General features: G+C 69.6%; 49 protein-coding genes and 3 tRNA genes (2 of these 52 only partly in view). 44 read left to right on the top strand and 8 right to left on the bottom strand.

Annotation, left to right across the window (positions count from 1 at the left end; genetic code table 11):
• Positions 1 to 283, top strand: partial view of an exodeoxyribonuclease I gene (gene sbcB / locus D9C15_RS26750; RefSeq protein ID WP_128001888.1) — the final stretch only. It extends 1,157 nt beyond the left edge of the window; 283 of the gene's 1,440 nt are visible here — the last part of the coding sequence; its start codon lies off the left edge, out of view; the stop codon is at positions 281 to 283.
• 16 nt (positions 284 to 299) lie between these two features.
• Here the strand turns inward: sbcB and D9C15_RS26755 are convergent, their stop codons facing one another.
• The 5 genes from D9C15_RS26755 to D9C15_RS26775 form a co-directional block, all read right to left on the bottom strand.
• Positions 300 to 1,385, bottom strand: a complete 1,086-nt coding sequence (locus D9C15_RS26755) for a right-handed parallel beta-helix repeat-containing protein (RefSeq protein WP_164886868.1) — start codon at positions 1,383 to 1,385, stop codon at positions 300 to 302.
• 89 nt (positions 1,386 to 1,474) lie between these two features.
• Positions 1,475 to 4,078: a bifunctional aconitate hydratase 2/2-methylisocitrate dehydratase gene (acnB, locus tag D9C15_RS26760; RefSeq protein WP_128001890.1), complete on the bottom strand. Its 2,604-nt coding sequence runs from the start codon at positions 4,076 to 4,078 to the stop codon at positions 1,475 to 1,477.
• Between the two features lie 222 nt (positions 4,079 to 4,300).
• Positions 4,301 to 4,789 (bottom strand): hypothetical protein, encoded by a 489-nt coding sequence (locus tag D9C15_RS26765; RefSeq protein WP_128001891.1) that lies wholly within the window; start codon positions 4,787 to 4,789, stop codon positions 4,301 to 4,303.
• A gap of 160 nt (positions 4,790 to 4,949) precedes the next feature.
• Positions 4,950 to 5,954: an HpcH/HpaI aldolase/citrate lyase family protein gene (locus tag D9C15_RS26770; RefSeq protein WP_128001892.1), complete on the bottom strand. Its 1,005-nt coding sequence runs from the start codon at positions 5,952 to 5,954 to the stop codon at positions 4,950 to 4,952.
• Positions 5,955 to 5,961: 7 nt separating this feature from the next.
• A complete protein-coding gene (locus D9C15_RS26775) occupies positions 5,962 to 6,948 on the bottom strand; it encodes a malate dehydrogenase (protein ID WP_128001894.1) in 987 nt (328 codons plus the stop codon).
• Positions 6,949 to 7,125: 177 nt separating this feature from the next.
• Here D9C15_RS26775 and D9C15_RS26780 point away from each other — a divergent pair, with 177 nt between their 5' ends.
• The 26 genes from D9C15_RS26780 to D9C15_RS26905 all read left to right on the top strand — a co-directional run bounded on the left by D9C15_RS26780 (position 7,126) and on the right by D9C15_RS26905 (position 32,042).
• Positions 7,126 to 7,866: a GntR family transcriptional regulator gene (locus D9C15_RS26780; protein WP_240668608.1), complete on the top strand. Its 741-nt coding sequence runs from the start codon at positions 7,126 to 7,128 to the stop codon at positions 7,864 to 7,866.
• 85 nt (positions 7,867 to 7,951) lie between these two features.
• Entirely contained in the window at positions 7,952 to 8,374 is a 423-nt protein-coding gene (sdhC, locus tag D9C15_RS26785) for a succinate dehydrogenase, cytochrome b556 subunit (protein WP_128001897.1), read from the top strand.
• A 14-nt stretch (positions 8,375 to 8,388) separates the two neighbouring features.
• Positions 8,389 to 8,751 carry a succinate dehydrogenase, hydrophobic membrane anchor protein gene (gene sdhD / locus D9C15_RS26790; protein ID WP_128001899.1) on the top strand — a complete coding sequence of 121 codons (363 nt, stop codon included), beginning with the start codon at positions 8,389 to 8,391 and terminating at the stop codon, positions 8,749 to 8,751.
• A gap of 5 nt (positions 8,752 to 8,756) precedes the next feature.
• The gene (sdhA, locus tag D9C15_RS26795) at positions 8,757 to 10,547 is read left to right on the top strand and encodes a succinate dehydrogenase flavoprotein subunit (RefSeq protein WP_128001901.1); all 1,791 of its coding nucleotides are present in this window, start codon (positions 8,757 to 8,759) and stop codon (positions 10,545 to 10,547) included.
• An 8-nt stretch (positions 10,548 to 10,555) separates the two neighbouring features.
• Positions 10,556 to 11,260 (top strand): succinate dehydrogenase iron-sulfur subunit, encoded by a 705-nt coding sequence (locus D9C15_RS26800; protein WP_128001903.1) that lies wholly within the window; start codon positions 10,556 to 10,558, stop codon positions 11,258 to 11,260.
• A 29-nt stretch (positions 11,261 to 11,289) separates the two neighbouring features.
• Positions 11,290 to 11,592 carry an FAD assembly factor SdhE gene (locus D9C15_RS26805; RefSeq protein ID WP_128001905.1) on the top strand — a complete coding sequence of 101 codons (303 nt, stop codon included), beginning with the start codon at positions 11,290 to 11,292 and terminating at the stop codon, positions 11,590 to 11,592.
• Positions 11,593 to 11,620: 28 nt separating this feature from the next.
• Positions 11,621 to 12,931: a citrate synthase gene (locus D9C15_RS26810; protein ID WP_128001907.1), complete on the top strand. Its 1,311-nt coding sequence runs from the start codon at positions 11,621 to 11,623 to the stop codon at positions 12,929 to 12,931.
• 97 nt (positions 12,932 to 13,028) lie between these two features.
• Positions 13,029 to 14,450 carry a 3-isopropylmalate dehydratase large subunit gene (leuC, locus tag D9C15_RS26815; RefSeq protein WP_128001909.1) on the top strand — a complete coding sequence of 474 codons (1,422 nt, stop codon included), beginning with the start codon at positions 13,029 to 13,031 and terminating at the stop codon, positions 14,448 to 14,450.
• A 23-nt stretch (positions 14,451 to 14,473) separates the two neighbouring features.
• Positions 14,474 to 15,118 carry a 3-isopropylmalate dehydratase small subunit gene (gene leuD / locus D9C15_RS26820; RefSeq protein WP_128001918.1) on the top strand — a complete coding sequence of 215 codons (645 nt, stop codon included), beginning with the start codon at positions 14,474 to 14,476 and terminating at the stop codon, positions 15,116 to 15,118.
• Positions 15,119 to 15,134: 16 nt separating this feature from the next.
• Positions 15,135 to 16,235 (top strand): 3-isopropylmalate dehydrogenase, encoded by a 1,101-nt coding sequence (gene leuB / locus D9C15_RS26825; RefSeq protein WP_128001920.1) that lies wholly within the window; start codon positions 15,135 to 15,137, stop codon positions 16,233 to 16,235.
• A gap of 91 nt (positions 16,236 to 16,326) precedes the next feature.
• Positions 16,327 to 17,454 carry an aspartate-semialdehyde dehydrogenase gene (gene asd, locus D9C15_RS26830; RefSeq protein ID WP_128001922.1) on the top strand — a complete coding sequence of 376 codons (1,128 nt, stop codon included), beginning with the start codon at positions 16,327 to 16,329 and terminating at the stop codon, positions 17,452 to 17,454.
• Positions 17,455 to 17,696: 242 nt separating this feature from the next.
• Positions 17,697 to 20,423 (top strand): motility hub landmark protein FimV, encoded by a 2,727-nt coding sequence (locus tag D9C15_RS26835; protein ID WP_240668609.1) that lies wholly within the window; start codon positions 17,697 to 17,699, stop codon positions 20,421 to 20,423.
• 40 nt (positions 20,424 to 20,463) lie between these two features.
• Positions 20,464 to 21,246, top strand: a complete 783-nt coding sequence (gene truA, locus D9C15_RS26840) for a tRNA pseudouridine(38-40) synthase TruA (protein ID WP_128001924.1) — start codon at positions 20,464 to 20,466, stop codon at positions 21,244 to 21,246.
• Positions 21,243 to 21,902 carry a phosphoribosylanthranilate isomerase gene (locus tag D9C15_RS26845; RefSeq protein WP_128001926.1) on the top strand — a complete coding sequence of 220 codons (660 nt, stop codon included), beginning with the start codon at positions 21,243 to 21,245 and terminating at the stop codon, positions 21,900 to 21,902. The genes truA and D9C15_RS26845 overlap by 4 nt, the downstream gene beginning before the upstream one ends.
• A gap of 7 nt (positions 21,903 to 21,909) precedes the next feature.
• Complete coding sequence (gene trpB, locus D9C15_RS26850) at positions 21,910 to 23,157, top strand: tryptophan synthase subunit beta (protein ID WP_128001928.1); 1,248 nt, start codon at positions 21,910 to 21,912, stop codon at positions 23,155 to 23,157.
• The gene (trpA, locus tag D9C15_RS26855; protein ID WP_128001930.1) at positions 23,154 to 23,951 is read left to right on the top strand and encodes a tryptophan synthase subunit alpha; all 798 of its coding nucleotides are present in this window, start codon (positions 23,154 to 23,156) and stop codon (positions 23,949 to 23,951) included. Before trpB ends, trpA begins: the two co-directional genes overlap by 4 nt.
• Positions 23,952 to 23,964: 13 nt before the next feature.
• Positions 23,965 to 24,837: an acetyl-CoA carboxylase, carboxyltransferase subunit beta gene (gene accD / locus D9C15_RS26860; RefSeq protein ID WP_128001932.1), complete on the top strand. Its 873-nt coding sequence runs from the start codon at positions 23,965 to 23,967 to the stop codon at positions 24,835 to 24,837.
• 11 nt (positions 24,838 to 24,848) lie between these two features.
• Entirely contained in the window at positions 24,849 to 26,150 is a 1,302-nt protein-coding gene (gene folC / locus D9C15_RS26865) for a bifunctional tetrahydrofolate synthase/dihydrofolate synthase (RefSeq protein ID WP_128001934.1), read from the top strand.
• A 25-nt stretch (positions 26,151 to 26,175) separates the two neighbouring features.
• On the top strand, positions 26,176 to 26,943 hold the full coding sequence (locus D9C15_RS26870; protein ID WP_128001936.1) for an SPOR domain-containing protein: 768 nt from the start codon (positions 26,176 to 26,178) through the stop codon (positions 26,941 to 26,943).
• Positions 26,944 to 26,955: 12 nt separating this feature from the next.
• Positions 26,956 to 27,462 (top strand): CvpA family protein, encoded by a 507-nt coding sequence (locus tag D9C15_RS26875; protein WP_310734506.1) that lies wholly within the window; start codon positions 26,956 to 26,958, stop codon positions 27,460 to 27,462.
• 32 nt (positions 27,463 to 27,494) lie between these two features.
• Positions 27,495 to 29,018, top strand: coding sequence for an amidophosphoribosyltransferase (gene purF, locus D9C15_RS26880; protein WP_128001938.1), 1,524 nt, complete (start codon positions 27,495 to 27,497; stop codon positions 29,016 to 29,018).
• Positions 29,018 to 30,259: an O-succinylhomoserine sulfhydrylase gene (locus tag D9C15_RS26885; protein ID WP_128001940.1), complete on the top strand. Its 1,242-nt coding sequence runs from the start codon at positions 29,018 to 29,020 to the stop codon at positions 30,257 to 30,259. The genes purF and D9C15_RS26885 overlap by 1 nt, the downstream gene beginning before the upstream one ends.
• Entirely contained in the window at positions 30,256 to 31,650 is a 1,395-nt protein-coding gene (gltX, locus tag D9C15_RS26890) for a glutamate--tRNA ligase (RefSeq protein WP_128001942.1), read from the top strand. Before D9C15_RS26885 ends, gltX begins: the two co-directional genes overlap by 4 nt.
• Positions 31,651 to 31,722: 72 nt before the next feature.
• Positions 31,723 to 31,798: transfer RNA gene (locus D9C15_RS26895), tRNA-Ala, on the top strand.
• A gap of 45 nt (positions 31,799 to 31,843) precedes the next feature.
• A tRNA-Glu gene (locus D9C15_RS26900) sits at positions 31,844 to 31,919 on the top strand.
• Between the two features lie 46 nt (positions 31,920 to 31,965).
• Positions 31,966 to 32,042: transfer RNA gene (locus tag D9C15_RS26905), tRNA-Asp, on the top strand.
• A gap of 44 nt (positions 32,043 to 32,086) precedes the next feature.
• Here D9C15_RS26905 and D9C15_RS26910 read toward each other — a convergent pair.
• Positions 32,087 to 32,272 (bottom strand): hypothetical protein, encoded by a 186-nt coding sequence (locus tag D9C15_RS26910; RefSeq protein WP_128001944.1) that lies wholly within the window; start codon positions 32,270 to 32,272, stop codon positions 32,087 to 32,089.
• Positions 32,273 to 32,500: 228 nt separating this feature from the next.
• Here D9C15_RS26910 and D9C15_RS26915 point away from each other — a divergent pair, with 228 nt between their 5' ends.
• The 17 genes from D9C15_RS26915 (at position 32,501) to D9C15_RS26995 (ending at position 55,352) form a co-directional block, all read left to right on the top strand.
• Entirely contained in the window at positions 32,501 to 33,865 is a 1,365-nt protein-coding gene (locus D9C15_RS26915) for a sugar transferase (RefSeq protein ID WP_240668610.1), read from the top strand.
• 157 nt (positions 33,866 to 34,022) lie between these two features.
• The gene (locus D9C15_RS26920) at positions 34,023 to 36,068 is read left to right on the top strand and encodes an XrtA/PEP-CTERM system-associated ATPase (protein WP_128001948.1); all 2,046 of its coding nucleotides are present in this window, start codon (positions 34,023 to 34,025) and stop codon (positions 36,066 to 36,068) included.
• A gap of 268 nt (positions 36,069 to 36,336) precedes the next feature.
• On the top strand, positions 36,337 to 36,972 hold the full coding sequence (locus tag D9C15_RS26925; RefSeq protein ID WP_128001950.1) for an XrtA/PEP-CTERM system exopolysaccharide export protein: 636 nt from the start codon (positions 36,337 to 36,339) through the stop codon (positions 36,970 to 36,972).
• Positions 36,973 to 37,003: 31 nt separating this feature from the next.
• On the top strand, positions 37,004 to 38,551 hold the full coding sequence (locus tag D9C15_RS26930) for an XrtA system polysaccharide chain length determinant (protein ID WP_128001952.1): 1,548 nt from the start codon (positions 37,004 to 37,006) through the stop codon (positions 38,549 to 38,551).
• A 9-nt stretch (positions 38,552 to 38,560) separates the two neighbouring features.
• Positions 38,561 to 39,487: an XrtA-associated tyrosine autokinase gene (locus tag D9C15_RS26935; RefSeq protein ID WP_128001954.1), complete on the top strand. Its 927-nt coding sequence runs from the start codon at positions 38,561 to 38,563 to the stop codon at positions 39,485 to 39,487.
• A gap of 37 nt (positions 39,488 to 39,524) precedes the next feature.
• Positions 39,525 to 41,006 (top strand): TIGR03016 family PEP-CTERM system-associated outer membrane protein, encoded by a 1,482-nt coding sequence (locus D9C15_RS26940; protein WP_164886869.1) that lies wholly within the window; start codon positions 39,525 to 39,527, stop codon positions 41,004 to 41,006.
• A 25-nt stretch (positions 41,007 to 41,031) separates the two neighbouring features.
• Complete coding sequence (locus D9C15_RS26945; RefSeq protein ID WP_128001958.1) at positions 41,032 to 41,877, top strand: XrtA system polysaccharide deacetylase; 846 nt, start codon at positions 41,032 to 41,034, stop codon at positions 41,875 to 41,877.
• A 5-nt stretch (positions 41,878 to 41,882) separates the two neighbouring features.
• Positions 41,883 to 42,944, top strand: coding sequence for a FemAB family XrtA/PEP-CTERM system-associated protein (locus D9C15_RS26950; RefSeq protein WP_128001960.1), 1,062 nt, complete (start codon positions 41,883 to 41,885; stop codon positions 42,942 to 42,944).
• A 4-nt stretch (positions 42,945 to 42,948) separates the two neighbouring features.
• Positions 42,949 to 44,127 carry a TIGR03088 family PEP-CTERM/XrtA system glycosyltransferase gene (locus D9C15_RS26955; RefSeq protein WP_205854912.1) on the top strand — a complete coding sequence of 393 codons (1,179 nt, stop codon included), beginning with the start codon at positions 42,949 to 42,951 and terminating at the stop codon, positions 44,125 to 44,127.
• 15 nt (positions 44,128 to 44,142) lie between these two features.
• Positions 44,143 to 46,086, top strand: coding sequence for an XrtA/PEP-CTERM system amidotransferase (locus D9C15_RS26960; protein ID WP_128001961.1), 1,944 nt, complete (start codon positions 44,143 to 44,145; stop codon positions 46,084 to 46,086).
• A gap of 18 nt (positions 46,087 to 46,104) precedes the next feature.
• On the top strand, positions 46,105 to 48,030 hold the full coding sequence (gene asnB, locus D9C15_RS26965) for an asparagine synthase (glutamine-hydrolyzing) (protein ID WP_128001963.1): 1,926 nt from the start codon (positions 46,105 to 46,107) through the stop codon (positions 48,028 to 48,030).
• Entirely contained in the window at positions 48,027 to 49,250 is a 1,224-nt protein-coding gene (locus tag D9C15_RS26970) for a TIGR03087 family PEP-CTERM/XrtA system glycosyltransferase (RefSeq protein WP_128001965.1), read from the top strand. Before asnB ends, D9C15_RS26970 begins: the two co-directional genes overlap by 4 nt.
• Positions 49,247 to 50,563, top strand: coding sequence for a nucleotide sugar dehydrogenase (locus D9C15_RS26975; protein WP_128001966.1), 1,317 nt, complete (start codon positions 49,247 to 49,249; stop codon positions 50,561 to 50,563). Before D9C15_RS26970 ends, D9C15_RS26975 begins: the two co-directional genes overlap by 4 nt.
• Positions 50,560 to 51,804, top strand: a complete 1,245-nt coding sequence (locus tag D9C15_RS26980; protein ID WP_164886870.1) for a glycosyltransferase — start codon at positions 50,560 to 50,562, stop codon at positions 51,802 to 51,804. The genes D9C15_RS26975 and D9C15_RS26980 overlap by 4 nt, the downstream gene beginning before the upstream one ends.
• A gap of 13 nt (positions 51,805 to 51,817) precedes the next feature.
• Positions 51,818 to 53,032 carry a glycosyltransferase gene (locus tag D9C15_RS26985; RefSeq protein ID WP_128001970.1) on the top strand — a complete coding sequence of 405 codons (1,215 nt, stop codon included), beginning with the start codon at positions 51,818 to 51,820 and terminating at the stop codon, positions 53,030 to 53,032.
• A 7-nt stretch (positions 53,033 to 53,039) separates the two neighbouring features.
• Entirely contained in the window at positions 53,040 to 54,368 is a 1,329-nt protein-coding gene (locus D9C15_RS26990) for an O-antigen ligase family protein (RefSeq protein ID WP_164886871.1), read from the top strand.
• A gap of 24 nt (positions 54,369 to 54,392) precedes the next feature.
• Positions 54,393 to 55,352 (top strand): polysaccharide deacetylase family protein, encoded by a 960-nt coding sequence (locus D9C15_RS26995; RefSeq protein WP_128001974.1) that lies wholly within the window; start codon positions 54,393 to 54,395, stop codon positions 55,350 to 55,352.
• Between the two features lie 13 nt (positions 55,353 to 55,365).
• Here D9C15_RS26995 and D9C15_RS27000 read toward each other — a convergent pair whose 3' ends face one another.
• Both D9C15_RS27000 and D9C15_RS27005 read right to left on the bottom strand, forming a co-directional pair.
• The gene (locus tag D9C15_RS27000) at positions 55,366 to 57,192 is read right to left on the bottom strand and encodes an asparagine synthetase B family protein (protein WP_128001976.1); all 1,827 of its coding nucleotides are present in this window, start codon (positions 57,190 to 57,192) and stop codon (positions 55,366 to 55,368) included.
• Between the two features lie 37 nt (positions 57,193 to 57,229).
• Positions 57,230 to 57,671: the 3' portion of a hydrolase 1, exosortase A system-associated gene (locus tag D9C15_RS27005; RefSeq protein ID WP_164886872.1), read on the bottom strand. Its footprint extends 413 nt past the window's final position; the window shows 442 of its 855 coding nt (coding positions 414-855); the start codon falls outside the window, past its right edge; it ends in the stop codon at positions 57,230 to 57,232.

Genomic DNA, 57,671 nt, shown 5'->3' on the forward strand with positions numbered 1-57,671 from the left:
GCAGCTGGCCGGCGCGCGCACCGGCTTCGACGACGCGCGCCTCGCGGAGCTGCTGTTCCGCTACCGGGCGCGCAACTTCCCCGACTCGCTGGACGAGGCCGACCGGGCGCGCTGGGAGGAACACCGCGCCGCGCGGCTGCACCAGGGCGCCGGCGGCGCGCTGACGCTGCAGGCCTTCTTCGACCGGCTCGACGCGCTGAACGAATCTGCCGACGAACGCGGCCAGGGGATCCTCGAAGCGCTGTACGACCACGCCGAGCAGATCGCGCCCGAGGCGCCGTGAGGCACGGGGCCGCGCGTCAGGGCGCGGACTGCAGCGCGCCGCTGAGGGCCGCCGGGCCGGCCAGGCGGCGCAGGGTCATCGGCCGGGGGGTGTCGGCGGTGTAGGCCGGGTCGACCGGCTCCTTCAGGGCCAGGCGTTCGGCCGGCAGCCCCTGCGGCCAGAAGTCCGGCGCGTCGAGGCGGCCGGCATTCGGCAGGGCCGTGTGCGGCAGCAGCACCTGCGCGCTGCGCTCGACGCGGTGGCTCGCAAAGCCGCCCGTGACGAGTTCCGTGTCGCTGCGGCCGGCAAACAGGTTGGCCGAGAGCGTCACGGCATGCGCGCCCGCGCGCACGGTCAGGAAGTGCGCGCCGGGATGGTCGACGACGAGGGTGTTGTGGACCATCGTCAGCAGGTGGTCGCCGTCGCCCTTCAGGCCTTCGGCACCGAAGGCGATCGCACGCGGGTTGTCGGCCTTCGGTCCCTTGTGCAGCAGGTTGCCGCGCAGCAGCACGCGCCCGCCGTCGGGAAAGTCGGCCAGGTAGCTGGACCGGCCGTCGGGGCCGTCCATCAGGTAGCTGTGCTCGACGATGCTCTCGCGCGCCCGGCTCTTCAGCTGGTGCCCGATGCGCGCCTCGCGGAACACGCTGGCGCGCACCACGAGGCGATCCACATCGTTGACGTACAGGTTGTGCGAGTAGCCGTCGCCGTGCCCGTTGCGCGCGAACTCGGAGTACTCGATGGTCAGCGTCGCACCCGGGCGGCCGCCCAGGATGCCGTTCTCGTTGTCGTAGAAGCCGCAGTGGCGGATCGTCAGCGCACCCGCCTGCTCGGTGCGGATGCCGGCGCCGTTGCGATCCGGCACCTTCGTGTCGTGGAAGTCGACACCGTCGACCACCACGTCGTTGCCGGCGATGACCCAGATCGCCTTGCCCTGCGCGCTGCGGCCGTCGGCGAACAGCCGGGCGCGGCCGCCGCGGCCGCAGATCGTCAGCCGGTTCGCGGCCCAGCGCGCGACGTCGCCGCGGTAGTCGCCGGCGGCGATGCGGACCACGTCGCCGTCGCGCGCCACGGCGGCCGCGGCGCTCGGAACCGCGTAGGCCTGGCCCGGGCCGACCTCGAGCACGCGGCCCGTGGCCGCGTCGCAGGAGGCGCCGGGCGCCGGCTGGGCCAGTGCGCCGCCGGCCGCCAGGGCCAGCAGCGCGAGCGCCCGCTTCAGACCGTCACCGCCTTGGCGGTCTCCGCGTATTCCTCGATCTGGTCGAAGTTCATGTAGCGGTAGACCTTGGCGGCATCCTTGTTGATGACGCCCATGTCGGCGTGGTACTCCTCGACCGTCGGGATGCGCCCGAGCTTGGAGGCGATCGCCGCCAGCTCCGCCGAGGCCAGGTACACGTTGGTGTTCTTGCCCAGGCGGTTGGGGAAGTTGCGCGTGCTGGTGGAGACGACCGTCGCGCCCTCGCGCACCTGGGCCTGGTTGCCCATGCACAGGCTGCAGCCGGGCATCTCGGTGCGCGCACCGGCGGTGCCGAACACGCCGTAGTGGCCTTCCTTGGTCAGCTCGCTGGCGTCCATCTTGGTCGGCGGGGCGACCCACAGCTTGACCGGGATGTCGCGCTTGCCCTCGAGCAGCTTCGACGCCGCACGGAAGTGGCCGATGTTGGTCATGCACGAGCCGATGAACACCTCGTCGATCTTGGCGCCGGCGACGTCGGACAGCAGCTTGGCGTCGTCCGGGTCGTTCGGGCAGCACAGCACCGGCTCCTTCAGCGCGTTCAGGTCGATCTCGATCACCGCGGCGTACTCGGCGTCGGCATCCGCGCGCAGCAGCTGCGGGTTGGCCAGCCAGGCCTCCATCGCCTTGATGCGGCGCTCGAGCGTGCGCTTGTCCTGGTAGCCGTCGGCGATCATGTTCTTCATGAGCACGATGTTCGAGGTCATGTACTCGATGATCGGCTCCTTGTTCAGGTGCACCGTGCAGCCCGAGGCGCTGCGCTCGGCCGACGCGTCGGAGAGCTCGAAGGCCTGCTCCACCTTCAGGTCCGGCAGGCCTTCGATCTCGAGGATGCGGCCGCTGAAGATGTTCTTCTTGCCCTGCTTGGCCACCGTCAGCAGGCCCTGCTGGATGGCGTAGTAAGGGATCGCGTGCACCAGGTCGCGCAGCGTGATGCCGGGCTGCATCTGGCCCTTGAAGCGCACCAGCACCGACTCGGGCATGTCCAGCGGCATCACGCCGGTGGCCGCGCCGAAGGCGACCAGGCCCGAGCCGGCCGGGAACGAGATGCCGATCGGGAAGCGGGTGTGCGAGTCGCCGCCGGTGCCCACGGTGTCGGGCAGCAGCAGGCGGTTCAGCCAGCTGTGGATCACGCCGTCGCCCGGGCGCAGCGCGACGCCGCCGCGGTTGCTGATGAAGGCGGGCAGCTCGCGGTGCGTCTTCACGTCCACCGGCTTCGGGTAGGCGGCGGTGTGGCAGAAGCTCTGCATCACGAGGTCGGCGCTGAAGCCCAGGCAGGCCAGGTCCTTCAGCTCGTCGCGCGTCATCGGGCCGGTGGTGTCCTGGCTGCCGACGGTGGTCATCTTCGGCTCGCAGTAGGTGCCCGGGCGGATGCCCTGCTGTTGCCCATTCACCTCGGGCAGGCCGCAGGCGCGGCCGACCATCTTCTGCGCCAGCGTGAAGCCCTTGCCGCTGTCCTTGGGGGCCTTGGGCAGGCGGAAGGTGGTGGAGGCGCCCAGGCCCAGGAACTCGCGCGCCTTGGCGGTGAGCGAGCGGCCGATGATCAGGTTGATGCGGCCGCCGGCGCGCACCTCGTCGAGGATCACGTCGCTCTTGAGCGCGAACTCGGCCACCGTGGCACCGTTCTTCACGAGCTTGCCGTCGTAGGGCAGCACGTCGATCACGTCGCCCATCTCGAGCTTCGAGACGTCGACCTCGATCGGCAACGCGCCGGAGTCTTCCTGCGTGTTGAAGAAGATCGGGGCGATCTTGCCGCCGAGCGTGACGCCGCCGAAGCGCTTGTTCGGCACGAAGGGGATGTCCTCGCCGGTGGCCCAGATCACGCTGTTGGTGGCGCTCTTGCGGCTCGAGCCGGTGCCGACCACGTCGCCGACGTAGGCCACGAGGTGGCCCTTGGCCTTCAGGTCGTCGATGAACTTCATCGGGCCGCGCTTGCCGTCCTCCTCGGGCACGAAGGCCGCGCCGGGGCGGGTGTTCTTCAGCATCGCGAGGTAGTGCAGCGGGATGTCCGGGCGGCTCCAGGCGTCCGGCGCGGGCGACAGGTCGTCGGTGTTGGTCTCGCCGGGCACCTTGAACACCGTGACGGTGATCTTCTTCGCCACTTCGGGGCGCGAGGTGAACCATTCCGCGTCGGCCCAGCTCTGGATCACGGCCTTGGCGTGCGCGTTGCCGGCCTTGGCCTTCTCCGCCACGTCGTGGAAGAAGTCGAACATCAGCAGCGTCTTCTTCAGCGCGGCGGCGGCCACCGGGGCGACCTCGGCGTCGTCGAGCAGGTCGATCAGCGGCTTGACGTTGTAGCCGCCGACCATGGTGCCGAGCAGTTCGGTCGCCTTGGCCTTGGAGATGAGCTTGACGGCGAGGTCGCCGTGCGCGACGGCGGCCAGGAACGAGGCCTTGACCTTGGCGGCGTCGTCCACGCCCGGCGGCACGCGGTGCGTCAGCAGGTCCAGCAGGAAGGCCTCCTCGCCGGCCGGCGGCGCCTTGATCAGCTCGATCAGCTCGCCCGTCTGCGCCGCAGAGAGCGGCAGCGGCGGGATGCCGAGCGCGGCACGTTCGGCGGCATGTTGGCGATAGGCTTGCAGCATGGAGGACTCCGGTGGCAGGACAGGACGGCTTCGGGGGTCGAAGGGGTCGGCCGGCAGTGTAGTGGCGGACCGGCGAAATCTACGGGAAACCCCCAGACTTATATCTTATATAAGACTTAGGCGCCAGCATCCCGCCCCCGCCTGACGCCAGCCTGTCGCGAGCACCGGGCACGCAAGAAAAAGGCCCGCACGCGGCGGGCCTTCGGTCGGGAGCGGGGCGCCTTACTTGGCCGCCGTCTCCTGCGCCTTCAGCGCGGCGGCCACTTCGCGCTGGTTGGCGTTGACGCAGCCGTCGAGCACGCGCTGGCCGGTCTTGCTGTCGAACAGCATGGACTTGTTGGCGATCTGGATCACCAGGAAGCGCTCCTTCAGGTCCTCGAGGCGGATCGCGCCGGTGCTCGAGGCCACGGGCTTCATCAGCCAGGTCTGCTTGCCGGACTTCACCTCGGCGTAACCGGGGTACTTGGGCATGGTCGCGACGGTGGCCGTCTGGCCCATCTCGCACTCGTAGGTGCCGTAGTAGACCCGTTCCGCAGCGGCCAGCTGCTCGGCCGAGGCGGCCGGCGGCTCGGCTTCCTTGGCGGGCGCGGCCTTGGCGGCCTTGGCCGGCGCCGGCTTGGCAGCCTTCTGCGGCACCGCGGTCTGGGCAACGGCCAGCGTGCCGACGAGGCTCAGCGCGGCAGCGATCACGAGGGTGGTCTTGTTCAGCATGTCGTGGCGGGCGCAGGCCCTGTGGTGGTCGACGGAAGCGCGAGCATGAGGCCGACCGGGACCCGACTGCAACCAATTGCTGCCGCCAACGCCGGCGCTTACAAGTACATACGTCGAGGGCGGCGCCGATGTGGCACCTGCCACACTCCGCGACGCCGGCTCAAGCGGCGGCGTGGAACCAGGCCTCGCGCACCTCGGCCGGCAGCGGCTGGCCGGTGCGCCAGGCGCGCTCGAGCAACTGCCAGTAGTAGCGGTAGCTGGCGCGGTCGTGCAGGGTGTCGCGGTGGCGGATCGGCGCCCAGTCGGCGGCCTGCGCCGCGCGCACGATCTCGATGGCCAGGTCCACCTCCGCGGCCGTCGGCGCGAAGGCCTCGACGATGGCGCGGATCTGGTCGGGGTGGATGCTCCACATGCGCGTGTAGCCGAACTCGCGCGCCGCGCGCCCCGCCGCGGCCGCCAGCGCGTGCAGGTCCTTGAACTCGGTGACCACGCAGTGCGAGGGTGTCTTGCCGTGGGCATGGCAGGCCGCGGCGATCTCCAGCTTGGCGCGCACCACCAGCGGGTGCGTGAACTGGCCGGCCGCGCCCATCGCACTGGCCGGTATCGCGCCGCGGTGCGCCGAGACGAAATCCATCAACCCGAAGGAGACCGACTCGATGCGCGGGTGCGCGGCGATCGCATCCACCTCGCGCAACGCGCCATGCGTCTCCACCAGGGTGTGCAGCGGCAGCGCGCGCTCGATGCCGTGCACGCGCCGCACGTGGTCGATCGCCTCGGCGGCCGCCTGCACGTCGGCCACGCCGCGCGGCTTGGGCAGCATCAGGTACGCGAGGCGTTCACCGGCGCGGCCGACCAGCGTCTCGACGTCGGCCAGGAAGCTCGGGTGACCGACCGGATGGACCCGCGCGCCGACCCGGCCGAAGCGGTTCTCGGCCGACATCACGAGCTCGGCGCACAGGCGCGCGTGGTCGGCCTCGCGGCCGACCGGGGCACCGTCCTCGCAGTCGAGCGTGACGTCGAACACCGGGCCCAGCTCGGCCTGCAGCGCGAGGCTCTTGCGCATGCGCGCCTCGACGCCGCAGTAGTGGTCGCAGACAGGCAGGGGGGGCGAGCGTTCGCCCTCGTCGAAGAGGGCGTCGCGCGGGTGGACCGTGCCTGTCGCCATGCCTCGGTCAGAGCAGGTGCTTGACGCCGTCCTGCTCGCCCTGCAGCTCGGCCAGGGTCTTGTTGATGCATTCCTGCGAGAACGCATCGATCGGAAGGCCCTCGACGATCTTGTACTCGCCGCCGGCGCAGGTGACCGGGAAGCCGAACATCACGTCCTTCGGGATGCCGTACTCGCCGTTGCTCGGCACGCCCATCGTGACCCAGCCGCCGTTGGTGCCCAGCGCCCAGTCGCGCATGTGGTCGATCGCCGCATTGGCGGCGGAGGCGGCAGACGACAGCCCGCGCGCCTCGATGATGGCGGCGCCGCGCTTGCCGACGGTGGGCAGGAAGACGTCCTTGTTCCAGACGTGATCGTTGATCATGTCCTTCACGCTCGCGCCGTCGATGGTGGCGAAGCGGTAGTCGGCGTACATCGTCGGGCTGTGGTTGCCCCACACGGCCAGCTGCTTGATCGAGGACACCGGCTTGCCGGTCTTGGCGGCGATCTGGCTCAGCGCGCGGTTGTGGTCCAGGCGCAGCATCGCGGTGAAGTTCTTGCGCGGCAGGTCGGGCGCGCTCTTCATCGCGATGTAGGCGTTGGTGTTGGCCGGGTTGCCGACCACCAGCACGCGCACGTCGCGGCTGGCGTGGTCGTTCAGCGCCTTGCCCTGCGCGGTGAAGATCTTGCCGTTGATCGACAGCAGCTCGGCGCGCTCCATGCCGGCCTTGCGCGGCATCGAGCCGACCAGCAGCGCGTAGTCGGTGCCCTTGAAGGCGGTGTTCGGGTCGCTGTGCGCCTCCATGCCGGCCAGCAGCGGGAAGGCGCAGTCCTCGAGTTCCATCATCACGCCCTTGAGCGCCTTCTGCGGGCCGTCGACCGGCACTTCGAGCAGCTGCAGGATGACCGGCTGGTCCTTGCCCAGCATCTCGCCGGAGGCGATGCGGAACAGCAGCGCGTAGCCGATCTGGCCGGCGGCGCCGGTGACGGCGACACGAACGGGTTTCTTGCTCATGGAGGTCTCCGGAAGGGCGGGAAGAGGAGGGGAAGAGGTGCTCTGGAATCGCGCCCGCCAGTGTAGGCGCAAGCCGGTCCCGGAGCGAGGGCTTTCCCCAGGTCTTATGTCTTCTATAAGATATGAGTCAGTTTCCCGTGGACGATGCCGGTTCCGGCACCGCGCCGCCCGCTCCGCATGGCCACCACCGCCGCACCGCCCACCCCCGCCTTCAGCCCGCTGTACCAGCAGATCAAGGCGCTGATGCTGCGCGAACTGCAGGCCGGCGTGTGGCGCCCGGGCGAGACCATCCCGAGCGAGACCGAGCTGGCCGGCCGCTTCAAGGTCAGCCAGGGCACGGTGCGCAAGGCGATCGACGAGCTGGCGGCCGAGAACCACCTGGTGCGCCGCCAGGGCAAGGGCACCTTCGTCGCGACGCACGGCGAGCAGCAGACCCAGTTCCGCTTCCTGCGCCTGCAGCCCGACGACGGCGTCAGCGAAGGCACGACGCGCCGCTTCATCGACTGCCGCCGCCTGCGTGCGCCGGCCGACGTCGCGCGCGCGCTCGGGCTGCGCTCGGGCGATGCGGCGATCCAGGTCAAGCGCGTGCTGTCGCTGCGCGATGCGCCGGTGGTGTTCGACGAGATCTGGCTGCCGGCCGTGCTGTTCAAGGGGCTCACCGCCGAGCGGCTGTCGGACTACCGCGGACCGATGTACCAGCTGTTCGAGTCGGAGTTCGGCGTGCGCATGGTGCGTGCCGAGGAGAAGATCCGCGCCGTCGCGGCGCAGGGCGAATCGGCCGAGCTGCTGGCGGTGCCCGAGGGCACGCCGCTGCTGTCGGTGGAGCGCCTGTCGCTGACCTACGGCGACAAGCCGGTCGAGCTGCGCCGCGGTCTCTACCACACGGCCACCCACCACTACCGCAACGAACTGAGCTGAACGCAAGCGCCATGCAAGCCTGCTGCACTGCAATAGAATCGTTCGGTTTCGCGCCGATTACATCCACCACACCACAAGGTTGGGCATGGCAGACACCCTGAAGCCGCGGCCGCAGTACCGCAACATCCACGTCTCCCAGATCGTCGCGTACCGCCTGCCGCCGGCGGGCATCGTGTCGATCCTGCACCGGGTCAGCGGCGTGCTGATGTTCCTGCTGCTGCCCTTCGTGGTCTGGCTGTTCGACGTCAGCGTCAGCTCGGAGGTCTCGTACGAGCGCTTCCGCGCAGCCTTCGTGGTGGGCGTCGGCTTCCTGCCGGGCTGGTTCCTCAAGCTCGTCGTGCTGGGCCTGATCTGGGCCTACCTGCACCACCTGATCGCCGGGCTGCGCCACCTGTGGATGGACGCGACCCACGCGGTCACCAAGGAGTTCGGGCAGCAGTCGGCGATCGGCACGCTCGTGCTGTCGGTGCTGATCACGCTGGTGCTGGCCTACAGGCTGTTCTTCTGAACGAGGCGGATTCGATGGCACAGACTTTCGGTTCCAAGCGCACCGTCGTCGGCGCGCACTACGGCCTGCGCGACTGGCTCGCGCAGCGAGTCACCGCGGCGCTGATGGCGCTGTTCACGCTCGCGCTGATCGTGCAGGTGCTGCTGCCCGGTGAACTGGGCTACGACAAGTGGGCCGGCATCTTCAGCCGGCAGTGGATGAAGGTGCTGACCTTCGTCGTGATCGTCTCGCTGGCCTACCACGCGTGGGTGGGCATGCGCGACGTGTGGATGGACTACGTCAAGCCGGTCGGCATCAAGCTGCTGCTGCAGGTGTTCACGATCGTCTGGCTGGTCGGTTGCCTGGGTTGGGCCGTCCAGGTCCTGTGGAGTCTCTGAATCCGATGGCTGCCAACGTGTTGAAGCGCAAGTTCGATGTGGTGATCGTCGGGGCCGGCGGCTCCGGCATGCGGGCCTCGCTGCAGCTGGCCCGCGCGGGGCTGAACGTGGCCGTGCTCTCGAAGGTGTTCCCGACCCGCTCGCACACCGTGGCGGCGCAGGGCGGCATCGGCGCCTCGCTCGGAAACATGAGCGAGGACAACTGGCACTACCACTTCTTCGACACCGTCAAGGGCTCCGACTGGCTCGGCGACCAGGACGCGATCGAGTTCATGTGCCGCGAGGCGCCCAAGGTCGTCTACGAGCTCGAGCACTTCGGCATGCCGTTCGACCGCAACCCGGACGGCACGATCTACCAGCGCCCGTTCGGCGGCCACACCGCCAACTACGGCGAGAAGCCGGTGCAGCGCGCCTGCGCCGCGGCCGACCGCACCGGCCACGCGATGCTGCACACGCTGTACCAGCAGAACGTCAAGGCGCGCACGCAGTTCTTCGTCGAGTGGATGGCACTCGACCTGATCCGCGACGCCGAGGGCGACGTGGTCGGCGTCACCGCGCTCGAGATGGAGACCGGCGACCTGCACATCCTCGAGGCCAAGACCGTGCTGCTGGCCACCGGCGGCGCCGGGCGCATCTTCGCGGCCAGCACCAACGCCTTCATCAACACCGGCGACGGCCTGGGCATGGCGGCACGCGCCGGCATCCCGCTCGAGGACATGGAGTTCTGGCAGTTCCACCCCACCGGCGTCGCCGGCGCGGGCGTGCTGCTGACGGAAGGCTGCCGTGGCGAAGGCGCGATCCTGCGCAACGACAAGGGCGAGCGCTTCATGGAGCGCTACGCACCGACCTTGAAGGACCTGGCGCCGCGCGACTTCGTCTCGCGCTGCATGGACCAGGAGATCAAGGAAGGGCGCGGCTGCGGTCCGAACAAGGACTACGTCGTGCTCGACATGACGCACCTGGGCGCCGAGACGATCATGAAGCGGCTGCCCTCGGTCTACGAGATCGGCCATAACTTCGCGAACGTCGACATCACGAAGGAGCCGATCCCGGTCGTGCCGACCATCCACTACCAGATGGGCGGCATCCCGACCAACATCAACGGCCAGGTGGTGGTGCCGAAGGACGGCAACGCGAACGCCGTGGTCAACGGGCTGTACGCGGTGGGCGAGTGCTCCTGCGTGAGCGTGCACGGCGCCAACCGCCTGGGCACCAACTCGCTGCTCGACCTGCTGGTGTTCGGCCGTGCGGCCGGCAACCACATCGTCGACAGCGCGCTCAAGACGAAGAACCACAAGCCGCTGCCGGCGGATGCGGCCGACTTCACCCGCGCGCGCCTGGCGAAGTACGAGAAGAGCACCGGCGGCGAGTACGCCCAGGACGTGGCCAACGACCTGCGCAAGAGCATGCAGCAGCATGCCGGCGTGTTCCGCACCCAGGCGTCGATGGACGAGGGCGTGGTCAAGGTCAAGGAGATCGCCGAGCGCGTGAAGGCCATCCACCTGGCCGACAAGTCCAAGGTCTTCAACACCGCGCGCATCGAGGCGCTCGAGGTGGAGAACCTGATCGAGTGTGCGCTGGCGACCATGATCTCCGCGGCCGCCCGCAAGGAAAGCCGCGGCGCGCACACCGTCAACGACTACGCCGACACGCCCGAGCACCCGAACGGCCGCAACGACGCCGAGTGGATGAAGCACACGCTGTGGTTCAAGGAGGGCAACCGCCTCGACTACAAGCCGGTCAACCTGAAGCCGCTGACCGCCGAATCGATCCCGCCCAAGGTGCGGACCTTCTGAGCACGACCATGGCCAAGCGCACCTTCCAGATCTACCGCTACGACCCCGACACCGACGCGAAGCCGCGCATGCAGACCCTCGAGATCGAACTCGACGGGTCCGAGCGCATGCTGCTGGACGCGCTGATGAAGCTGAAGTCGGTCGACCCGAGCCTGAGCTTCCGCCGCAGCTGCCGCGAGGGCGTGTGCGGGTCGGACGCGATGAACATCAACGGCAAGAACGGCCTGGCGTGCCTGACCAACATGCGCACGCTGCCCGACACCGTGGTGCTCAAGCCGCTGCCCGGCCTGCCGGTGATCCGCGACCTGATCGTGGACATGACGCAGTTCTTCAAGCAGTACCACTCGATCAAGCCCTACCTGGTCAACGACGAGCCGCCGCCCGAGAAGGAGCGCCTGCAGTCGCCCGAGGAGCGCGACGAGCTGAACGGCCTGTACGAGTGCATCCTGTGCGCGAGCTGCAGCACGAGCTGCCCGAGCTTCTGGTGGAACCCGGACAAGTTCGTCGGCCCCGCCGGCCTGCTGCAGGCCTACCGCTTCATCGCCGACAGCCGCGACCAGGCCACCGGGGAGCGACTCGACAACCTCGAGGACCCGTACCGCCTGTTCCGCTGCCACACGATCATGAACTGCGTCGACGTCTGCCCGAAGGGCCTGAACCCGACCAAGGCGATCGGCAAGATCAAGGAGCTGATGGTCCGCCGGGCCGTCTGATCTCCCGAGCCCCGCAGCAGGTCCCGCGCATGTCCGACGCCCTGATCGATGCCCGGGAGCTTTCGCGGCTGCGCTGGCGCTGCCGGCGCGGCCTGCTCGAGAACGACCTGTTCGTCGAGCGCTTCTTCGCGGGGCATCCGTCCGTCACGGTGCACCAGGCCGCGGGCCTGGCGGCGCTGATGGAGCTGCCCGACAACGACTTGCTGGACCTGCTGCTGCGCCGCCGCGAGCCCGAGGGCGCGCTGGCGCGCGACGAGGTGATCGAGGTGCTTCGCCTGCTGCGCACGCCGGGCACCGAATATGCAAGGGCCGCACAGACGAGCCCGGACTGACCTTCCAACCGCTCTTCAAGGAATGCCCATGACACCGTCTGACGTCAAAGCCACCCTGTCATTCTCGGACGGCAGCCCGAGCATGGACCTGCCGATGTTCAAGGGCTCGATCGGCCCCGACGTCATCGACATCCGCAAGCTGTACGCCCAGACCGGCAAGTTCACCTACGACCCGGGCTTCCTCTCGACCGCCTCGTGCCAGTCGACCATCACCTACATCGACGGCGACAAGGGCGAGCTGCTGTACCGCGGCTACCCGATCGAGCAGCTGGCGACCAACTGCGACTTCCTCGACACCTGCTACCTGCTGCTGTACGGCGAGCTGCCGAACGTGCAGCAGCAGGCCGACTTCAAGAAGCTCGTGACCACCCACACCATGGTCAACGAGCAGATGCAGTTCTTCCTGCGCGGCTTCCGGCGTGATGCGCACCCGATGGCGGTGATGACCGGCCTGGTCGGAGCGCTGTCGGCCTTCTATCACGACAGCACCGACATCAACAACCCGAAGCACCGCGAGATCGCCGCGATCCGCCTGATCGCGAAGATGCCGACGCTGGTGGCCATGGCCTACAAGTACGGCATCGGCCAGCCCTACATGTACCCGAAGAACTCGCTGTCCTACTCGGCGAACTTCATGCGCATGATGTTCGCGACGCCGTGCGAGGAGTACGAGCCGAACGACGTGCTGGTGCGTGCGATCGACCGCATCTTCATCCTGCACGCCGACCACGAGCAGAACGCCTCCACCTCCACCGTGCGGCTGTGCGGCTCGTCGGGCACCAACCCGTTCGCGGCCATCGCCGCCGGCGTGGCCTGCCTGTGGGGCCCGGCGCACGGCGGTGCCAACGAGGCGGCGCTGAACATGCTGGAAGAGATCCAGCGCAACGGCGGCGTCGAGAAGATCGGCGAGTTCATCAAGCAGGTGAAGGACAAGAACTCCAACGTCAAGCTGATGGGCTTCGGCCACCGGGTCTACAAGAACTACGACCCGCGCGCCAAGCTGATGCGCGAGACCTGCCACGAGGTGCTGGGCGCGCTCGGCCTGGGCAACGACCCGCTGTTCAAGCTGGCGATGGCGCTGGAGAAGATCGCGCTGGAAGACGAATACTTCGTCGCCCGCAAGCTGTACCCGAACGTCGACTTCTATTCCGGCATCGTGCAGCGCGCGATCGGCATCCCGGTCTCGCTGTTCACCGCGATCTTCGCGCTCGCGCGCACGGTCGGCTGGATCGCCCAGCTCAACGAGATGATCGGCGACCCCGAGTACAAGATCGGCCGCCCGCGCCAGCTCTACCACGGCTCGCCGCGCCGCGACGTCAAGCCGATCTCGCAGCGCTGAGACCGCGCGCACCCTGCGCCACGGGCCCCGCCGCGCAAGCGCCGGGGCCTTCTTCATGCCCGTAAAATCAGCGCTTTCCGCTGTCGAGCGCCGCGCCATGGCCCGCACCCTGTACGACAAGATCTGGGACGAACACGTCGTCCACACCGAGGACGACGGCACCGCGGTGCTCTACATCGACCGGCACCTGGTGCACGAGGTGACCAGCCCTCAGGCCTTCGAGGGGCTGCGCCTGGCCAGCCGCAAGCCCTGGCGCGTCAGCTCGATCGTCGCGACGGCCGACCACAACACGCCGACCACCGGCTGGGAGCGCGGCTACGACGGCATTGCCGATCCGATCTCCAAGCAGCAGATCACCACGCTGGACGCCAACATCAAGGCCTTCGGCGCAGCTGCCTTCTTCCCCTTCCTCGACAAGCGCCAGGGCATCGTGCACGTGATCGGGCCCGAGCAGGGCGCCACGCTGCCGGGCATGACGGTGGTCTGCGGCGACTCGCACACCTCCACGCACGGCGCGTTCGGCGCGCTGGCGCACGGCATCGGCACCAGCGAGGTCGAGCACGTGCTGGCCACGCAGACGCTGCTGGCCAAGAAGGCGAAGAACATGCTCGTGCGCGTCGAGGGTCGGCTCGCGCCGGGCTGCGGCGCCAAGGACATCGTGCTGGCCATCATCGGCCGAATCGGCACCGCCGGCGGCACGGGCTACACGATCGAGTTCGGCGGCTCGGCGATCCGCTCGCTCAGCATGGAAGGCCGCATGACCGTCTGCAACATGGCGATCGAGGCCGGGGCGCGCGCCGGCATGGTCGCGGTGGACGAGACCACGCTCGCCTACGTGAAGAACCGCCCGCTCGCACCCACCGGCCTGGAGTGGGAGCAGGCCGCGGCCTACTGGCGCACGCTGCACTCCGACGAGGGCGCGGCGTTCGACAAGGTGGTCGATCTCGACGCCGCGCAGATCCGCCCGCAGGTGACCTGGGGCACCTCGCCGGAGATGGTGCTGTCGGTCGAGGACCGCGTGCCCGACCCCGAGCGCGAGAAGGATCCGGTCAGGCGCAGCGCGATCGAGCGCGCGCTGCAGTACATGGGCCTGGAGCCGAACAAGCCGATCGTGGACATCCGCATCGACAAGGTGTTCATCGGCTCGTGCACCAACTCCCGCATCGAGGACCTGCGCGAGGCCGCGGCCGTGGTGCGCAAGCTCGGCGCGCGCGTGGCCGGCAACGTGCGGCTCGCAATGGTGGTGCCCGGCTCGGGCCTGGTGAAGGCGCAAGCCGAGCGCGAGGGCCTGCACGAGGTGTTCAAGGCGGCCGGCTTCGAGTGGCGCGAGCCCGGCTGCTCGATGTGCCTGGCGATGAACGCCGACCGCCTCGAGCCCGGCGAGCGCTGCGCCTCCACCAGCAACCGCAACTTCGAAGGCCGCCAGGGTGCTGGCGGTCGCACCCACCTGGTCAGCCCGGCGATGGCCGCCGCAGCCGCGATCGAAGGCCATTTCGTCGACGTGCGGCGCATCGCCTGACGCCCCGCGAACAGGATTCCGCCATGCAAGCCTTCACCGTCCATCAGGGCCTGGTCGCGCCGCTCGACCGCGAGAACGTCGACACCGACGCGATCATCCCCAAGCAGTTCCTCAAGTCGATCAAGCGTTCGGGCTTCGGGCCGAACCTGTTCGACGAGTGGCGCTACCTCGATCACGGCGAACCGGGCCAGGACCCGGCCTCGCGCCGGCCCAACCCCGATTTCGTGCTGAACCTGCCGCGCTACCAGGGCGCCTCGATCCTGCTGGCGCGGCGCAACTTCGGCTGCGGCTCCTCGCGCGAGCATGCGCCCTGGGCGCTGGAGCAGTATGGCTTTCGCGTCATCATCGCGCCGAGCTTCGCCGACATCTTCTTCAACAACTGCTTCAAGAACGGACTGCTGCCGATCGTGCTGCCCGACAGCACGGTGAGCCGGCTGTTCGACGAGGTGGCGGCCTTCACCGGCTACCGGCTGACGGTCGATCTGGAGCGCCAGGTGGTGATCCAGCCCGACGGCACCGAGATCGGCTTCGAGGTGCAGCCCTTCCGCAAGTACTGCCTGCTCGGCGGCTTCGACGACATCGGCCTGACGCTGCGCCACGCCGACAAGATCCGCGCCTTCGAGGCCGAGCGGCTGCTGAAGAAGCCCTGGCTCGCCCACACGCTCTGAGAACAAGGATCCCGTCTTGAAGATCGCCATCCTGCCGGGCGACGGCATCGGCACCGAGATCGTCGCGCAGGCCGAGCGCGTGCTGGGCTGCCTCGACCTCGAGTTCGAGACCGAGACCGCCGCTGTCGGCGGCGCCGCCTACGAGGCGCATGGCCACCCGCTGCCCGAGGCGACGCTCAAGCTCGCCAAGGAAGCCGATGCGGTGCTGTTCGGCGCCGTCGGCGACTGGAAGTACGACAAGCTCGAGCGTGCGCTTCGCCCCGAGCAGGCCATCCTCGGCCTGCGCAAGAACCTCGGCCTGTTCGCCAACTTCCGTCCGGCGATCTGCTACGAGCAGCTGACGCATGCGTCGAGCCTGAAGCCCGAGCTGGTGGCCGGGCTGGACATCCTGATCATCCGCGAGCTGACCGGCGACATCTACTTCGGCCAGCCGCGCGGCCGCCGCGAGGCGCCGGACGGCGCCTTCAAGGGCGCGCCCGAGGCCTTCGACACGATGCGCTACTCGCGCCCGGAGATCGAGCGCATCGCGCACGTCGCCTTCCGGGCCGCGCGCAAGCGCAACAGGAAGGTCACGAGCGTCGACAAGGCCAACGTGCTGGAAACCTTCCAGTTCTGGAAGGACGTGGTCACCGAGGTGCACGCGCAGTACCCGGACGTCGAGCTCGAGCACATGTACGTGGACAACGCCGCGATGCAGCTCGTCAAGGCACCGAAGAAGTTCGACGTGCTGGTCACCGGCAACATGTTCGGCGACATCCTGTCCGACGAGGCGGCGATGCTGACCGGCTCGATCGGCATGCTGCCCTCGGCCTCGCTGAACGAGTCGGGCCGCGGCCTGTACGAGCCCAGCCACGGCAGTGCGCCGGACATCGCCGGTAAGGATCTTGCAAACCCCTTGGCTACAATCCTGTCCGTGGCCATGATGCTCCGCTTCTCCCTGAACCAGCCCGAGGCTGCCGACCGCATCGAGTCGGCGGTCCGGTCCGTGCTGGCGGCGGGGTACCGCACGGCAGACATCTGGTCGGACGGTTGCACCAAGGTCGGCACGCGCGCCATGGGCGACGCCGTGGTCGCCGCGCTGTCCGGCACCACCGCCAAAACCATTACCAAGAGCTAGTCCGGCTCCGGTTCGTCTCGCCCATCCTCTCCCGGCGAAGCGAGCCGGGCGGAACAGGTTTCCACGACTGTGACTTGAAAGGGCGACGACGATGAGACTGACGGGATTGGTAGGCTGGCGCGGCATGGTCGGCTCCGTGCTGATGGACCGCATGCAGGCCGAGGGCGACTTCGCGCACATCGAGCCGGTGTTCTTCAGCACCAGCAACGCGGGCGGCAAGGCCCCTGCGATGGCCAGGAACGAGACCACGCTGAAGGACGCCTTCGACATCGAGGCGCTGAAGCGCTGCGAGATCATCATCAGCGCCCAGGGCGGCGACTACACCTCCGAGGTGTTCCCCAAGCTGCGCGCCGCCGGCTGGAACGGCCACTGGATCGACGCGGCCTCGACGCTGCGCATGAAGGACGACGCGGTCATCATCCTCGACCCCGTCAACCTGCCGGTCATCAAGAACGCCCTGGCCAAGGGCGGGCGCAACTGGATCGGCGGCAACTGCACTGTCAGCTGCATGCTGATGGGCGTGGGCGCGCTCTACAAGGCCGGGCTCGTCGAGTGGATGAACACGATGACCTACCAGGCCGCCTCGGGCGGCGGCGCGCAGCACATGCGCGAACTGCTGACGCAGTTCGGCACGCTCAACGCCGAGGTCCGGCCGCTGCTCGACGATCCGAAGAGCGCCATCCTCGAGATCGACCGCAAGATCATCGGCAAGCAGCGTTCGCTGTCGGAGGCCGAGACGGCCAACTTCGGCGTGCCGCTGGGCGGCTCCCTGATCCCCTGGATCGACAAGGACCTCGGCAACGGGGTCAGCCGCGAGGAGTGGAAGGGCGGCGCCGAAACCAACAAGATCCTCGGCCAGGGCGAGGGCTTCGGCAGCGCCGCGGTGCCGGTGGACGGCTTCTGCGTGCGCATCGGCGCGATGCGCTGCCACTCGCAGGCGCTGCTGTTCAAGCTGAAGAAGGACGTGCCGGTGGCCGACCTCGAGGCCATGATCGCGGCCGACAACGCCTGGGTGAAGGTGGTGCCCAACACCCGTGAGGCGAGCATGAAGGAACTCACGCCGGTGGCGGTGACCGGCACGCTGAGCATCCCGGTCGGTCGCATCCGCAAGATGGCCATGGGGTCGGAGTACGTCGGCGCGTTCACCATCGGCGACCAGTTGCTCTGGGGGGCAGCGGAGCCGCTGCGGCGCATGCTGCGCATCCTCGTCGAGGCCTGATCCGGACCCATTTCCGCGTGTCCATTTGCGGCACGTTGGCGCACTGCCACAAAATTCACGCGGAAATGCACGGAACGTGAGTCCCTGCGAACGTCAGCCAATGCATGAGCTTGTATCGGTATCCTCTTGATGTTATTGTGGTTTCCACCCTTTTCTCGAGAGATGCGCATGTTCTGCGCGGGTGACGATGTCGACATTGGCGGGCCTGCTGTCGGTCCTGCACGTTCCTTCTGGGAGACGCCTTGAAACGTAACTCGACCTTCTCGGGGCGCTTTGCCCTGACCGGCGTGGCGGCCGCCGCGCTGTGGCTGGCCGCATCGAATGCGTACGCGCTGGGTCTGGGCAGGCTCTCCGTGCAGTCGGCCCTGGGTGAATCGCTGCGCGCCGAGATCGACGTCACCAGCCTGACGCCGGAAGAGGCGGCCGGGCTGGTAGTCAAGGTGGCGCCGCCCGAGTCGTACCGCGCCGCCGGCGTGGACTACAACCCGGTCCTGCCGGGCACCGCGGTATCGCTGCAGCGCCGTGCCGACGGGCGGCCCTACCTGCGCCTGTCCAGCGACCGCGCCGTGCAGGAACCCTTCGTCGACGTGATCCTCGAGATCTCGTGGTCCTCGGGCCGCCTGGTGCGCGAGTACACGATGCTGTTCGACCCACCGGTGGTGGCCAAGGCACCGCCGGCGCCTGCCCCGGCGGCCGCGCCGAGCATTGCGGCCGCCGCGCCGGCCGCAGAGCCGGCGGCGCGCCCCGCACGCCCAGCCCCGGAACCGCGTCCGGCGCGCGAGCCGCGTGCGGCAGCCGCGCCGGCCACCGCCGCGGCACCGGCCATGCCCACCACGCCGAGTGCGCCAGGCGCCGACGAATACAAGGTCAAGGCCGGCGACACGCTGTCGCGCGTGGCGGCCAAGACGCAGCGCCCGGGCGTCTCGCTCGACCAGATGCTGGTGTCGCTGTTCCGGGCCAATCCGGACGCGTTCGTCGGCGAGAACATGAACCGGCTCAAGGCCGGTTCGGTGCTGTCCGTGCCGAGCGCGGACGAGGCCAAGTCGGTGGCCGCCGGCGAAGCGCGCCAGGTCATCCAGGCCCAGAGCGCCGACTTCAACGCCTACCGGCAGAAGCTGGCCGGCGCGGTGCCGACCACACGTTCCGACGGGCCGGCACAGAAGGCCACCGGCACGGTCCAGACCGAGGTGCAGGACCGCAAGCAGGCCGCCGCCCCGTCGCCCGACAAGCTCAAGCTGACCAAGCCGGGTGGCAGCACCACGGCCGAGGACCAGATCGCCAAGAGCGCCGAGCGGAAGGACACCTCGACGCGCGTTGCGGAGCTGTCCAAGAACGTCGAGGAACTGAAGAAGCTCGGCCAGCAGGCGGCGGCCGAGACCGGCAAGCCGGGCGCAGCCGCGCCGGCACCTGCGCCGACCACTCCGGCGGTCACCAAGCCGCCGCTGCCGACGCCCCCGGTGGCCGCGACGCCACCGGCACCCCCGCCGCCTCCGCCGCCCCCGCCTCCTCCCCCGCCGCCGCCGCCGCCACCACCGGCTCCGGCGCCCGCACCGGCGGCGGCGCCGACCCCGCCGCCCACGACCGTGGCGGCCGCGCCTGCTTCGGCGCCCGTTGCCGCGGAACAGGCGGCCGCGTCGCAACCGGCCCCGATGGTTGCGGCCGCGTCGGCCCCGCAGGCGGCCCCCGCGCCTGCTGCGCGCCCGCCGGCCGCGCCGGCGACGGCCAAGGAGGAGCCGGGGCTGCTCGGCTCGCTGCTCGACGACAACCCGCTGGCGCTGGCGCTCGGCGGTGGCCTGATCGCGCTGCTGGCCGGCTTCGGCATCTACCGCTTCACCAAGCGCAACAAGAAGGACAGCGGCGAGACCTCGTTCCTCGAGAGCCGCCTGCAGCCGGATTCGTTCTTCGGCGCGAGCGGCGGCCAGCGCATCGACACGCGTGATGCCGGCGGCACCTCGTCGTCGATGAGCTACTCGCTGAGCCAGCTCGACGCGATCGGTGACGTCGATCCGGTGGCCGAGGCCGACGTCTACCTCGCCTACGGTCGCGACCTGCAGGCCGAGGAGATCCTGAAGGAGGCGATGCGCAGCAACCCCGAGCGCATGGCCATCCGTACCAAGCTGCTCGAGGTGTACGCCAAGCGGCGCGACACCAAGGGCTTCGAACTGCTGGCCACGCAGCTGTACTCGCTGACGCAGGGTCAGGGCGAGGACTGGGCCAAGGCGCAGGAACTCGGCGCCCAGATCGACCCGGACAACCCGCTCTACAAGCCCGGCGGCGCGCCGGCCGGCGGCGTGGCGGCGGGTGGCCAGATGGTCGAGCCGCTGGGCGCGAGCACGATGCCGCAATCGGTGCTGCCGTCGCCCTCGCAGTACAACCCGACCACGGTGACGCAGCCGACCGTCGATCCGTCCAATGTCGACCTCGACCTCGACTTCGCCGGCCCGGACGAGGCCTCCATCCCCACCGCGCCGGCCTCGCTGCAGACGACGCAGACGATCACCCAGACCGTTCCGCAGACGATCCCGCAGGCCCCGCCGGCGGCGGCCCCGCAGGCGGCGCCGGCCCTGGACAACACGCTCGACTTCGATACCTCGGCGGCCGACCTGATGCTGCCCGACCTCGGCGCATCGCCGAGCCCGGCGGCGGCTCCGGCGGCGGCCCCGGCCTCGGTGGAATTTGACCTCGCCGGCATCTCGCTCGATCTCGATCTGCCGGGCGCGGAACCGGCCGGCAGCGGCAGCAGCAGCGGCCCGCGCACCGTGCCGTCGGCCTTCGGCGACGACGTCATGTCGGGCTTCGAGGAAGACGACCCGAACGCCGACCCGCTGGCGCGCAAGCTCGAGCTGGCCGAGGAGTTCCGCCAGATCGGCGACATGGAAGGTGCGCGCGACCTGCTGCAGGAAGTGATCGCCAAGGCCTCTGGCTCGCTGAAGTCCAAGGCCCAGGGCATGCTCGAGCAGCTCGCCTGAGCCCGACCCGGGCGCGCCATCGTGGCGCGCCCCGCGTTGCATGAGGCTGGCGCTCGGCATCGGCTACCGCGGCACGGCCTACCAGGGCTGGCAGAGCCAGCCCGGCGGCCGCACCGTGCAGGACGCGCTCGAGCGGGCGTTGTCCGAGTTCGCCGCCACGCCGCTGCGCACCATGTGCGCCGGGCGCACCGACGCCGGCGTGCATGCGCTGAACCAGGTGATCCACCTCGACTGCGAGATCGAGCGCGAGCCGTTCTCGTGGGTACGCGGCACCAACCGCTTCCTGCCCGACGATATCGCGGTGCAATGGTGCAGGCCGGTCAGCGAGCACTTCCACGCCCGCAACAGCGCACTCGGCCGGCGCTATGCCTATGTGCTGCGCGAGTCGCCGGTGCGCCCGGCGCTCGAGGCCGGCCTGGCCGGCTGGAGCTTCCGGTCTCTGGACGGTGATCGCATGCGCGAGGCCGCGGCACTGCTGATCGGCGAGCATGATTTCTCGGCCTTTCGCGCTGCCGAGTGCCAGGCCGCCTCGCCGGTGAAGACGCTGCGCCGCCTCGACATCCACCGGCGCGGCGGTTACTGGCGCTTCGACTTCGACGCCAGCGCCTTCCTGCACCACATGGTGCGCAACATCATGGGTTGCCTGCTGGCCGTGGGTGCAGGCAACCGCCCGGTGGCCTGGATGGGCGAGGTGCTGGCCGCGCGCGACCGGCGCATCGCCGCACCGACCTTCTCCCCGGACGGCCTGTACTTCGTCGGCCCGTACTACGATGCCGGCCTCGCGCTGCCCGACGGTTCGGCGGCGCTGGACTGGCTGCCGTGACCCTTCCCATCTCCACCCGCACCCGCATCAAGATCTGCGGCCTCACGCGCGAGGCCGATGTCGATGCGGCCGTCGAGGCCGGCGCCGATGCCGTCGGCTTCGTGTTCTATGCGAAGAGCCTGCGTGCGGTGACGCCGGGGCGCGCGGCCGAACTGGCGCGGCGGCTGCCCCCGTTCGTCACCCCGGTGGGGCTGTTCGTCAATGCGGGGGCGGACGCGATCGCTGCCGTCGCCGGCGCCATCCCGACGCTGCTGCTGCAGTTCCACGGCGACGAGTCGCCCGAGGCCTGCCGCGCCGCCGCCCGACCCTTCCTGCGGGCGGCCCGGATGGCGCCGGGGTTCGATTTGTTAGACTTCGCGGCTCGGTTTCACGACGCCCATGCCTTGCTGCTCGACGCCTTTGTCGAGGGCTACGGCGGCGGCGGAAAGGTCTTCGATTGGTCCGTCATTCCCGCCAACGTGCCCCGTCCGGTCGTTTTGTCTGGTGGGTTGCATGCCGGAAATGTGATCGAAGGGATTCTTCGGGTGCGGCCCTGGGCCGTTGACGTGAGCTCCGGCGTGGAAGCGGCCAAGGGCATCAAGGATGCCGCGCTGATCCGCCGGTTCTGCGAGGCGGTGCGCGAGGCGGATGCCCGCATCGCCGATTCCGAGACCTGAGGAACCCATGTCCAGCTACCAGCAGCCCGATGCACGCGGGCATTTCGGTCCGTACGGCGGCAGCTTCGTCGCCGAGACCCTCGTGCACGCGATCGAGGAACTGAAGCAGGCCTACGAGGCGGCGCGCCAGGATCCGGCCTTCATGGCCGAGTTCCGCAGCGAACTGGCCCACTTCGTCGGCCGGCCGAGCCCCGTGTACCACGCGGCGCGCCTGTCGCGCGAACTCGGCGGCGCGCAGATCTACCTCAAGCGCGAAGACCTCAACCACACCGGCGCGCACAAGGTCAACAACACCATCGGCCAGGCGATGCTCGCGCGCCGCATGGGCAAGCCGCGCGTGATCGCCGAGACCGGCGCGGGCCAGCACGGCGTGGCCACCGCGACGATCTGCGCGCGCTACGGCCTCGAGTGCGTGGTCTACATGGGCAGCGAGGACGTCAAGCGCCAGTCGCCCAACGTCTACCGCATGCACCTGCTCGGCGCGAGGGTGGTGCCGGTGGACAGCGGCTCGAAGACGCTCAAGGACGCGCTCAACGAGGCGCTGCGCGACTGGGTCACCAACGTCGAGAACACCTTCTACATCATCGGCACGGTGGCCGGCCCGCACCCCTACCCGATGATGGTGCGCGACTTCCAGCGCGTGATCGGCGACGAGTGCCTGGTGCAGATGCCCGAGCTGATCGGCCGCCAGCCCGATGCGGTGATCGCCTGCGTCGGCGGCGGCTCGAATGCGATGGGCATCTTCTACCCGTACATCGAGCACACCGGCACGCGGCTCATTGGTGTCGAGGCGGCGGGGCAGGGGCTCGAGTCGGGCAAGCACGCCGCCTCGATCAGCGCCGGCTCACCCGGCGTGCTGCACGGCAACCGCACCTACCTGCTGCAGGACGCGAACGGCCAGATCACCGAGACGCACTCGATCTCGGCGGGGCTCGACTACCCCGGCGTCGGCCCCGAGCATGCCTACCTGCACGACATCGGCCGCGCCGAGTACGTCGGCATCACCGACGCGGAGGCGCTCGAGGCCTTCCACCGCCTGTGCCGCACCGAGGGCATCATCCCGGCGCTCGAGTCGAGCCACGCGGTGGCCTACGCGATGAAGCTGGCGCCGACGCTTCCGAAGGACAAGCACCTGCTGGTCAACCTCAGCGGCCGGGGCGACAAGGACATCGGCACGGTGGCCGACCTGTCCGGCGCAGAGTTCTATTGCCGGCCCTCGTGCCGCGGGCAGTCGGTCAAGGGGGCGACGCGATGAGCCGCATTGCCGCCACCTTCGCCGCGCTGCAGGCCGCCGGCCGCAAGGCGCTGATCCCCTACGTGACCTGCGGCGACCCGTTCGCCGACGCCACCGCCGACATCATGCTGGCGCTGGCCAAGGGCGGGGCCGATGTCATCGAGCTCGGCGTGCCGTTCTCCGACCCGATGGCCGACGGGCCGGTGATCCAGCGCGCCTCGGAGCGTGCGCTCGCGCGCGGCATCGGGCTGCCGCAGGTGCTGGAGGCAGTGCGTGGCTTCCGCGCCCGCGACGACCGCACGCCGGTGGTGCTGATGGGCTACGCGAACCCGGTGGAGCGCTACGGCAGCGCGCGTTTCGTCGCCGACGCGAAGGCGGCCGGCGTGGACGGCGTGCTGATCGTCGACTACCCGCCCGAGGAGTGCGAGGCCTTCGCCGCGCAGCTGCGCGAGGCCGGGCTGGACCTGATCTTCCTGCTCGCGCCGACCTCCACCGACCGGCGCATCCGCGAGGTCGCGCGCATTGCCACCGGCTACGTCTACTACGTCTCGCTCAAGGGCGTGACCGGCGCCGGCCACCTCGACACCGCCGCCGTCGCGCAGATGGTGCCGCGCATCAAGGCGCACGTGAAGCTGCCGGTCGGGGTAGGCTTCGGCATCCGCGATGCCGCCACTGCACGTGCCGTGGCGGAAGTCGCCGACGCCGTGGTGATCGGCTCGGCGCTGGTGCAGCTGCTCGAGACCCGCGAGCGCGGCAACGTCGCTGCCGCGGCGGCCGACTTCATCGGCGGCATCCGCGCCGCCCTCGATTCCTGAAAGGAGCTCCCGCATGAGCTGGCTCGAAAAACTGCTGCCCCCCAAGATCCAGCAGACCGACCCGAGCGAGCGCCGCACGGTGCCCGAGGGCCTGTGGATCAAGTGCCCGTCCTGCGAGACGGTGCTCTACAAGACCGACCTGGAGCAGAACGTCAATGTCTGCCCGAAGTGCGGCCACCACCACCGCATCGGCGCACGCGCCCGGCTCGACGCCTTCCTCGACCCGGAGGGCCGCTACGAGATCGGCCAGGAGGTCATCCCGGTCGATGCGCTGAAGTTCAAGGACAGCAAGAAGTACCCCGAGCGGCTCAAGGACGCGCTCGAGACCACCGGCGAGACCGATGCGCTGGTGGTGATCGGCGGTGCGCTGATGAGCATCCCGATCGTGGCCGCCTGCTTCGAGTTCGACTTCATGGGCGGCTCGATGGGCTCGGTGGTCGGCGAGCGCTTCGTGCGCGGCGTAGAGACCGCGCTCGAGCAGAAGACGCCGTTCGTCAGCTTCACCGCCACCGGTGGCGCGCGCATGCAGGAGGGCCTGCTCAGCCTGATGCAGATGGCCAAGACCAACGCCGCATTGACGCGCCTGGCCAAGGCGAAGCTGCCCTACATCAGCGTGCTGACCGACCCGACCATGGGCGGCGTGTCGGCCAGCTTCGCCTTCGTCGGCGACGTGGTCATCGCCGAGCCCAAGGCGCTGATCGGCTTCGCCGGCCCCCGCGTGATCGAGAACACCGTGCGCGAGAAGCTGCCCGAAGGCTTCCAGCGCGCCGAGTTCCTGCTCGGCAAGGGGGCGATCGACATGATCGTCGACCGCCGCGAACTGCGGCCGACCATCGCGCGGGCGATCGCGATGCTGCAGAAGCTGCCGTCCGACGCGGTCGCCTGAGATCTCCCCCGATGTCGGCGCCGACCACGCTGGCCGGCTGGCTGGCCCACTGCGAGAAGATCCACACCAAGGAGATCGACCTGTCGCTCGAGCGCACGCAGCGTGTGCGCGAGCGGCTCGGCATCGACTTCGGCGTGCCGGTCATCGTGGTGGCCGGCACCAACGGCAAGGGATCGACCTGCGCGATGCTGGAGTCGATCGCGCTGCAGGCCGGCTACCGCGTCGGGCTGTACGCCAAGCCGCACCTGGTGCACTTCGAGGAGCGCTGCCGCATCGACGGCCGCAGCGTCGCGGCGGAGGACCTGCTGCCGCACTTCGAGGCCGTGGAGCTGGCGCGTGGCGAACTCACGCTGTCGATCTTCGAGTTCACGACGCTGGCCATCGCGCGAGCGCTGTCGCAGGCCGCGCTCGACCTGGTGATCCTCGAGGTCGGCCTGGGCGGCCGCTTCGACGCCGTCAATGCCTTCGACGGAGATTGCGCGGTGATCACCAGCATCGCGCTGGACCACATGGAGTTCCTCGGGCCCGACCGCGAATCGATCGGCTTCGAGAAGGCCGGCATCATGCGTGCGGGCCGGCCGGTGGTGGTCAGCGATCCGGTGCCGCCGAAGAGCGTGCTCGGCGTGGCGGAGACGCTGGGGGCCGATCTCTACCTGCACGGTCGCGACTTCCGCGTATCGGGCGATCGCCAGCAGTGGAACTGGGCGGGCCGCAGCAAGCGCTACAACGGCCTGGCGTACCCGGCTCTGCGCGGCGCCAACCAGCTGCTCAACGCGGCCGGCGTGCTGGCGGCCTTCGAGGCGTTGCAGGAGCGCCTGCCGATTCCGGCGCAGGCGGTGCGCAATGGCTTCGCGCTGGTCGAGCTGCCCGGGCGCTTCCAGGTCGTGCCGGGCGCGCCGACGCTGGTGCTGGACGTGGCCCACAACCCGCATGCCGTGGCCGCGCTGGCCGAGAACCTGGACCAGATGGGCTTCCACCCGCGCACACACGCGGTGTTCGGTGCGATGCGCGACAAGGACATCCCGGCCATCCTGGCGCGCATGGCGCCGATGGTCGACCACTGGCATTTCACCGACCTGCCGCTGGCGCGTGCCGCCAGTGCCGCCGAGTTGGCGGCGCGCCATGCCGAGCTGCGCCTCGCGGGGCCCGGCGCGGTGGAGACCGCGACCCATGCCGACCCACGTGCTGCTCTCGAGGCTGCCCTGTCTCGTGCAGACCCGACTGATAGAATCGTTGTCTTCGGATCGTTCTACACCGTCGGCGGCGTGTTGAAGGACGGCCTGCCCCGCCTCGGGGCGCGGCACGTCGGCTGAGGGCCGCTGCCCCACCCCGCACCGCATGGGTTTCTTGTCCTTCCTGCAGCGCCGTTCCTCGGCCGCCCCGGCCCCATCGTTCGGCAACGACGAGGACATCGCCGCGGCCCGCACCTGGGCGCGCCGCCGCCTGACCGGTGCCACGCTGCTGGTGCTGCTGGGCGTGATCGGCTTCCCGCTGGTGTTCGAGACCCAGCCGCGGCCGATCCCGGTCGACATACCGATCGAGATCCCGCGCAAGGACGGCGTGCCGGCCCTGGCCCTGCCGGCGCCGCGCAAGCCGGCGACGCAGGCCTCGGCGCCCGAGCATGCGCCGCGCGAGCCGGTGATCACCGAATCGGCCGCCGATGCCGGCAAGGAGGTCGTCGCGGCCAGGCCGGCCAGTGTGCCGGCGCCTGCACCGGCGGCGGCACCGGCCGAGCCGCCGAAGAAGGCCGTGGCCGCGGCCAAGCCCGCCTCGAGCAGCCCCGACGCCGCCCGCGCCCGTGCCCTGCTCGAAGGCAAGGAGCCGGCACCGGCCACCGCAGTGGCCGCGGCGAAGTCCGACACACCGGCCGAGGCGCCGGGCCGCTTCGTGGTCCAGGTCGGTGCCTTTGCCGATGCCGGCGCGGCGCGCGAGATGCGCGGCAAGGTCGAGAAGCTCGGTCTGAAGACCTACACGCAGGTCGTCGAAACCTCTTCCGGCAGCCGCATCCGCGTGCGTGCCGGCCCGTTCGGCTCGCGCGAAGAGGCCGACAAGGCACTCGCCAAGGCCAAGGCGGCCGGGCTGAACGCCGTCGTGCTCACGCTGTGAACGCGCTCGCGCATGGACATCGCATCGATCGGCTGGGTCGACTGGGCGCTGCTGGCCGTGCTGCTTGCCTCGGTGATCGTCGGGCTGGTGCGCGGTTTCGTGTTCGAACTGCTGTCGCTGCTGGGCTGGGTGGCCGCGTGGTTCGCGGCCCAGTGGTTTGCGCCGCCGGTGGCCGCGTGGCTTCCGGTGGGCACGCCGGGCTCGGCGCTCAACCTCGGCGCGGCCTTTGCGCTGACCTTCATCGCTGCGCTGGTGGTCTGGACGCTCGCGGCCCGGCTGATCCGCCTGGTGCTGCACGCCACCCCGCTGAGCCTGCCCGACCGGCTGCTCGGCGCGCTGTTCGGCGCGCTGCGCGGTGTGGTGCTGCTGCTCGCGCTGGCGGTGGTCGTCGGGCTCACGCCGGCGGCGCGATCCGCCGCCTGGCAGCAGTCGCATGGTGCGGCCGCGCTCGTGTCGGCCCTGCGGACCTTGATGCCGCTGCTGCCGGCGCCACTTGCACGTCATCTGCCGGCGGCCTGAGCGGCCCGGCTCCCTGAATCGAGGACCCAGCCATGTGCGGCATCGTCGGCGTCATCTCCCGCTCGCCCGTCAACCAGCTGATCTACGACGCGCTGCTGCTGCTGCAGCACCGCGGGCAGGACGCCGCGGGCATCGTCACGATGCTGGGCACCAAGTGCTTCATGCACAAGGCGCGCGGCATGGTGCGCGACGTGTTCCGCACCCGCAACATGCGCGCGCTGCCGGGCAGCGTCGGCCTCGGCCAGGTGCGCTACCCGACGGCCGGCAACGCGTACAACGAGGAGGAGGCGCAGCCCTTCTACGTCAACGCGCCGTTCGGCATCGTGCTGGTGCACAACGGCAACCTGACCAACGCGCACGCGCTGAAGCAGGAGCTGTTCGACATCGACCGGCGCCACATCAACACCGAGAGCGACACCGAGGTGCTGATCAACGTGCTGGCGCACGAGCTCGAGCTGGCCGCGCGCGAACTGCCGCTCTCGCCCGAGGCGATCTTCAAGGCGGTGAGTGCAGTGCACCGGCGCGTGAAGGGCTCGTACGCGGTGATCTCGCTGATCGCCGGGCACGGGCTGCTGGCGTTCCGCGACCCGTACGGCATCCGCCCGCTGGTGTTCGGCGAGGGCAGTTCGCCGGAGGGCCGCGAGGTGATGGTGGCCAGCGAGTCGGTCGCGCTCGAGGGCACCGGCCACACGCTGACGCGGGACGTGGCGCCCGGCGAGGCGATCTTCATCGACCTCGACGGACGCATCCACGCGCGCCAGTGCGCCGAGCGGCCGCAGCTGAACCCGTGCATGTTCGAGTACGTCTATCTGGCGCGGCCCGATTCGGTGATGGACGGCGTCTCGGTCTACCAGGCGCGCCTGAACATGGGCGAGACGCTGGCGCAGCGCGTCATCTCGACCATGCCGCCGTCGGAGATCGACGTCGTGATCCCGATCCCCGAATCGAGCCGTCCGTCGGCGATGCAGCTGGCGCAGAAGATCGGCAAGCCCTACCGCGAGGGCTTCGTGAAGAACCGCTACGTGGGCCGCACCTTCATCATGCCCGGCCAGGGCATGCGCAAGCGCTCGGTGCGGCAGAAGCTCAACGCGATCGCCAGCGAGTTCAAGGGCCGCAACGTGCTGCTGGTGGACGATTCGATCGTGCGCGGCACCACCAGCAAGGAGATCGTGCAGATGGCGCGCGACGCCGGCGCGCGCAAGGTCTACATGGCCTCGGCTGCGCCGCCGGTGCGCTTCCCGAACGTCTACGGCATCGACATGCCGACCAAGGACGAGCTGATCGCGCACAACCGCAGCACCGAGGAGATCCGCCAGTACATCGGCGCCGACGCGCTGATCTACCAGGACGTGGCGGCGATGAAGAAGGTGGTCGCCGCGCTGAACCCGAAGCTCGACGGCTTCGAGGCCTCGTGCTTCGACGGCGTCTACATCACCGGCGACATCAGCGCGCAGGACTTCGAGACCATCGCCGCGCAGCGCGCGACGCAGGGCGACGAGGAGGAGGGCGCACAGCGCTCGCGCCTGGCGCTGCAGGGCGCGACGGAGAACCCGTGATGAGCGACAAGAAGATCCCGCGCGTGGCGCTGCCCGACGACGTGCGGCTGGACACGCTGGCGGTGCGCGAGGGCCTGCCGCCCAGTGCCTGGGGCGAGAACTCCGAGGCGCTGTTCCTCACCAGCAGCTTCCGCCAGCCCGATGCGGCCACCGCGGCGGCGCGTTTCGCCAACGAGGAAGAGGCCTTCATCTACTCGCGCTTCACCAACCCCACGGTGACGATGTTCGAGCGCCGCCTGGCCGCGCTCGAGGGCGCCGAGGGCTGCATCGCCACCTCGAGCGGCATGAGCGCGATCCTGCTGCTCGGCATGGGCCTGCTGAAGGCGGGCGACCACGTGATCTGCTCGGTCAGCGTGTTCGGCTCGACCATCATGCTATTCGGCCGCGAGTTCGCGAAGTTCGGCATCGAGACCAGCTTCGTCTCGCAGACCGACGTCGGCGAGTGGGCGCGCGCGGTGAAGCCGAACACGAAGCTGCTGTTCGCCGAGTCGCCCACCAATCCGCTGACCGAGGTGTGCGACATCGCCGCGCTGGCCGCGATCGCCAGGCGCGCCGGGGCCTGGCTCGCGGTCGACAACTGCTTCTGCTCGCCGGCGCTGCAGCGGCCCATCGCGCTCGGTGCCGACCTCGTGATCCACTCCGGCACGAAATACCTCGACGGCCAGGGACGAGTCATCGCCGGCGCGATCTGCGGGCCGGAGCAGTTGATCAACGAGAAGTTCGTGCCGGTGATGCGCAGCGCGGGCATGTGCCTGTCGCCGTTCAACGCCTGGGTGGTGCTGAAGGGCCTGGAGACGCTGTCGATCCGCATGGAGGCGCAGAGCGCGCGGGCGATGAAGCTCGCTGCCTGGCTGGAGGCGCAGCCGCAGGTCGAGCGGTTGTACTACCCCGGCCTCGCCTCGCACCCGCAGCACGAGCTGGCGATGCGCCAGCAAGGCGGCAGCGGCGGGGCGGTGCTTTCGTTCATCGTCCGCGGGCAGCAGCAGGGCGGGGCGGCGCTGGCGCGCGCCAACGCCTTCCATGTGATCGACAGCACCCGGGTGTGCTCGATCACCGCCAACCTCGGCGACACCAAGACCACCATCACCCACCCGGCCAGCACCTCGCACGGCCGCCTCACCGAGGAGCAGCGCCAGGCTGCCGGCATCACGCAGGGCATGGTGCGCGTGGCCGTCGGGCTGGACGACGTCGAGGACCTGAAGGCGGACCTGCGCCGCGGCCTGGAGAGCCTTGCCCGATGACCCGTCGCGTACGCACCCGCATCGCCCCGTCGCCGACGGGTTTCCTGCACCTGGGCACCGCGCGCACCGCGCTGTTCTCCTGGGCCTTCGCGCGCCACCACGGCGGCGACTTCATCCTGCGCATCGAGGACACCGACGTCGCGCGTTCCACGCAGGAGGCGGTCGACCAGATCATCGCCGCGATGAAGTGGCTCGCGCTCGACTACGACGAGGGCCCGTTCTACCAGATGCAGCGGCTGGACCGCTACCGCGAGGTGATCGCGAAGATGCTCGCCGAGGGCACGGCCTACCACTGCTACTGCACGCCGGCCGAGCTCGACGCGATGCGCGAGGCGCAGCGCGCCCGTGGCGAGAAGCCGCGCTACGACGGCACTTGGCGCCCCGAGCCCGGCAAGGCGCTGCCGCCGGTGCCCGCCGGCGTGCCGCCGGTGGTGCGCTTCCGCAACCCGACGGACGGCGACGTGACCTGGGCCGACATGGTCAAGGGTCCGATCACGATCAGCAACCGCGAGCTCGACGACCTGATCATCTGCCGCCCCGACGGCACGCCGACCTACAACTTCTGCGTCGTGGTCGACGACTGGGACATGCAGATCAGCCACGTGATCCGCGGCGACGACCATGTCAACAACACGCCGCGCCAGATCAACATCCTGCGTGCGCTGGGCGCGGAGCTGCCGCAGTACGGCCACGTGCCGATGATCCTCGGCCCGGACGGCGACAAGCTGTCCAAGCGGCACGGGGCCGTCAGCGTGACGCAGTACGAGGAGGCCGGCTACCTGCCCGAGGCGATGGTCAACTACCTGGCCCGCCTGGGCTGGAGCCACGGCGATGCGGAGCTGTTCGACCGCGCCCAACTCGTGGCCTGGTTCGACGGCCAGCACATGGCGCGCAGCGCGGCGCAGTGGGACGCGGCGAAGCTGAACTGGGTCAACGCGCAGTACCTCAAGCAGATGGCCGACGAGCCCCTGGCAGGGCTGGTGGCGCTGCACCTTCAGCGTCGCGGCATCGCTGCCGTTGCCGACGAGCAACTGCAGCGCCGGTGCGCCTTGTTCAAGGACCGCTGCGCCACGCTGGTCGAACTGGCCGACTGGCTCGGCATGTACTTCGTGCCCGTGGAACCTCTTGCCGCGGAGGTGGCGGCGCATGTGACCGATGCGGTGCGCCCGGCGCTGCAGTCGCTGCGCGACCGGCTGACCGAGATCGACTGGGACAAGGCCACCATCGCCGCGGCGATCAAGGACGTGCTCGGCACACACGGGTTGAAGATGCCGCAACTGGCCACTGCCTTGCGCGTGCTGGTGTGCGGTCGTGCGCAGACCCCGTCGATCGACGCCGTGCTGGCGCTCTTCTCACGCGACACGGTGCTGAGTCGATTGCAGGCGGTCTGAAAAGCTGTCTATAATCGCAGTCTCGCTTGAAACTGTGACCGCTAGGCCTCGTTTGAAGTCGCAAGACACACCGGGGGTATAGCTCAGCTGGGAGAGCGCTTGCATGGCATGCAAGAGGTCAGCGGTTCGATCCCGCTTACCTCCACCACCAAGCCGGCCGGCGGACCGCAGATTCGGGTCGATGAAGGATTGAGTCCCCTTCGTCTAGAGGCCTAGGACACGACCCTTTCACGGTTGTAACAGGGGTTCGAATCCCCTAGGGGACGCCAAGTTTCGGCAGCGCTTGAGGAGCGATCCTGAAGCTGCCGGCCACGCGGAGTGGTAGTTCAGTTGGTTAGAATACCGGCCTGTCACGCCGGGGGTCGCGGGTTCGAGCCCCGTCCACTCCGCCAAGCATTTGCCAGGGCCGATTCCGAAGGGGATCGGCCCTTTTGTTTCAGTCCCCCGGGCGCCGGAGCTTCTGGTCGAGCTTGAGCATCAGCTTGAGGTACTCGAGCTGCGCATTCAGCCGGTTCAGTTCATCGACGAGAAGCTGCCATTGGCGGATCTGTGCGCGATCGCCAGGGGCGGGTGAGGGGGGCGGGGCGCTCGACATGTTCGGGGCGGGTGGTGTGCGGTTCATGGTCCGGTCATCGTTGCGACTGGACAATCCCGCGGCTCGGGTGAGCCTCGTCAACAGCGGGCCACGAACCACCCAAGTTCCCCTCGTTTGGAGGGTTTCTGGGCCGAGGGGCGCTGAACAGAATCGAGCCCGCCCTGGGAGTAGGAGGGCGCCAGCCCAACGGGCTTGTGCACAACAAAGGCTCACGCAATGCTCAAGGTCTTCCAACATCACATCCCCCTTTCGGCCGTGGCCGAGTGGCTCGCGGATGGGCTGTTCTGCTTCCTGGCAGTGATCCTGGCGGCGCAAGGCCTGCAGGCCACGCACATGGACAGCGTCGTTGCCGCCGTGCCGACCTCGCAGGTGGTCATCCCCGCCGTGGGTTTCGCAGCCCTGATGTCGCTGCTCTTCTCCGTGTTCGGCATGTACCGGTCGTCGGCGGTGTCGGTGGGCCTGCCGGCGCTGATCGGCCGGGCCTTCCTCGCCGTTCTGGTCGGGTCGGCCATCGCGTACTTCGCGCTCGATGCCGAAGGCTTCGGGGGGCGTGCCTGGGCGCTCGTGTTCCAGGCCATGCTGTTCATGCTGCTCGGCCTGGTGGTTGTCCGGCTGGTCTTCCATTTCGTGCGCCGTGCGGTGGTTGGTGCGCCGAAGGTCCTGATCGTCGGGGTCGGCGCGGAGGCGATCAGCGTGGCGGCGGACCTGGCCGTGCCCGGCCGTGCCCAGCGCCGCCTGATGGGCTACTACCCGGCCGGCAACGAGGAGAACGTTCCGGCCGATGCCCGCGTCTTCCCGCGCCACATGTCGCTGGCGGAGGTCGTCAGGACCCACGAGATCGATGAGGTCGTCGTCGCCGTTCGCGAGCAGCGTGGTGGCGGCGTCCCCATGGACGAACTGCTCGCCTGCCGCCTGCAAGGCACGCCCGTGCTCGACCTGGCGGGTTTCTACGAGCGCACCAAGGGACAGGTGCCGACCGAAAGCCTGAAGGCGAGCTGGCTGGTGTACGGCCATGGCTTCGTCCAAGGGCCCGTCCGGACGGCGGCGAAGAGGGCGTTCGACGTCGTCTGCTCGTCGCTGCTGCTCGCGCTGGCCTCGCCGGTGATGTTGCTGACGGCGGTGCTCATCAAGCTCGACAGCCACGGCCCGGTGATCTACCGGCAGGAACGCGTCGGCCTGCGCGGCCGCCCGTTCATGTGCCTGAAGTTCCGCAGCATGTGCACCGACGCCGAGAAGGATGGCGTGGCCCGTTGGGCGAGCAAGAACGACGCGCGCGTGACGCGCGTGGGCGCATTCATCCGCAAGTGCCGCATCGACGAACTTCCGCAACTGATCAGCGTGCTCAAGGGTGAGATGAGTCTGGTCGGGCCGCGCCCCGAGCGGCCGTCGTTCGTGGCCCAGCTGCGCGAGCAGATTCCCTTCTACGACATCCGCCACAGCGTGAAGCCTGGCGTGACGGGCTGGGCTCAGGTTCGCTACAGCTATGGCGCCTCGATCGAGGACGCACGCCGCAAGCACGAGTACGACCTGTACTACGTCAAGAACAACTCGCTGTTCCTCGACCTGCTGGTGCTGATCGAGACGGTCAGCGTGGTTCTGTTCCGCGAGGGCGCTCAGTAGCTCCGGCCGGCGGCCTGCGGCCGACGGTCCGGGGGACAATGCGCACCAATACCCCCGGTCGGGGCTTGGAGCTTGGGCACGCCTTTGATAGGGTGTCGATCGACACAACGCCAGGGCGATCGCGGCTGTGCGCAGTCCGCTTCGGTCGCCCACCATCATGTACGAATCGCACTTCGGCCTGTCCGGTCCGCCGTTCAGCCTGAACCCCGACCCCGAGTTCTACTTCCAGAGCAAGGGGCATGGGCATGCGTTGTCCTACCTGCGCTTTGGTGTGCATCAGGGCGAAGGCTTCGTGGTCGTCACGGGCGACATCGGTGCCGGCAAGACGACCCTGGTACGCACGCTGTTGTCGGAACTCGACGCCGCCAAGATCGTTGCGGCGCAGATCGTCAGCACGCAGCTCGATGCCGGTGATCTGCTCCGATCTGTCGCCATCTCGTTCGGCATTGCCATCAAGGAGCTGACGAAGGCCGAGCTGATCGCCTCGATCGAGGCCTTCCTGACCCTGCTGGTGACCCAGGGCCGGCGTGCGCTCCTGATCATCGACGAGGCGCAGAACCTGCACCTGCAGGCCATCGAGGAACTGCGCATGCTGTCGAACTTCCAGCTCGGCAACCATGCATTGCTGCAGAGTTTCCTGGTCGGCCAGCCGGAACTGCGGACGCTGTTGACCTCCAAGCCGATGGAGCAGTTCAGGCAGCGCGTGATCGCATCGTGCCACCTGGGCCCGATGGAGCGCGAAGAAACGCAGCGCTACGTCGAACATCGACTGCACAAGGTCGGTTGGTCCGGCCGCCCGCGTTTCGAACCGGCGACATTCGATCGGATCCATGCGGCCACCGCGGGCGTGCCGCGGCGAGTGAACATGCTGTGCAGCAGGCTGCTGCTATCCGCGTACCTGGCTGATCAGGACTTGATCGACGAAGCCATGGTCGACGCCGTCGCCGACGAGGCGCGTGCCGAGGTCGGTGATTCGGCCGTCGTGCCCACGGCCTCGCACGCCGAGCCGCTGGCCGCCGGACCCACGGCTCTCCATGCCGCCGTCCACGCGCCGCTGCATGCCCCGCGGCGTCGGCCGTCCACGTCCGCAGGGGGGCCGATGCTGTGTGTCGCGGCCGACGGCGCCGACGACATCAAGATGGCCATGCTGCTGCGCGCGCTTCAGCAGCGCAAGGAGGCGCCGCCGCTGGTACATGTGCGCATCGGCGAGCCGGCGGAATTCACCCCGAACGACGCGTTCCTGGCAAGGATCGGACTGGACGTGCCGACCGTCGAGGTGGAGGTGTCCGCCGGAACCGCCGCTGCTCGAATGGCGGAGGTCATGCGCGACTTCGCCCGGCTCGTCGAACTGCACAAGCCGGCGGCCGTCGTCGTGATCGGCAACAGTGACGCAGCGCTCGCCTGCGCGCTCGTGGCGGACAAGACCGGCTGCCGGGTCGCCCATCTCGATGACGGCCGTCGGGGCGCGAATCGGCGTGATGCAGCCGAGGTGAACCGCGCCTTGCTGTGGCGCATCGCCGATGCGCATTGCACACCGGACCGTGTGGCCTACGACGCGCTTGTCGCGGACGGTGCGGGCGAGTCTCGCGTGTTGCTGACCGGCGATCTGCTTTCGGAGGCGGTCTCGCTGGCGCGCTCGTCCACGGAGGCAGAACCCGGCGCGGTGGTCGGCCGCAAGGCTGGATACTGTGTCGTGCTCGTCAAATCGGCAATCGACATGGACGATCGGCACTATCTCGCCGAGCTCCTGGCGATGTTGCGCAAGCTCAGTCGCGACGTCCCCATCGTGTGGCCGATGTCCGCGGGCTTCGGCGCGCAGCTGGAGTCGCTCGGGCTGCGCAAGTCGCTGCGCGACGCCAACATCGACGTCGTCAAGCCGCTGGGCTACATCGAGCAGGTGGCCCTGCTGGGTGGGGCCCGCTACGTGCTCACGGACTCGCAGGACGTGCACCAGGAGGCCAGCGTCCTCGACGTCCCGGCGCTGCTGCTCGAAATGCGCAGCGGACAGGCCGGTGGAGCGCCAGCCGCTCTGCTGGGCGACCTGCATCGGCGCCAGGGTGCCGATGCACTGAACCTGTTGCGGTCGCAGACGCGTACCCAGGCTGCGCCCTTGCCGCACGAACTTCACCCGGGCGAGCGCATCGCCGATCACCTGACGCGCTGGATCGGCGTCGAGGAGCTGGACGAGACCCTGGCGACCTGAACCGACCGCCCGGAGCGCTTGCGGCCGTGCAGGATGCCGCGCAGTGTGGACGCGGGATGAGTTCCCCCCCGTCTGAAGTGCTTGCGCCGACCCTGCCTGCTTGTATCCTCGCCGCGTCGTCGGTCGGGCACACTTCGACGTTGCCAGGATCGCGCAGCCTGCGCCAAGCGGCAGGTCGAACGCCCGATGGTCAGAGCTAGGCGCCCCAGCCGGGAGTTGGACATCCGGATCGCGATCCAGGATCAGCGTACTCTTCATGGAGATTGAAATGGCCACAGAACCGTCAGCCCCCCGCCTGCTGCGCATGATCGGGCCGGTGCTTGCGTTGATCCTCGCCGCCGCGCTTTCGGCATGCAGCATCAACCGCCATCCGGCCGCGCCGGTGTCCGCCGCCACGCCCGACTACCGTTACCTCATCGGCCCGCTGGACACGATCAACATCATCGTCTGGCGCAATCCGGAACTGTCGCTCGCGGTGCCGGTCCGCCCGGACGGCAAGATCTCCACGCCGCTGGTCGAGGACCTGCCGGCCATCGGACGCAACCCCACCGACCTGGCCCGCGACATCGAGAAAGCCCTTGCCAAGTACACGCGGGACCCGGTGGTCACGGTCGTGGTGACCGGCTTCCAGGGCGCGAGCAGCGAGCAGATCCGCATCATCGGCGAAGCGGCCAAGCCGCAGGCCATCCCGTACCGCCAGAACATGACACTGCTGGACGTGATGATCCAGGTGGGCGGGCTCACCGATTTCGCCGACGGAAACAGTGCCGTCCTCGTGCGCGGCAAGGAGGGCGGAAAGCCGTACGGGGTGCGTCTGAAGGACCTGATCAAGCGCGGCGACATCTCCGCCAACGTCGACGTGCGGCCGGGCGACGTGCTGATCATCCCGCAGGGCTGGTTCTGAGGCCCGCCGAGCAGCGCAGCGCAGGAACGCCATGCAGGATCTGATTGCTCAGGCGCTATCGATCGCCCGCGGCATGTGGCGGCACCGCTGGGCGGGCCTGATCGCCGCGTGGATCGTCGGCGTGCTGGGTGCGGCCGTGCTGTGGAACATGCAGGACCGCTACGAGGCGACGGCGCGTGTCTACGTCGACACGAAAAGCGTGCTGCGCCCGCTGATGCGCGATCTGGCGGTCGAACCCGACGTCGACCAGACGATCGCGATGCTGGCGAAGACATTGATCACGCGTCCGAATGTCGAAGTGCTGATGCGCAAGTCTCACCTCGACACGCTTCCCGCCGAGGAGCGCGAGCGCATGATCGCCATGTTCATGCGCGAGATCCGCTTGTCGGGCAGCGGCCGGGACAACGTGTTCACGTTCTCCTACCGCGACCAGAGCATGGAGCGCGCCCGAGGCATCGTGCAGAACCTCGTGGCGCTGTTCGTCGAATCCGACCTGGGGGCGAAGCAGCGCGACACCGAGGCGGCGCGTGACTTCATCGACCAGCAGATCCGGCAGTACGAGGGCCGGCTTGCGGAGGCGGAGACCCGCCTGAAGGAGTTCAAGGTCCGCAACATGGGCGTGACCGAGGTGTCGGGGCGCGACTACTTCGCGCGCATGACGACACTGACCGAAGAACTTGGCAAGCTCGGCACGGACTTGCGGGCCGCCGAGCAGTCGCGCGATGCGCTGCGTCGCGAACTCGACGGCGAGGTGGCGACACTGGTTCCCGACGTGCCGACCGTCGGCGCGGTGTCCACGCCCGAGATCGACGCCCGGCTGGACGCCCAGCGGCGCCAGCTCGACGAGTTGCTGCGCCGCTACACCGACCTGCATCCCGACGTGGTCTCGACCCGGCGTCTGATCGCGCGACTCGAGGAGCAGCGGCAGCAGGAGATCGAGTCTGCCAAGCGTCGCGCTGCCGCCGAGGCCAAGACCGCCGGCAAGGCGCCGACGAATCCGGTCTTCCAGCAGGTCAAGTTGGCGCTGGCCGAGGCCGAGGCGAACGTCGCGTCGCTCAAGGTGCGTGTGGCCGAGACGCAGACGCGCCTGAACCAGCTCAAGTCGTCGGCCAATCGGGTGCCCCAGGTCGAGGCGGAACTGGCGCAGCTGAACCGGGACTACGAGGTGGTCCGCCGCAACTACGAGGCCTTGGTCGGCAAGCGCGAGAAGGCCTCGCTGTCGGAAGACGTCGAATCGCAACGTCTCGCTCAGTTCCGCGTGATCGATCCGCCGCGCACCGCGGAGAAGCCCGTGTTCCCGAACCGCCGGGGTGTGGCGCCGCTGATTCTCGTGGCGGCGCTGCTCGCCGGTGTCGGGGTCAGTTTCGTGCTGACGCAGATCTTGCCGACCTTCGAGGGCGCACGGGCGCTGCGCAGAATCACGCAGCGGCCGATCCTGGGCAGCATCTCGATGAACACGCCGCCCGAGGCGATCCGCAAGGCGCGCCGCCTGAACCTCGCGTTCGGGTCCGGTCTGTCGATGCTGGTTCTCGTGTACGGCGTCGGCATGGCGTGGCTGGCCGGCCGGGTGGGGCACTAGGGGGATCGTGTGAGCATCGTCGAACAGGCCGTCCGTCGCCTCGAGGAACTGCGCCGCAGCGGCATCGAGCCCCCAGCCGGCACCGTGCGACCGCCGACGGCCTCCCAGCCCGCTGCGCAGCCCCCGGCGCCGGCGCCGGCGCAGGGCGAGGCCGCAGCGCCACGCGAGAAACCGCACGTCGCGTCCGAGTCGCCCACGTCCGGCAAGGCGTCGAGGACGGTCAACATCGACCTCGGATCGCTCGCGGCCGCCGGCTACCTCACGCCGGAGACCCCGCGTGCCCGCATCGCCGACGAGTTCCGCGTGGTGAAGCGGCCGCTGCTGTCCCGCATCGAGGCCAGCGCAAATCGGCCCGGCTCGAACCTCCTGATGGTGAGCAGTTCCTTGCCTGGGGAAGGCAAGACCTTCGTCTCCGTCAACCTCGCCATCAGCCTTGCGATGGAGCTCGACAAGACCGTCCTGCTCGTCGACGCCGATGTGTCGCGTCCCTCCGTCCTGAAGCGGCTCGGCCTGCCGCAGGCGCCCGGCTTGCTCGATCTGCTGACCGATCCCGCCGTCGGCGTGAGCGACGTGCTGTTGCGCACCAACATCCCGAAGCTCAGCCTGCTGCCGGCGGGCCGACAGCATGGCCGGGCGACCGAACTGCTGGCCAGCGAGGCCATGCGCCGTCTGCTCGACGAACTGTCGAACCGCTACGCCGACCGCATACTGCTGTTCGATTCGCCGCCGCTGCTGCCGTCCACCGAATCGCGCGTGCTCGCCACCCGGATGGGGCAGGTCCTGCTCGTGGTCGAAGCCGACAAGACCTCGCAGAAGACCCTGGAGCAGGCGCTGGCCACGCTCGAGCAGTGCCCCGACGTCAGCCTGCTGCTGAACAAGATCAGCCGGTCCGAGGTGGGCTCGTACTATGGCTACTATGCCCCGGACGAGGCCTGAACGCTCCGGCCGGCGGGGGGCTCGCGCCGCGGCAGCCTTGCTGCTGGCCGGCCTGCCACTCGGGGCGGCCGTGGGCCAGGTGCGCCAGGTCGAGTTCGGTGTGGGGACCGATCTGACCTGGACCAGCAACTCGTCGTTCGGGGTGGCCGATGGCGAGTCGGATGCTGCGCTGCAGGTTCAGCCCCGCGTCCGGGTGCGCAGCGAAGGCGCGCGGGTCAGGATCAACGGCTCTGCGGCCGTGTCCGCCCTGACCTACGCCAACGGGACGCAGCGCAGCCGGACGGATCCGACCGCCGACATCCAGGCCCGGCTCGAAGCCATCGAACGGCTGTTCTTCGTCGAGGTCGGCTACCGCGCCGCGCAGACCAGCGGCGACGTGTTCGGCGCGCAGCCCGACACCGCGTCGACGGCCAACACGCTGACCACCTCGCAGTGGCGAGTGAGCCCCTTCGTCGAGGGGCAGGCCGGGACGGACCTGCGCTACCGGCTGCGCAGCGACAACTCATGGACGCGCGAGATCGGCGAGACCACGGTCGTCGCCCCGGCTGCGGGGGGCTACTTCGGCCGCCACGGCGGCTCGATCGAGCAGGATCCGCGCCCGTTCGGCTGGCGGCTCGAGGCCGAGCGTTCGATCACGCGCTACGACAACCCGCTCGAGGACGAGGTCATCATCAGCCTGGCGCGCGGCATCGTCAGCTACGCCCCCACGCCGGAGTGGAGCGTCGGACTGCGCGCCGGCCAGGAGCGCAACAACGTCGCTGCCGGCGAGCTGAAGCGCCGCACGCTCTACGGCGCTGAGACCCGCTGGCAGCCGACGCCGCGCACGACCTTCAGCGTTTCCGGTGAGCGCCGTTTCTTCGGCAACGCGTGGAGCCTGGCCTTCGACCACCGGCGGCCGCTGCTGGCCTGGAACATCGCGCTGAACCGCGGGGTCGACACGACGCCGCAATCGCTGTTCGACCTGCCTGCCACCGACAACGTCGCCGGCCTGCTGGATGCGATGTTCACGACGCGCTACCCCAATCCGGCTGAACGGGCGCAGGTCGTTGCCGACTTCATCGAACAGCAGGGCCTGCCGCGCTCGACATCGTCGCCGCGCAGCCTGTTCGCGCCGCGCTTCAGCCTGGTCACGAGCCGGCGCGCGTCGGTGTCGTTCATCGGGGTGCGCCACACGCTGACCTTCAGCGGCTACGCCATCAGGACCGAAGATGCGCTCGACAGCGGCCCGTTCGCTCTCGGCGACGTGGCGTCAAACAACGCTCAGCGCGGTGCGAGTGTCGTCCTCAGCCATCGGCTGACTCCATTGACCTCGCTGACGATGACGGCCAACTGGAGCCGGATCCGTGCCTTGAACGCCAGCGACGAGACCACCGAGCAAGGCCTGCGGATCCAGGCCTCGATGCAACTGGCGCCGCAGACGACCGGCGTCTTCGGCGCACGCTACCGAAAGCTCGATTCCAGCATCGCGTTCGAAGGGCACGAGGACGCCGTGTTCCTGGGACTGGACCATCGCTTCTGACAGCCTGCCCATGCAGAACAGTCACATGCCGCCGACCACGCTGATCAACGCCCTGACAGTGGACGTGGAGGATTACTTCCAGGTCTCCGCGCTGGCGCAGCACATCGACCGCGCCAGTTGGGACAGCCGGCCGTGCCGGGTCGAGCACAACGTGCAGAGGCTGCTGGCGCTGTTCGAGCGGCGCGATGCGCATGCCACGTTCTTCACGCTCGGCTGGGTGGCCGAGCGCTATCCGCAACTGGTGCGCGACATCGTCGCCGGCGGCCATGAACTGGCCAGCCACGGCTACGGCCATCTGCGGGCCTCGGAACAGACCCCCGAAGAGTTCCGTGAGGACCTGCTGCGCGCCAAGGGCATCCTCGAGGATGTCTCGGGCCAGCCGGTGCTCGGCTACAGGGCGCCGAGCTTCTCGATCGGCTACACGAATCCCTGGGCCTTCGACGTGCTGCTCGAGACCGGCCACCGCTACAGCTCGAGCGTCTACCCGGTCAAGCACGACCATTACGGCATGCCCGATGCGCCGCGTTTCCCGTACGCCGCGCGCCCGGGCCTGACCGAGATCCCGGTGACCACCACCCGCATGTTCGGGCGCAACCTGCCCGGCGGGGGCGGCGGCTACTTTCGTCTCGCCCCGTACGTGCTGAGCCGCTGGGCGCTGAGGCGCGTGAACCGGATCGACCGCGCGCCGGCCATCTTCTACTTCCATCCCTGGGAGATCGATCCGGAGCAGCCGCGCGTGCCCGGCACGAGCCTGAAGACGCGGTTCCGGCACTACGTGAACCTGGACAAGACCGAGGCCCGCCTCGACCGACTGCTCGGCGATTTCCGCTGGGGCCGTGTGGACGAGGTCTACGGACTGCGCGCAGCGTGAACCGGGTGGACGACCAACTTCTCGCGCCGCCCGTTGCCGCCGTGGCGGTGCGCGGCTTCGCGCCGGCCGATCGCGACCGCTGGGACGCGTTCGTGCAGGCCTGCCCCGAGGCGACCTTCTTTCACCGCATCGGCTGGCACGAGATCTTCGAGGGTGTCTTCCGGCACCGCTGCCACTACCTGCTGGCCGAGCGCGACGGCACCATCGTCGGCGTGCTGCCGCTGGTGGAACTGCGCAGCCTGCTGTTCGGGCACTCATTGCAGTCGCTCCCGTTTGCGGTCTATGGCGGGGTGGCGGCGCTGGACGATGCAGCGCGCCACGCGCTGACGGCCGCGGCCGAGTCGCTCGGCCAGCGGCTCGGCGTGTCCCACCTCGAAATGCGCAATCGCAGCACGGTGGAGGCCGGCTGGCCGCGCAGCGATCTGCATGTCACCTTCCGCAAGGCCATCGCGCCAGAGGTGGAAGCCAACCTGCTCGCCATCCCGCGCAAGCAGCGCGCGGTCGTGCGCAAGGCCATCCAGCGTGGCCTGCGCAGCGAGATCGATGCCGGCGTGGACCGCTTCTTCGCGCTCTACGCCGACAACATGCACCGCCACGGGACCCCGCCGCAGCCGAAGCGCTACTTCGAAGCGCTGCGCCGCGTGTTCGGCGACGACTGCGAGGTGCTGCTTGCGCTCAGCCCCGAGGGCGAGCCGGTGGCTGGCGTGATGAGCTTCTACTTCCGCGACGAGGTGCTGCCGTACTACGCCGGTGACCTGACGTCCGCCCGCGACCTGGGCGCGAACGACTTCAAGTACTGGGAACTGATGCGGCGTGCCTGCGAGCGCGGCCTGAAGGTGTTCGACTACGGCCGCTCCAAGCGCGACACCGGCTCGTTCGACTTCAAGAAGAACTGGGGCTTCGAGCCCGAGCCGCTGCACTACGAGTACCGCCTCTACACGCGCGACTCCGTGCCGCAGAACAACCCGGCCAACCCGAAGTACCAGCGCGCCATCGACATCTGGCGCAGGCTGCCGCGCGGCGTGGTCAACACCCTCGGGCCGATGCTTGCCCGTCACCTGGGCTGACACCGTGCCCGCCAGCGATCCGCGTCCGCTCGTCGCCCATGTCGTGCACCGCTTCGACATGGGCGGGCTCGAGAACGGCGTCGTCAACCTGATCAACCGGCTGCCGGCCGATCGCTTCCGGCACGTGGTGATCGCGATGACGGAGGTCGGCGAGTTCCGCCGCCGCGTGCAGCGCGACGACGTGGGCTTCCACGCGCTGCACAAGCCGCCGGGGCAGGGCCTGCGCATCGCGCCGCAGATGGTGCGGCTGCTGCGCGAGTTGCAGCCGGCCATCGTGCACACGCGCAACCTCGGCGCGCTCGAGATGAGCCTGCCCGCGGCCTGGGCCGGCGTGCCGATTCGCGTGCACGGCGAACACGGCTGGGACAGCCACGATCCCGACGGCCGCAGCCGCAAGTGCCAGTGGATCCGGCGTGCCTACCGGCCGCTGGTGCACCGCTACATCGCCCTCTCGCGCCAGCTCGAACGCTATCTGGTCGAGAAGGTCGGTGTGCCGGCCGATCGCATCTCGCAGCTCTACAACGGAGTCGACACGCGCCGCTTCCAGCACGCCACCGGCGGCCGCGCGGCCATCGCCGGTTCGCCGTTCGAAGGCGAGGACCTGTGGCTGGTCGGCACGGTCGGCCGGCTGCAGGCGATCAAGCACCAGACCTTGCTCGCCCGTGCCTTCGTGCGGGCGCTGCAGCTGCAGCCGGCGGCACGCGACAGCCTGCGCCTCGTGATCGCCGGCGACGGCCCGCTGCGCGAAGCGGTGCAGCAGGTGCTGCGCGAGGCTGGAGCGGCGTCGCTGGCCTGGCTGGCCGGCGCACGCGAGGACGTGCCCGAGGTGCTGCGCGGGCTCGATGCCTTCGTGCTGCCCTCGCTCGCCGAGGGCATCTCCAACACCATCCTGGAAGCGATGGCCAGTGGCCTGCCGGTGGTGGCCACGGCGGTCGGCGGCAACCCCGAGCTGCTGGAGGAGGGCACCACCGGCCGCCTCGTGCCCTCGGACGACGTCGAGGCGATGGCCCAGGCGCTGCTCGCCGACTGGCAGGACCGCGAGGGCGCACGCGCCCGCGGCGCCCGGGCCCGCGCGGTGGCGCAGCAGCGTTTCAGCCTGGACGGCATGGTCGCGGCCTACGGCGACCTCTACGAGCGGCTGCTGACGCAGGCCGCTTCACGCGGCGCGCTGCAGCGCGCCTGACGGAGAACCTTTCACATGTGCGGCATCGTCGGCATCTGGGATTCGCGCGGCACGCGGGCCATCGACAGGCAGGCGCTGCTGCGCATGAACGAATCGCAGCACCACCGCGGCCCCGACGAGACCGGCGTGCACCTCGCCCCAGGCGTCGGCCTCGGCCACAAGCGCCTGTCGATCATCGACCTGGCCACCGGCCAGCAGCCGCTGTTCAACGAGGATCGCTCGGTGGTCGTCGTCTACAACGGCGAGATCTACAACTACGGCGAGCTGATCCCGGAGCTGCAGGCGCTCGGGCACGTGTTCCACACCCGCAGCGACACCGAGGTCATCGTGCATGCCTGGGAGGCCTGGGGCGAGGCCTGCGTCGAGCGCTTCCGCGGCATGTTCGCCTTCGCGCTGTGGGACGAGAACCGGCAGACGCTCTTCATGGCGCGCGACCGGCTCGGCGTGAAGCCGCTGTTCTATGCGCAGCTGCCGGATGGCCTCTGGCTGTTCGGCTCCGAGTTGAAGTCGCTGATGACCCATCCGGGCCTGAAGCGCGAGATCGATCCGCGCTCGGTGGAGGACTACTTCGCGGTCGGCTACGTGCCCGAGCCGCGTACCATCTTCACCTCGGCGATGAAGCTGGCGCCGGGCCACACGCTCACCCTGCGCCGCGGCCAGAGCGCGCCGGCGCCGCGCCGCTACTGGGACGTGCGCTTCACCGGCACGAACCGCATCAGCGCCGAGGAGGCGCAGCGGGAGTTGCTCGAGCGTCTGAAGGAGAGCGTGCGCCTGCGCATGATCTCCGAGGTGCCGCTCGGCGCCTTCCTCTCCGGCGGTGTCGATTCGAGCGCCGTGGTGGCGCTGATGGCCGAGCAGTCCAAGGGCCCGGTCAAGTCCTGCTCGATCGGCTTCGACGACCCGGCCTTCAACGAGACCGAGTTCGCCCAGCAGGTGGCCGACCGCTACCGCACCGAACACTTCGTCGACCGCGTCGAGACCGATGACTTCGACCTGATCGACACGCTGGCCTCGCTCTACGACGAGCCCTACGCCGACAGCTCCGCGATCCCGACCTACCGCGTCTGCCAGCTCGCCCGCAAGCACGTCACCGTGGCGCTGTCGGGCGACGGTGGCGACGAAACCTTCGGCGGCTACCGCCGCTACCGCATGCACCTCGCGGAAGAGCGCATGCGCTCGGCGCTGCCGCTGGGCTTGCGCCAGCCGCTGTTCGGCCTGCTCGGGCGTGTCTACCCGAAGGCCGACTGGGCGCCGCGCTTCGTGCGCGCCAAGTCCACCTTCCAGGCGCTTGCGCGCGATTCGGTCGAGGCCTACTTCAACACCGTGTCGATCGTGCGCGACGACATGCGCGGCCTGCTGTTCACGCCCGAGTTCCGGCGCAAGCTGGGGGGCTACCGGGCGATCGACGTGTTCCACGAGCACGCCCAGCGCGCTGGCACGGATGACCCGCTTTCGCTCATCCAGTACATCGACCTGCAGACCTACCTGGTAGGCGACATCAACACCAAGGTCGACCGCGCGAGCATGGCCCACGCGCTGGAGACCCGCGAGCCGCTGATGGACCACCCGCTCGTGGAGTGGATGGCCACCCTGCCGTCGGACCTGAAGCTGCGCGGCGGCGAAGGCAAGTGGCTGCTCAAGAAGACCATGGAACCGCACCTGCCGAACGACGTGCTGTACCGGCCGAAGATGGGCTTCGCCGTGCCGCTGTCGCGCTGGTTCCGCGGGCCGCTGCGCCAGCGCGTGCGCAACGCCTTGCTCGACGGCGAGTTGAATCGCACCGGCTTCTTCAACCGCGCCTACCTCGAGCACATGGTCGATGCGCACGAGTCGGGCCGGCGCGACTACTCCTGGCCGATGTGGACCCTGCTGATGTTCGAGGCCTTCCTGCGGGTCGGCGGCCACGCGCCCGCGATGGCCTCGGCCGCCGCCGCGCCGGCCGAGACCGTGGCCGCCTGAGCCGGGAGCGAACAGCGCATGTGCGGCATCCACGGCTTCTACCACCTTGACGGCCAACGGCCCGATCCGGCCTGGCTCGGCCGCATGGGCGACGTCACCGTGCACCGCGGGCCCGACGACGCTGGCGCGCATGTCGACGGCCCGTGCGCGATCGGCATGCGGCGCCTGTCGATCATCGACCTCTCCGGCGGCCACCAGCCGATCGCCAACCGTGACCGTTCGCTCGTGGTCGTCTGCAACGGCGAGATCTACAACTTCCGCGAACTGCGGCGCGAGCTGCAGGGTTTCGGCCACGAGTTCAGCACGCATTCCGACAGCGAGGTCGTGCTGCACGGCTACGCGCAGTGGGGCGAGCGCTTCGTCGAGCGGCTGAACGGCATGTTCGGCTTCGCGATCTGGGACCAGCGCCGCCAGACCCTGCTGGTCGGGCGCGACCGGCTCGGCATCAAGCCGATCTACTGGCTCGACGACGGCAAGCGCGTCGCCTTCGCCTCCGAGGCCAAGGCGCTGCTGGCGCTGCCCGGCGTCGCACGCGAGGTGGACGAGACGGCGCTGGCCGCCTACCTCGAGCTCGGCTACGTGCCCGCGCCGCTGGCGATCTTCAAGGGCATGCGCAAGCTGCCGATCGCCTCGATGCTGAAGGTCACGCCGCAGGGCAGCTCGATCCTCACGTACTGGCAGCCGCCGACCACGGTGGACACGACGGTCAGCGCGGCCGACTGGGTGCAGCGCGTGCGCGCCAAGCTCGAGGAGTCGGTGCGCATGCAGATGGTCAGCGACGTGCCGATCGGTGCGTTCCTGTCCGGCGGCATCGACTCCAGCGCCGTGCTGGCCTTCATGAGCCGCCACAGCGACACGCCGGTCAAGACCTACTCGATCGGCTTCGACGGGGGCGCCGCCGAGCGCTTCTACAACGAGCTCGACAACGCGCGCCAGGTCTCGCAGCTGTTCAAGACCGACCACCACGAGATCCTCGTCAAGCCCGACGTCGTGCGCCTGCTGCCCAGGCTGCTGTGGCACATGGACGAGCCGATCGCCGACAGCGCCTTCGTCACCACCTACCTCGTCTCGGAGTTCGCGCGCAAGGACGTGAAGGTGATCCTCTCCGGCGTCGGCGGCGACGAGCTGTTCGGCGGCTACCGCCGCTACCTCGGCGAGCACTACATGCGCTACGTGAACTGGCTGCCGCAGGGCGCCAAGCGCGGTGCGGCCAGGCTCGCCGGCCTGCTGCCGAGCGACCGCCACTCGAAGTGGATGAACTACTCGCGCCTGGCGAAGAACTTCCTCGGCGCGGCGGCCTCGCCCTTCACCGAGCGCTACCGCGCCTACGTCGGCGTGTTCGGTGCCGAGGAGGCCGGTGCGCTGATGAAACACGCGCCGGCGCAGCACTTCGATGCGATCGCCGAGAGCTTCGAGCGCCTCGGCGGCGAGGATCCGCTCGCGCGCATGTTCGCCGTCGACGCCTCGACCCAGATGCCCGACGACCTGCTGATGCTGACCGACAAGATGACCATGGCCGCTTCGCTCGAGTGCCGCGTGCCGCTGCTGGACCACGAGCTGGTGGAGCTCGCTGCGGGCATCCCGGCCCACCTCAAGGTCGCCGGCGGCGAGCTGAAGTCGCTGATGAAGAAGTCGCTCGCCGACGTGCTGCCCGCCGAGGTGCTGTACCGGCCCAAGCGCGGCTTCGGCGCGCCGATGGGCGCGTGGCTCAAGGGCGCGCTCTCGGAGATGCTCGGCAGCGCGCTCTCGCGCGAGAGCCTCGAGTCGCGTGGCCTGCTGAACGCCGCGCCGGTGGCGCAGCTGATCGAGGACCACCGCGCCAACCGCGTGGACGGCACCGACAAGCTGCTCGCGCTCCTGAACCTGGAGATCTGGTGCCGCGTCTACCTCGACGGCCGCAGCTCGGCCGACGTGGCCGACCAGCTCGAGGAGGCGGTGGCGTGAAGATTCTCTACGTGTGCCACCGCTTCCCGTACCCGCCCAAGCGCGGCGGCACGATCCGGCCGTTCAACATGATCAAGCACCTGCACGCCGCCGGCCACGAGGTGGTGGTGTGCTCGCTGACGCGTTCGGACGACATGACCAAAGAGGCGCAGGGCATCGCACCCTACTGCAGCGAGTTCCACATCGGCCAGGTGGACGACCGCGTGCAGACGCTGCGCATGCTCGCCACCGTGCCGACACCATGGACGGCCTCGGCCTCGTACTTCCACTCGAGCAAGCTCGACCGCACCATCCGCCGCCTGCTCGCCGAGCGCAAGTTCGACCTCATCTTCGTGCACTGCTCGTCGGTTGCGCATTACGTCGAGCGCGTGCAGGGCATCCCGAAGATCCTGGACTTCGGCGACATGGACTCGGCCAAGTGGCTCGAGTACGCGCAGCACAAGGCCTTCCCGCGCTCGCTGGGCTACTGGTGGGAGGGCGTGCGCCTGCGCGCCGAGGAGAAGCGCCTGGCGCGGCTGTTCGACCTGTGCACCACGATCACGCGGGCCGAGTGCCAGACGCTGATCGACTACGGCACCGGCGCGCCGACCGACTGGTTCCCGAACGGCGTCGACAACATGTTCTTCGCGCCGGTGACCGAGGACTACGATCCCGACAGCATCGTCTTCATCGGGCGCATGGACTACTTCCCGAACCAGCAGGGCATGCTCGACTTCTGCCGCGACACGCTGCCGCTGCTGCGCGCACGCCGGCCCTCGGTGAAGCTGACCATTGTCGGCGCCGAACCCTCGGCGGAGATCCGCGCCCTCGGCCAGATCCCCGGCGTCACCGTGACCGGCACCGTGCCCGACGTGCGGCCCTACGTCACCAAGGCCGCGCTCACGGTGGCCCCGCTGCGCATCGCGCGCGGCACGCAGAACAAGATCCTCGAGGCCATGGCAATGGGCATCCCGGTGGTCTGCAGCCAGATTGCCGCCGGCGGCGTGGATGCGATCCCGGGCGAGCATCTGCTGGCGGCCGACGCGCCGACCGAGCAGGCCGAGGCGATCCTGCGCGTGCTGGAGGACCCGTCCCTGCGCGAGCGGCTCGCCAAGGCCGGCCGTGAACGGGTGCTCACCAACCATGCCTGGCCAAGCTCGATGCGGCGCCTCGATGCCATCATCGAGCGCTGCCTGGCCGCGTACCCCTCTTCCTCTCAGCTACAAGCCCAGTCGTCATGAAAATCAGCGTCTTCGGTCTCGGTTACGTCGGTGCGGTCTCGTGTGCCTGCCTGCCCGAACTCGGCCACGAGGTGATCGGCGTCGACACCAATCCGAGCAAGGTCCGCATGATCAACGACGGGCAGTCGCCGGTCGTGGAGGAGGGCATCAACGAGCTGATCGCCGCCGCGGTGCAGGCCGGCAAGCTGCGCGCGACCGACGATGTCGAGACCGCGGTGCTCGGCTCGGAGGTCTCGCTGATCTCGGTGGCCACGCCCTCGAACCCGAACTACACGCCCAACCTCACGGCGGTGGACACGGTGATCCGCTCCATCGGCGCGGCCATCCGCAAGAAGGACGGCCACCACACCCTCGTGCTGCGCAGCACCGTGCCGCCGGGCACGACGGAAGACCGCATCCAGCCGCTGCTCGAGGAGGCCGTGGGCCGCAAGGTCGGCGACCGCCTCTCGCTGGTGTTCAACCCCGAGTTCCTGCGCGAAGGCTCGTCGGTGAAGGACTTCCACCAGCCGCCGCAGACGGTGATCGGCAGCCTCGACGAGGCCGGCTACCAGGCCCTCGAGCGCATGTACCAGGGCCTGCCCGGCGAGATGGTGCGCACCTCGTGCCGCGTGGCCGAGTCGGTGAAGTACCTGTGCAACGTGTTCCACGCGATGAAGATCGTGTTCGCCAACGAGGCCGGCTCGGTGCTCAAGGCCTGCGGGCTCGACGGCCGCGAGGTGATGAAGATCTTCTGCCAGGACAAGCAGCTCAACATCTCGCCGGCCTACCTGCGCCCGGGCTTCGCCTTCGGCGGCTCGTGCCTGCCCAAGGAGGTCAAGGGGTTCCTGACGCTCGCACGCGGCAAGGACGTGCCCATCCCCGCGCTGGCCGGCCTGCTGGAGAGCAACGAGGCGCACATCGAGCGTGCCTACGACATGATCGCGCGCGATGGCCGGCGCAAGGTCGCGCTCTTCGGCCTGGCCTTCAAGCCCGGCACCGACGACATGCGCGACTCGCCGCTGGTGACGCTCGCCGAACGCCTGATCGGCAAGGGTTTCGAGCTGGTGATCTACGACAACTTCGTCAAGATCAGCCGCCTGCTGGGCAAAAACAAGGAGTTCATCGACCGCGAGATCCCGCACCTCGACCGCCTGCTGCAGGAGACGCCCGAGCAGGCCCTGGCCGACGCGCAGGTGGTGGTGATCGGCCACGCCGATGCGGCAGCACGCAAGGCCATCGTCGCGCGGGCGGCGGGCAAGCGCATCGTCGACCTGTCGGGCTACGCCGAGCTGCGCGAGGCCGGCGCGGCGGAGTACGAGGGCATCTGCTGGTGAACTCCGCGCGGCCGCGGCTCGCATTCGTCTCGCCGAGCTTCCTGTTCCCGAACGACACCGGCGGGCGGATACGCACCACCAACGTCCTGCGCGGCCTCAAAGGCGGCGCGTTCGACGTGACGCTGCTCGCCCCGGCCAGCGCGGCCCAGCAGCGCGACTGGGCCGGCGAGATCAAGGGCGTGTGCGATCGCTTCATCGCCTGGGAACCGGAATCGGCCCGGCCGCAGTGGATGCGTGCGCTGGGGCTGTGGCGCGACCTGCCGGTCAACGTGCAGTCCGACCGAACGCCGGCCGGACTGCGCGCGGTGCACGAGCTGCTGGCCGGCGAGCGCTTCGACGTGGTGGTGTTCGACTTCGTGCACGCGGCGGTGCTGCGGCCGGCGCATGTCGACGCGGCCACCGTCTGCTTCACGCACAACGTCGAGGCCGAGATCTTCGCCCGGCACGTCAAGGCGGCCGGCAATCCGCTGATGCGCGCCGTCTGGGCCAGCCAGGCGGGCAAGATGCAGCAGTTCGAGCGCACGGCGCTGCGTGCCTTCGATACCGTGGTGGCCGTGTCCGAGCGCGATGCGGACTGGTTCCGCGAGCACTACCAGCTCGCCGCAGTGGACACCATCCCGACCGGCGTCGACCTCGACTTCTTCGCCTGGCGCGAGCCGCCGGCGCTGGACGAGGCGCACGCGCCGACGCTGGTGTTCACCGGCTCGATGGACTGGGCCGCGAACATCGACGGCATCCGGCATTTCCTGGCCGAGGTGTGGCCGCGCGTGCGCCAGGCGCGGCCCGATGCGCGCCTGGTCGTCGTGGGCCGGCGCCCGCCCGCGACGCTGGTCGAGCAGGCCAAGGCCCTGCCCGGGGTGCAGTTGACCGGCTATGTGGACGACGTGCGGCCTTACGTGCATGCGGCGCACGTGTTCATCATTCCCCTGCGTGTCGGCGGCGGTACCCGGATCAAGGCGTTCGAGGCGATGGCCATGGGCTGCCCGGTCGTCTCGACGGCGATCGGCATCGAAGGGCTGGACGTGCAGCCCGACGAACACTTCCTGCTGCGCGATGCCGCGCAGGACCAGGCCGAGGCCATCCTGCGCCTGCTGGGCGACGCCGCGTTGCGCAACCGCCTGTCGCGGCAGGCACGGCGCTGCGTGGAGGAGCGCTTCGGCCACCGCGTCGTGGCCCGTGTGTTCGAGCGCATCTGCCTGGATGCGCTGCAGCGGCGGGCCACGGCGGCCGTGGCCGCCTGAACCGCTCGACCCGATGGCCGCGTTGCGGGTGCTGACCTTCACCTCGCTGTTCCCCAGCGAGGCGCGTCCGCGGCACGGCATCTTCGTCGAGAACCGGCTCCAGCACCTGCGGCGTGACTGCGCGGTGGACGCCCGTGTGGTGGCCCCGGTGCCGTGGTTCCCCTTTTCCGGCCAGGCCTTCGGCAGCTACGGGCGCTTTGCCGCCACGCCGCGCCGTGCCGTGCGCGCCGCCGGCCTGCAGGTCAGCTACCCGCGCTACCTGATGCTGCCGAAGGTGGGCGTCGCGCTGCAGCCCGACAGCATGGCCCGGGCGGCGCACGCGGACATCCGCGGCCTGATCGCCGCAGGCTGGCAACCCGAGCTGATCGACGCCCACTACCTGTATCCCGACGGCGTTGCCGCGGCGCTGCTGGCGCAGCGGCTGGGCCTGCCGTTCGTCATGACGGCGCGCGGCACCGACGTCAACGTGATCGCGCAGCAGCCCGGCCCGGGGCAACGCATCCGCGACGCGGCGGCGCGCGCCGCCGCGGTGATCGCGGTGTCGCAGCCGCTGAAGGACAAGCTGGTGGGGCTCGGCGTGGATCGCGCGAAGATCCACGTCCTGCGCAACGGCGTCGACACCGAGCTGTTCCGCCTCGAGGCCCGCAGCGCCGCGCGTGCGGCACTGGGGCTGCCGGCCGATGGCGCGATCGCTGCCAGCGTGGGCAACCTCGTGCCGGAGAAGGGGCAGGCGCTGGCCATCGAGGCGCTGACTGCGCTGCCCCAGCTGCGCCTGGTGATCGTGGGTGACGGACCGTTGCGACGCGAACTCGCCGCGCAGGCGGCGCGCAGCGGGGTCGCCTCGCGTGTCGAGTTCCGCGGGGTGATGCCGCAATCCGACCTGAGCCGGCTGTACGCCGCGAGCGACGTGCTGCTGCTGACCTCGCAGCGCGAGGGCTGGCCCAACGTCGTGCTCGAGGCGATGGCCTGCGGCACCCCGGTGGTGGCGTTCGACGTCGGTGCCGTGCGCGAGATGATCACGTCGGCGCTGACCGGCCGCGTCGTGGTGCAGCGCGACGCCGCGGCCCTCGCTGCCGCGGCGGCGTCGGTCCTGGCCTCGCCGGTGCCGCGCCAGTCGATCCGCGACCATGCCGCGCAGTACGACTGGGCGTCGATCTCGCGGGGCCAGTGGTCGCTGTTCCTGCGTGCGACCGGGCGCGCCGCCGAGGCGGCGCTGGTGGCCGCCTGAGGCCCGCATGCTGTCCGCCGCTGCGTTCGCGCTGTTCTGCCTGGTCTGCACGGTGTTCGCGTTCACGCGGCACCCGATCTGGGGCGTCCACTTCTACCTCGCGACCACCTACGTGTTCCCGCCCGGCCGCTGGTGGGGCTACATCTTCGGCGAGCTGCGCTGGGCGCTGCTGTCGGCCCTGGTGACCGCTCTGGCGATCGCGTTCCATCGCGGCAAGCTCAAGCCCAGGCCGCTGTGGCTGGCGCACGGCCCGGTGATCTGCCTGCTGATCTACGTGGCCTGGATGTGGGCCCAGACCTTCTGGGCGCTCGACCAGAGCGAGCACCTGCGCGGCACGGTCGAGTTCTCGAAGTGTCTGTTCGCGCTCTGGTTCGTCTATCGCGTGACGGACACGAAGGAGCACGTGCGCGACTTCATGTTCGCGCACCTGCTGGGCTGTGCGCTGCTGGGCATCTACGCCATCACAACAGGCCGGGAGGGCGGCCGGCTCGACGGCGTCGGCGGCCCGGGCATCGACGACTCCAACACCCTCGCGATGTACCTGGCCACCGGCGCCATCGTCGGTGTCGGGCAGGTGCTGACGCAGCGCGGATGGCACCGCTACCTGGCGCTGCTGGCGATGGCGCTGTGCGCCGAGGGTTTCGTACTCGCCAACAGCCGCGGCGCCTTCGGCGGTCTGCTGGCCGGCGGACTGGTGCTCGCCTTCTGCACCGCCAAGCGCTACCGCCGCTACTTCTGGGCCTTCGCGATCGTCGGCCTGGTCGGCATGGTGTCGGTGATGGACAAGACCTTCATCGAGCGCATGTTCACGGTGGCCGACGTCGCGTCCGACAGCGAGGAGGCCGATCCCAGTGCGCGCTCGCGCGTCGTGATCGCCGAGGCCCAGTTGCGCATGTTCAGCGACTACCCGATGGGCATCGGCTGGCGCGGCACGGCGGTGCTCAGCGCGCGCTACATGGATCGCCGCTGGCTCACCGGCGACGAGTTCGAGGCCGCCCGCTCCTCGCACAACACCTACATGACGGCGCTGACCGAAGGTGGCCTGCCCGGCGCGCTCATCTACGCGTGCCTGCTTTTCTGGGTGGCTGCCGCGTTCTTCCGGCTGCGCCGCCTGCGTGGGCCGCAGTACGACCCCGACCTGGCGACGCTGGGTGGTGCGCTGTATGCGGCCATCATCGTGGTGCTGGTCGCCGGCCTGGGCACCGACTACCTGACCCGCGAGGTGCAGTTCTGGCTCTATGGCGCGCTCGTGTCGGTGTTCCGCCTGGCCGAGTCGCCGGTGGCCAGCCACGCGGGCGGCGTGCCGGCCGATGCGCCGCGGCATGCCCCGGCCTGACCCGACCGTCCCGTTGTCCCGCCGATGATGCGTCTGCCATTCTCCTTCGCCTCCCCGGCCGGCCCGCGCGGGCGCCTGAGCATCCTGATCTTCCATCGCGTGCTGCCGGCGCCCGACCCGCTGTACCCGGACGTGCCCTGGGCCGACGAGTTCGAGGCGCACATGCAGTGGGTGCGCTCGTGGTTCAACGTCATGCCGCTGGCACCGGCCATCGACGCGCTGTTCGCCGGCCGCATCCCCTCGCGCGCGCTGGCGATCACCTTCGACGACGGGTACGCCGACAACGAGGAGGTCGCGGCCCCCATCCTGCGCCGGCTCGGCCTGTCCGCGACCTTCTTCGTCTCCACCGGCTTCCTGGGCGGCGGCTGCATGTGGAACGACCGCGTCATCGAGGCGATCCGTGCCTGCACCGCGCCGGCCCTGGACCTGCGCCCCTTCGGCCTCGCGCAGCACGTGCTGGACTCGCCGGCGGCGCGGCGGCGCGCCATCGATGCCACGCTGGTGGGCATCAAGCACCTTCCGCCGACCGAGCGGGCCTCGGTCACCGACGCGATCGTCGCGGCCGCCGGTGCCCGGCCCTCGCCGCCGCTGATGATGCAGCCCGGGCAGGTGCGCCGCTTGCGCGAACTCGGCATGGACGTCGGCGCGCACACCGTGTCGCACCCCATCCTGACCCGGCTCTCCCCCGAGGCGGCCTTCGAGGAAATGAGCCGCGGCAAGCGCGAGCTGGAGGAGATCCTGCGCGAGCCCGTGCCGCTGTTCGCCTACCCGAACGGGGTGCCGGTGCAGGACTACGGCCTCGAGCACACCCGCATGGCGCGCGACTGCGGCTTCAGCGCCGCGGTGTCGACCGCCTGGGGGGCGGCCTCGCCGCGCTCGGACCGCTACCAGCTGCCCCGCTTCACGCCGTGGGACCGCACGCGGCTGCGCTACGGCGTGCGTCTGCTGGCCAACTTCCGCCAGGCCGAGCGTGTCGCTGCTTGATCTCTGCGGGTGCTCAGAGCTTGCGCGACTCCAGCCAGAGCCCGAGCATCATCAGTACCCACAGCATCGTGCCGAAGTAGGCCGGGTGCTCTCGCAGCCTTTGACCAAGCAGGTCGTCGATCAGGCGTGACTCCACGATGCCGCGCTGCCGCAGCGTGCCGATGCTGTCCGCGGCAAGCTCGAACAGCGGTTGGTGGCCGACCAGCCAGTCACCCACCGGCAGCCCGAACCCGTGCTTGGTCTTGGTGATCACCTCGTGCGGCAGCAGGTCGCTCATCGACTGCTTGAAGAACCAGCGCAGCGCCGTGCCACGCAGCTTCAGGCGCGAGCCCAGGTGCTGCGAGAAGGCGATCAGCCGCTCGTCGAGCATCGGGAAGGCGACGTCGATGCCGGCCAGGTCGCACATCTGCGTGACCTTGGGCAGGTCACCGTCGGCCAGGATGAACCGCAGGTCGATGCCGAGCATCTGGTTGATCAGGCTCGCGTCGGCGTACGGCCGGTGCGCGTCGGCCAGCAGCTTCTCCGGGTGATGCGCGTCGATCGTGCGCAGGAACTCTGGCGTGAAGACCTGCTCGACGCCGAGGTGCATCAAGAGGTTGTACGAGGTGTAGCGCTGCGGCATCGGCGGGCGAGCCTGCAGCACGTAGCTGCGCAGCTTCTTGACCACCGGCACGCGATCCGTGCCCGGAACGGACAGCAGCAGCGGCTCGACGAAGGCGCTTCGCAGCAGCGCCGGCAGGTGCTGGTACAGACCCAGCAGGTGGTACTTGGCGTAGCGCTCGTTGCCGCCGAACAGTTCGTCGCCGCCGTCGCCGGCCAGCAGTCGCTGCATGCCGTGGTCGCGAGCCACCTTGGCGCAGTAGTACGTCGGCACGGCCGACGCATTGCCGAACGGCTGATCGTAGGAAGTCGCGATCAGTGGCACGGCGTTCACTACGTCCTGCGGGGTGACGTAGTACTCGTGATGTTCGGCACCGAAGTGGCGCGCCGCCAGCCGCGCATACGCCATCTCGTCGTAGCCCTTGGCGTCGAAGCCGATGGAGAACGCCGCAACGGCGCCGCCTCGTGTGCGAGCGAGCATGCCGGTCACTGTCGAACTGTCGATGCCGCCGGACAGGAAGGTGCCGGTGCCCGGCATGTCGTCGAGGTCGCCGACCGCGTCGCGCATCAGGGTGGACAGTTCGGCCCGCATCGCCGGGCTGTCCCCGCGGCCGTCTTCGTCGAACCGCATCTGCCAGTAGGGCGAGGGCGCCCCCGCACCCCGGTGGCCGAACTCGATCGCGTGGCCGGGCGGCAGGCGGCTCGCCTGTTCGTAGATGGTGCCCGGCCCGGGTGTCACGTGGTAGTAGACGTAGTCGAACAGGGCCTGCGAGGACAGCCTCCGCGACGCTTCGGGAAATCCGGTCACGAAGTCGAGCGACGTGCCGAAGACCAGCGCGCGGCCCTGCTGGCGATAGAACATGCGGTGCACGCCGATGCGGTCGACCGCGAGCAGCCCGGATCGTCGGCTCGCGTCCCAGAACGCGAGCGCAAAGTCGCCGCCGATCTCAGCCAGCGCCGCGGCGCCGCGGTCACGCAGCGCACGCAGCACGTCGACGGCGTCGAGCGCGCGCGCGCCGTCGGCGATTCGGCGCGGATGACCGGACAGCGCGAGCCAGCAGCCGTCGTCGTCGACGAGGCGCGGCCGCAGCCGCTCGCCGTGCACGGCCAGGCCCGCGTGGCGGCCGCTGCGAGACTCCCGGGCGTCGGCCCGGGCCCGCCCGCCGTCGAGCATGCCGGCCAGGCAGGCCTCGCCGTCCTGACGCTCGTCCTGCCCGAACCAGCCGCAAAGTCCTCTCATGCGCTGCCCTTTCCGCAGTCTGTGGGTCGGCGCGGCGTCATGCCGCGCGAAGCGGGAGCTGATCGAGCCAGCCGAGCGTCTCGTCCTGCACGCGTTCCAGCCATGGGCGCTGCGAGAACGTATGGTCCGCGTCGGGCAGGTCGATCCGCTGCACCTTCGGCGCCTGCAGCAGGCCGCGCCAGGCGTCCGAACGGGCCGCGTACTCGGCGAACTCCTTTGCCGTCAGATCGTTGCCGCTCATCAGCAGCAGCATCGGGCCGCGCAGCCGGCGCAGGCCGTCGGCCATGAGGTGCTGGAACGGCCGCGCGGCAGCGACGCCCGCACCGCTCGCGCCGCGGGCCCTCGCGCCGATCCAATCGCGCCGGAACGACTCGATCGACCCGCGCCAATCGAGGCCGCCACGCATCAGCTTGTGCCAGAACTCGCGCTGCAGCAGGCGCGCGGCGTAGTAGTGCTTGACGCGTGCGGCGGCCAGCGTC

It is taken from the genome of Piscinibacter defluvii (assembly GCF_004011805.1).
In the GTDB taxonomy this organism is placed as follows: Bacteria; Pseudomonadota; Gammaproteobacteria; order Burkholderiales; family Burkholderiaceae_C; genus Piscinibacter; species Piscinibacter defluvii.

Coding starts and splice junctions, on each gene's coding strand:
- D9C15_RS26875 (WP_310734506.1), top strand. CDS start 26,956: ATGGACATCGCATCGATCGGCTGGGTCGACTGGGCGCTGCTGGCCGTG.
- D9C15_RS26780 (WP_240668608.1), top strand. CDS start 7,126: ATGGCCACCACCGCCGCACCGCCCACCCCCGCCTTCAGCCCGCTGTAC.
- D9C15_RS26920 (WP_128001948.1), top strand. CDS start 34,023: ATGTACGAATCGCACTTCGGCCTGTCCGGTCCGCCGTTCAGCCTGAAC.
- D9C15_RS26960 (WP_128001961.1), top strand. CDS start 44,143: ATGTGCGGCATCGTCGGCATCTGGGATTCGCGCGGCACGCGGGCCATC.
- sdhA (WP_128001901.1), top strand. CDS start 8,757: ATGGCTGCCAACGTGTTGAAGCGCAAGTTCGATGTGGTGATCGTCGGG.
- D9C15_RS26805 (WP_128001905.1), top strand. CDS start 11,290: ATGTCCGACGCCCTGATCGATGCCCGGGAGCTTTCGCGGCTGCGCTGG.
- sdhD (WP_128001899.1), top strand. CDS start 8,389: ATGGCACAGACTTTCGGTTCCAAGCGCACCGTCGTCGGCGCGCACTAC.
- asd (WP_128001922.1), top strand. CDS start 16,327: ATGAGACTGACGGGATTGGTAGGCTGGCGCGGCATGGTCGGCTCCGTG.
- D9C15_RS26765 (WP_128001891.1), bottom strand. CDS start 4,789: ATGCTGAACAAGACCACCCTCGTGATCGCTGCCGCGCTGAGCCTCGTC.
- D9C15_RS26930 (WP_128001952.1), top strand. CDS start 37,004: ATGCAGGATCTGATTGCTCAGGCGCTATCGATCGCCCGCGGCATGTGG.
- D9C15_RS26945 (WP_128001958.1), top strand. CDS start 41,032: ATGCCGCCGACCACGCTGATCAACGCCCTGACAGTGGACGTGGAGGAT.
- trpA (WP_128001930.1), top strand. CDS start 23,154: ATGAGCCGCATTGCCGCCACCTTCGCCGCGCTGCAGGCCGCCGGCCGC.
- D9C15_RS26995 (WP_128001974.1), top strand. CDS start 54,393: ATGATGCGTCTGCCATTCTCCTTCGCCTCCCCGGCCGGCCCGCGCGGG.
- gltX (WP_128001942.1), top strand. CDS start 30,256: ATGACCCGTCGCGTACGCACCCGCATCGCCCCGTCGCCGACGGGTTTC.
- purF (WP_128001938.1), top strand. CDS start 27,495: ATGTGCGGCATCGTCGGCGTCATCTCCCGCTCGCCCGTCAACCAGCTG.
- acnB (WP_128001890.1), bottom strand. CDS start 4,078: ATGCTGCAAGCCTATCGCCAACATGCCGCCGAACGTGCCGCGCTCGGC.
- D9C15_RS26985 (WP_128001970.1), top strand. CDS start 51,818: ATGGCCGCGTTGCGGGTGCTGACCTTCACCTCGCTGTTCCCCAGCGAG.
- truA (WP_128001924.1), top strand. CDS start 20,464: ATGAGGCTGGCGCTCGGCATCGGCTACCGCGGCACGGCCTACCAGGGC.
- trpB (WP_128001928.1), top strand. CDS start 21,910: ATGTCCAGCTACCAGCAGCCCGATGCACGCGGGCATTTCGGTCCGTAC.
- D9C15_RS26990 (WP_164886871.1), top strand. CDS start 53,040: ATGCTGTCCGCCGCTGCGTTCGCGCTGTTCTGCCTGGTCTGCACGGTG.
- D9C15_RS26925 (WP_128001950.1), top strand. CDS start 36,337: ATGGCCACAGAACCGTCAGCCCCCCGCCTGCTGCGCATGATCGGGCCG.
- D9C15_RS26910 (WP_128001944.1), bottom strand. CDS start 32,272: ATGAACCGCACACCACCCGCCCCGAACATGTCGAGCGCCCCGCCCCCC.
- sdhC (WP_128001897.1), top strand. CDS start 7,952: ATGGCAGACACCCTGAAGCCGCGGCCGCAGTACCGCAACATCCACGTC.
- asnB (WP_128001963.1), top strand. CDS start 46,105: ATGTGCGGCATCCACGGCTTCTACCACCTTGACGGCCAACGGCCCGAT.
- D9C15_RS26975 (WP_128001966.1), top strand. CDS start 49,247: ATGAAAATCAGCGTCTTCGGTCTCGGTTACGTCGGTGCGGTCTCGTGT.
- D9C15_RS26870 (WP_128001936.1), top strand. CDS start 26,176: ATGGGTTTCTTGTCCTTCCTGCAGCGCCGTTCCTCGGCCGCCCCGGCC.
- D9C15_RS26775 (WP_128001894.1), bottom strand. CDS start 6,948: ATGAGCAAGAAACCCGTTCGTGTCGCCGTCACCGGCGCCGCCGGCCAG.
- accD (WP_128001932.1), top strand. CDS start 23,965: ATGAGCTGGCTCGAAAAACTGCTGCCCCCCAAGATCCAGCAGACCGAC.
- D9C15_RS27000 (WP_128001976.1), bottom strand. CDS start 57,192: ATGAGAGGACTTTGCGGCTGGTTCGGGCAGGACGAGCGTCAGGACGGC.
- leuC (WP_128001909.1), top strand. CDS start 13,029: ATGGCCCGCACCCTGTACGACAAGATCTGGGACGAACACGTCGTCCAC.
- D9C15_RS26770 (WP_128001892.1), bottom strand. CDS start 5,954: ATGGCGACAGGCACGGTCCACCCGCGCGACGCCCTCTTCGACGAGGGC.
- folC (WP_128001934.1), top strand. CDS start 24,849: ATGTCGGCGCCGACCACGCTGGCCGGCTGGCTGGCCCACTGCGAGAAG.
- D9C15_RS26800 (WP_128001903.1), top strand. CDS start 10,556: ATGGCCAAGCGCACCTTCCAGATCTACCGCTACGACCCCGACACCGAC.
- leuD (WP_128001918.1), top strand. CDS start 14,474: ATGCAAGCCTTCACCGTCCATCAGGGCCTGGTCGCGCCGCTCGACCGC.
- D9C15_RS26885 (WP_128001940.1), top strand. CDS start 29,018: ATGAGCGACAAGAAGATCCCGCGCGTGGCGCTGCCCGACGACGTGCGG.
- D9C15_RS26810 (WP_128001907.1), top strand. CDS start 11,621: ATGACACCGTCTGACGTCAAAGCCACCCTGTCATTCTCGGACGGCAGC.